We start from the raw sequence: 57,671 nt of genomic DNA on the forward strand, positions 1-57,671 counted from the left end.
GGGTCCATCCATAAGTGACAGCCGAAGCCGCCTTTCAATTTCGAACCATGCAGTTCAAAATGTTATCCGGTATTAGCCCCGGTTTCCCGGAGTTATCCCAGTCTTATGGGCAGGTTACCCACGTGTTACTCACCCGTCCGCCGCTAACTTCTTGAGAGCAAGCTCTCAATCCATTCGCTCGACTTGCATGTATTAGGCACGCCGCCAGCGTTCATCCTGAGCCAGGATCAAACTCTCCAATAAAGTTAGTTTGTCTAGCATCTAAAAATAAAAATTGACGTTTCACGTTGTTTGTTTCGTTCAGTTTTCAAAGAACTACTTGGTCGCTCATTTGCGACTTCCTTATGTTAACATCTTCGTTTTTCGATGTCAACTAAGTTTTTCAATTTCTTTTTTGTCGTTTTCTGCGTTTCCGCATCAGCGACGGTTATTAATATACCATCATGTTTTTTAAATAACAAGTGTTTTTTATAAAAAACACAAAAAAATATCTATCCTACTTTCTTCTATAGAAAGAACTATTATCCTTCCTACTAAAAATAGTTATTCTGATTGTATACTACTACACTTCATTCAACCAAATTGCATTTCACAATACCTTCCCAAGTTTTCATTCTCTTCTATATTAAAGTTTATAATAATTATCCTTCTATAGAATAACGATATAACTTAGCCTTAAGAAAAAATTCCATCCACATTAAACAATTCCAATGCAAATATTAACTTAAGAATATTGTTAGAATTTTTTTACATTTAATTAATGAAAAATATCCATTTTTTGTTATATAGTAAGAAAGGATGTACTCAACTATAAATAAACCAATGGAGGAATTATTTTATGGATAGGTTAACAAAGTTTTCATTAAAAAACCGAGCTGCCATTATCATCATGATTTTTCTCATTTCCATACTCGGTGTTTATTCCGGCTCTAAATTACCTATGGAATTTTTACCAAGTATCGACAATCCAGCAATTACCGTCACAACCTTATCTCAAGGACTCGACGCTGAAACGATGACAAAGGATGTAACTGATCCTCTCGAAAAACAATTTCGCAATTTAGAGCACGTCGACACCATTACTTCTTCTACATACGAGGGATTATCACGTATCGACATTGCGTATACATCAAAAGCAAACATGAAAGATGCAGCACGCGAAGTCGAAAAAGCCGTCAATACAATTAAATTACCTAAAGATGTAACCAAGCCCGTAGTTAGTCAACTAAACACTTCTATGATTCCACTCGCCCAAATTACTATCCAGAAACAAAACGGGTTTTCAAAAGCAGATGAAAAACAAATTGAAAAAGAAATCGTACCACAACTCGAAAACATTGATGGTGTTGCTAATGTTATGTTTTTCGGAAAATCCACCTCTGAATTATCTATCGTACTTGATCCGAACCAATTAAAAAACAAAAACGTAACATCACAGCAGGTACTCACTGTTTTACAAGGAAAAGAAACTTCTACTCCAGCTGGGGCAATTACTGTTAATCAGGAAGAATACAACCTCCGCGTCATTGGGGACATAAAAAATGTAAATGACATTAAAAACATCACTGTGGTACCCCAAGTGAAATTGCAAGACATTGCTCAAATCGAAATCAAACAACACTACGATACAATCTCACATATAAACGGAGAAGAAGGCACTGGATTAATCATCATGAAAGAACCGAGCAAAAATGCAGTTGCAATTGGAAAAGAGATTGATAAAAAAGTTAAAGAGATAAATAAGGAATATAAAGATCAGTTTTCCATTAAACTTTTAGCCTCAACCCATGAACAAGTTGAAAATGCTGTTACTAGCATGGGAAAAGAAGTAATACTTGGAGCAATCGCTGCAACTCTAATTATCTTAATCTTTTTACGTAACTTCCGAACAACACTCATCGCTGTTGTCAGTATTCCATTATCTATTTTATTAACACTCTTTTTACTACATCAATCTAACATCACACTTAACATTTTAACCCTTGGTGGTTTAGCTGTTGCGGTTGGACGTCTCGTCGATGATAGTATCGTTGTCATCGAGAATATTTTCCGCCGTTTACAAAAAGATTCTTTCTCTAAAAATATTATTCTTGATGCAACGAAAGAAGTCGCCGTCGCAATTACTTCTTCTACTTTAACAACGGTCGCTGTTTTTTTACCTATCGGCCTCGTATCAGGAGCAATCGGAAAATTAATGTTACCTATGGTATTAGCAGTTGTATATTCTATTCTATCATCCTTAATCGTTGCACTCACAGTCGTTCCACTTATGGCTTTTTTACTACTCAAAAAAACAAAGCATCGAAAGCCAAGTTCTTCATCACGATATGTCGCTACGTTAAAGTGGTCTCTTTCTCATAAATTCATTATTCTACTTACTGCATTTTTATTATTTGCAGGATCAATTGCAGCCTATATATTACTACCGAAAGCAAACATAAAATCTGAGGACGACACAATGTTATCTATTAACATGACATTTCCAGCCGATTATAATGCTGAAGCTCAAAAACAAAAAGCATTTGATTTCGAAAAGAAATTACTTTCTAATTCAGATGTAACAGACGTTATTTTACGAATGGGATCTAGCGCAGAAGATGCACAATGGGGGCAAACAACTAAAAATAACCTTGCTAGTATATTTGTAGTCTTTAAAAAAGGTTCTGATATTGATCAATATATTAAAGAGTTAAAAAAGGAAAATAAAACTTTTGAGCCTGCTGAACTTGATTATATAAAAACAAGTTATTCAAGCTCTGGCGGCGGCAACAACTTACAATTTAACGTAACAGCTACTAACGAAGCGGATTTAAAAGAGGCGGCTACTATCGTCGAAACAAAACTAAAAAGCATGGATGATCTTTCTAAAGTAAAAACGAATTTAGAAGACTCTAAGAAAGAATGGCAAATTCATATTGATCAAACAAAGGCTGAACAACTAGGTTTAACACCAGAAATAGCTGCGCAACAAGTAGCATTCCTTATGAAGAAGTCACCTATTGGCGAAATTACAATTAATAATGAAAAAACTACTATTATGATAGAACATAAAAAGGAAAACATTGGTAAACAAGAAGATATTTTAAATACAAACATACTATCACCTACTAATGGACCAATTCCTTTAAAAGACATCGCAACTATTTCAGAAAAACAAACGCAAACAGAAATTTTCCATAAAGACGGAAAAGAAACAATTCAAATTACCGCCGAAGCTTCAAATGAAGATTTGAGTAAAGTAAACACAGCAGTAAATAAAGCGATAACTGACTTAGATTTACCTAGCGGTTCAAAAGTAAATATCGCAGGAGCTACTGAATCTATGCAAGAGAATTTTACAGATTTATTCAAAATTATGGGGATTGCAATCGGGATTGTATATTTAATTATGGTTATCACCTTCGGCCAAGCACGCGCTCCTTTTGCAATCCTATTCTCCTTACCGTTAGCTGCTGTCGGTGGTATTTTAGGATTAATCATCTCAAGAACACCTGTTGATATAAATTCCTTGATTGGCGCATTAATGTTAATCGGGATTGTTGTTACAAACGCTATTGTATTAATAGAAAGAGTCCAACAAAATCGGGAACACGGAATGGAAACTAGAGAAGCCTTACTTGAAGCAGGTTCTACTAGACTACGCCCAATTATTATGACAGCTATTACAACAATCGTCGCTATGCTCCCACTCCTATTTGGCCAATCCCAAGCAGGAAGTATGGTATCAAAAAGTTTAGCCGTCGTTGTCATCGGCGGTTTGGCAGTCTCGACTGTTCTTACATTAGTAGTCGTTCCAGTTATGTATGAACTATTAGATAAAATCGGGAGAAAAAGACGCTCCCGTAGGAAAATAAGCACTTCAACAGAAACACCTGATATTTAAAAACAAAAGACGTTATCTTCACAAATGAAGATAACGTCTTTTCTCTACTTAGTCATATAATCCATCATTTTTTCCACATATTGCTCTATAGGTTTACTAGAATCCACAATAAGGTATTCATTATTTAAAGGTCTTTGACTACCATTTAACCACTTTTCAAAACCTACTTCCGACTCCACCTTTTCAATTTGACTGATCATACGCTTACGTGTTTGCAGTCTCCTATTAATCTCTTCCATATCATTAAGATAACACTCAATATATTTATATTTCACACCATGTTTAGTTGATAATTTAATTCCTTTTTCAACCATTCCCTCATATAAACACGGACTATCCAATATAACACTATGCCCTTGTTCTAAATAAGAATCAATCAATACCCATTCGGCATCATACGCAAGCCCACCAACAATCGTTGATTCAATTCCTTTTACTTTTAATGATTTTAACAACGCGGATTTTAAAACATCATGATTTATAATTACAGCACCTGTTAATTTCGCTATATACTTAGAAACTGTCGATTTTCCTGACCCAGGAAAACCTGACATTTGCAGAAAAAACAAATTAAAACTCCTCTCTAAATTACATCTGTTCTTTATAATTAATCACAAATTCAACAATCATTACATCCATTCCTTCTATATTAAAATACAAAAGAACCCCCTACTTATAAATAGAGAGTTCTTCTTTATAATTTATGCCGCTTTTACCTTTTTCGTTGCTTTACTTTTTCTTTTCGTTCCTGTAAAGCGCTTGTGTAATATAGATGCTATCAAGCGTGAAATAACATTGAATAGTAATACCATAATAATTAATACAGCTGCAGATTTTGTCGCAATCAACTTCGCATCTGGAATAACTCCTTCAGAATTTAATTTCCAAATGTGAACCGCTAATGTTTCAGCTGGTCTAAACGGATTTAAAGGATGCGCAGGACTTGAGAAATCCGCTGCTGAATTTAAAATCGGGGATGTTAAACCCGCTGTGTAAATTAATGCTGCCGCTTCCCCAAATATACGACCCGCCGCTAAAATAATCCCTGTAATAATTTGTGGTAATGACGATGGGATAATAATACGAGCGATTGTTTGCCACTTCGTTGCACCTAATCCAAGACTTGCCTCTTTTACATTATGAGGAACTTCTGAAATCGCATTTTCACAAACACGCGTTAAACCTGGTAAATTTAAAATAGTTAAAGCAAGAGCACCACCCATTACTGTGTATCCCCAACCTGTCATTGTAACGAACACTAACAAACCAAATAAACCAACAACAATAGAAGGTAAAGACGCCATCGTCTCTATACATAGACGAACAAAATTTAAAAAACGTCCTTGTTTTGCGTACTCTGCTAAATATATTCCAGCACCTAATCCAAGAGGAATAGATATAATAAGCGTTATAACAAGCATGTAGAAGGAATTGAATAACTGCGGACCAATCCCACCACCAGCTCTTGTATTGCTTGGTTCTCCAAACAAGAAATTAGGATCCCAAAACCCCCATCCCTTTTGTAAAATCTCAAATACTAAGAACACTAGCAAAGCTACAACTAAAGCCGCAACCGCATAAAAGATACCTGTCCAAACTTTATTTACCGTTCTTGCATTCATTATTATCGCTCACCTCTTTGCCCAATCGCTCGAATTACTAAAATAAACAGGAATGAAATAACAAGTAAAATCATCGCTAAAGTCCATAGCGCATTGTTCCAAGCAGTTCCGTTCAATGTATTCGTCATATCCATTGTTAAAATACCAGTTAACGTCGCTGTCGGACTATATATTCCTTCTGGTAATTTAATCGTATTCCCGATTACCATTTGAACCGCTAACGCTTCACCGAAAGCACGCGCTAAGCCTAAAACAACACCTGTTAAAATCCCTTTTTTCGCAGCAGGAACAATCACTCGGCTAATCGCTTGCCATTTTGTTGATCCTAGACCATAAGAAGCTTCTAAATAATCAAATGGAACAGAACGTATTGCATCAGAAGCGATACTAGCAATAGTAGGTAAAATCATAATACTTAATACAACAATACCCGCAATTAAACTAAAGCCTACTCCCCCAAACGAATCACGTAATAGTGGTACTAAAATCGTAACCCCTAATAATCCGTATACAACTGAAGGAATACCAACTAACAATTCTAGAACAGGCTTCAATACTTTATTTCCAAACTTTGGCGAAATTAAATTCATGAATATAGCAAGAGCTATAGCAATTGGTGCACTAATAATAACCGCACCTAACGAAACCACCGTTGAACCTACAATGAAAATTAAAGCCCCGAAGGATCCTTGATCAGCATTTGGATTCCATTTTGTCGATGTTAACATCTCAGTAAATGAGATACCACTTTGTGTAAAAGATTGAATACCTTTACCACAAATAAACGCAATAATAGCTAATGTAATTAAAACAATAAAAATACCACAAAACGTAACAAGTGATCTTCCTATATATTCACTTTTCACGTAATTAATTTGTTTTTTCCCCTTCATCACAGGACAGACCCCACTTCACAGATTGAAATGAACAGGACTGGCCTTGCAGCCAGCCCCATAAAACTTTATTACTTATTTAATTTAGACATTGGAATGTAGCCCATATCTTCTACTTGCTTTTCAAAGTCTTTACCTTTTACATAATCGATGTAAGCTTTTGTTGCTTCTTTCGCTTCACCTTTTGTTACCATATACTCGTAAGACCAGAATGGATATTTACCAGACGCAATGTTTTCAACTTTCGGTTCAGCACCATCAATTTTCACTGTTTGTAGTGCACCTTTTTTATCTCCAACCATGTAAGACATCGCTAAATAGCTTACTGAACCTGGAGTAGAATTGATAGCTTGCTCTACTGCACCGTTAGAATCTTGTGTTGTACCAGTTCCATCATTAATTTTCGCGTCTTTCATAATCGTTTTTTCAAATGTAGCACGTGTACCAGATGAAGCCGGACGATTAATTACGTTGATTTTTTCATCTTTTCCGCCTACTTCTTTCCAGTTTGTTACTTTTCCAGTGAAGATATCTTGTACTTGTTGCACTGTTAAGTTATCAACTTTTACATCTTTATTTACGACAAGAGCGAATGCAATACCCGCTACCTTGTTATCTACTAATTCTTTCGCCTTTTCAGCATCTTTTATTTTATCTCCAGACGGAACATCTGAATTACCAATTTGTACTGCACCAGATGCTACTTGGTTAATCCCAGTTCCACTACCGCCACCTTGAACTTGAATAGAAACTTTTGAATTTTTCTCCATGAATTTCTTTCCAGCTTCCTCCGCAAGAGGTAGAAGAGCTGTAGAACCAGCTGCTGCAATCGTACCTGATAATTCTTGTTTTGTATTATCGCTTCCTTTAGCAGTTTCTTTACTAGTTGTATCTTCTGCTTTCCCACACCCAACTAATGCTCCTGCTACCACTAAAGCTGCTAAAGAAAATTTAATACCTTTTTTCATAACCATGTCTTGTACCCCCATTTGGATTATCACTTTTCGAATTCATTTTCTTTCGAACACAAATTCATTGTAGGACAACAATATTATGTGAGTGTTAAGCAATTTTTAATTTTAAGTAAATGACGATAATCATCCTCAAAAGCTAGGAATCCCAACATTTGTAGTTAAAGAAGCAAACAAAAACCACACTAACTATGCTGTAATGTAAATTTATTCTTAACAATGTAAATTCAATGTAAATGTTTTTCTCTCTTTTTCCCTTTTAGTTAAAGTTACATTTACAATTCCGCTGTATTTTGTAACTTTTTCACGCCTAATTTATGCACATTAAAAAGAATTTCAGTAATATTTTTTAGTACAACTAAATAAATTGGAACAATTCTAAAATTAAATGAATATTTTTAAAGTACTAATTGACAGCATCATCCAATGTAGTCTACTATATTACTAACAAAAAGTTTACCTAAGGAAACTTTTTAAACTAACACTAAAAATATAGAGAAGAGGTAACTTTTATGGTATCGGCTAATACTAAATCCCTTTCCGAGTTTAAAACAGGGGAGTTTGTACAAATTGAGAAGATACAATTAGAAGGAACTATGAAACGACGTTTATTAGATTTGGGATTTATCCCAGGGGCAACGATTAAAGTATTGCAACGCAGTCCACTTGGAGATCCGGTCGCTTATCAAGTGAGCAACACAACTATTGCACTGCGCAAAGAAGAAAGCTCCCTTATTTTCGGGGTATTAATAGGAGATGATTTCAGATGAGCAAACATCGTATTGCTTTAGCTGGTAACCCGAATACCGGGAAAAGTACATTATTTAATACTTTAACAGGTTTAAAACAACATACTGGAAACTGGACGGGAAAAACTGTTTTAAAAGCTGAAGGAGAATATGAACATAACGGAAGTAATTATACATTAATAGATTTACCTGGAACTTACTCACTATACTCAAATTCCGCAGACGAAGAAGTAGCGAGGGATTATATTATATTCGAAAAACCAGAAGTAACTGTAGTTGTCATAGACGCAACTGCTATGGAAAGAAATTTAAATTTAGCACTCCAGGTGATGGAGATGACAAATAATGTAGTCATTTGCATTAACTTAATTGATGAAGCCGAGAAAAAAGGGATTGTTATCGATGAAAAGAAATTAGCAAAATCACTTGGTGTACCTGTCGTTAAAATTTCAGCACGTAACCGAGTAGGTATTGGTCATTTGCTAAATGTTATTGCAAAAGTAGCAAATAAAAAACTAATTCCAACACCAATTAAAATTACTTACAGCGAAAAAATCGAAAATATGATTCAGGAATTAGAACCACAAATTTATAAAGTGTTCGGTGATACGTATCCAGCACGTTGGATTGCGTTACGTATATTAGATGGAGATAAAAATTTCTTAACTACACTTCAAAAACACCATAATGAACCACTTGTAAGGGAGGTCGTAATTAATGGAATCTCACTCAGCCAGTAAAGCTCTTCCATTAGACTATATTATTCAACATGCACAATCACTTTCAAAAGAAGATATACGAGATGATATAGTCGGAGATATTTACCGAACATCTGCAAGCATATGTAAAGAATCTGTCCAATATACAAATACTGATAAATTATATCGTTCCGAAAAACTAGATAAAATTTTCACATCTCCAATCTGGGGATTCCCAATTATGCTCGGTATTTTATCTATTATTTTTTATCTTACAATTGCAGGCGCTAACGTACCATCTGATATGATTGCCGAATTCTTCGGATGGGCCGAAGGATATTTAACATCTTGGTTCCAAGCAGCGCATGCACCTGAATGGTTACATGGCATTTTAATACTTGGTTTATTCCGTGGTATCGGTGCTGTTATTAGCGTTATGTTACCACCTATGGCAATCTTTTTCCCTATGTTCGCGCTATTAGAAAACTACGGATACTTACCACGTGTCGCGTTTAATATGGACCGCTTATTCAAACGATCCGGCGCACACGGGAAACAATCTTTAACAATGGCAATGGGATTTGGTTGTAATGCAGCAGCCATTATGTCAACACGTATCATTGAATCACCACGTGAACGTATGCTAGCAATTTTAACGAACAACTTCGTTCCTTGTAACGGTCGCTGGCCTATGTTAATTTTAATGGCTTCACTATTTATGGCTGCTGGTTATACAGGCAGTATGCAAACATTGGTTACTGCTGGCGTTGTAGTTGGAATGGTTGTAATTGGTGTTATTATGACATTAACTGTTTCTTGGGTACTATCAAAAACAGCCTTAAAAGGGGTTCCAACTCACTACACACTGGAGTTACCTCCGTACCGCAAGCCAAAAGTTTGGAATACAATTGTTCGCGCAACACTCGATAAATCAATCTACGTTTTAAAACGAGCTATAGTTGTTGCTGCCCCTGCAGCTGCATTAACTTGGTTACTTGCTAATATTTTTATCGGTGACACAAGCTTACTTATGTATTTTGTAAATTTCCTAGATCCATTTGCTAAAATGTTAGGACTTGACGGGTTTATTCTAGCTGCATTCATTCTTGGACTACCCGCTAATGAAATTGTAATCCCAATTTTATTAATGTCTTACTTATCAACTGGGGCTTTAACTGAAATAGATGATTTTAATCAAATTAAAAATCTATTCCTAGAAAATGGTTGGACTTGGTTAACAGCGTTAAACACAATGTTGTTCTCACTTCTTCATTTCCCGTGTGGAACAACACTGGTTAACATATACAAAGAAACAAAAAGTGCAAAATGGACATTCTTATCGTTTGCAATCCCTACCGTTATCGCCATTGTTGTTACATTCCTCTCTACACAATTGGTACATTGGTTAGGGCTTGTATAAAACAAAGCATACATAGAAGGCATCCCCCTTCACATATGCTTTGCCCGAAAGAAACCTGAAAATCATTCAGGTTTCTTTTTTTGTACATCAGTATTCCACGGCTGCGCTCCATACGTTGTGAGTTTTTTATGAATGAAATAAATAGCCCCCGGCAGCACCGCCATTAATATCGTGCAACTAATTCCTAATCCAGTAAACAACTTTCATCACCTTATTTCACTCTTTTCGGTAAAGCTGAACCTGAATGTTCAATTGTTGGATGAACGTGAACAGTAATTTCAGCATTACTAAAGTAATTTTCGCCTTGATCCCAATTCTTACTTATTTTTGTCCATTCTTTATAATTATGTCTCTTATACACTTCCCCTAACTCTAATACATCTACCTTATATTTTTTTTGAACAAGCTTAATCGACTTTTGAATACGCTCCTCCATTTCTTCCGATATATCCTTCTCTAAACGCTTTTCATTCAAAACCTTTTTATGATCACTAAAGTGCAACTCAGCTATTGTACCTTCCAGAAATAAATGAATATTAAATTTCGGTTTTGTAGCATTCGTTGTGGATACTTTAATTTTTCGACGTAACTTATGAATTTCATATGTAATAAGTTGATTCTTTTTACGGATGGTAAAAAAACCTCCAATTTTTTTACCTATTATATAATTCATCCCTAATGTTTCTTCCCCACTCAAATTGCCTACGCACTTATTATCCTTTCCACGAAACAATGCTGCACCATTCATTTGTACTCCTTGCTTTGTTAGTTCCAGAATAGGCAATACAAAACTTCGGTTAGAAATCATCTTTTCCTGCACCTCACCAATTCTTGCAGCCTCAATCATTTGGGCATTTTTCGGAGGGTGTTCAGCTAACATATCAATATACTGCGCCGGTAAATTTTCAGGCTTGGCACTTTGTTTTAAAATAGCTTCGGCATTTTTATTAGAAACGAACAAACGAATATTTCTTCTCATCTCATGATCGCGAATATATACATCTAACGTATTTTGTAAAATGTATGGATGTGAAAGTAATTCTTCAGAGAAAATAATCACCTGTATATGAGGGAAAAATAATGTACGACTAATTTTTTTGGCGATTATTCTTATTTGTTCAAATACACTATCTGCTTTTGCACTAACATTAATATAATTTTCGCTATCCCCACCCCCTTGTCCGCCCTGTTGAGACAATTTACTAGGGAGTACCATCTGATAGGTCCCTTTCATAATTGGATTCGCTTTCTTCTCCTTCACGATATCGTAAGCCGCTCCTACTACAAATCCTCTTTCTTCTATCTCTTCTAACTCAGAACACCCACTCATAAATCCAGTTAAAGCCATAACCATTATAATTTTAAGAAGGTGTTTCATTTCCACCATTCCTTCTTTTTATTTTATATATAATTAAAACGAGCAAAGGAGCTAACACAACAAACCCCATATCTATCCAAGCTAAATAAGTCCCATAACTTGATAAAGTATTCAAACTACTAGGTATCATATTCACCATAAAAATAATAGGGGCACTTACGAAAATAAAAATATGTTTCTTCACTTTCGGAAACATAGCACAAAACAATAAAGATGCGACGTCATAATACATTGCTGTAGTGTTATAAATTGTAATAATCCAAGTCGTAAAAAAAATCGCATCAAACCTTTCTAAAAATCCTCCCCCAATTTCAATTTCTTTCCCTAATTCAATTGTTGGATATGTCAATCCACGTGTTGTCATATAAGTAAAAACGCTAATACAAGTTACATAAATTAAAATGTATGACAGTACGTTTACCATCACCGCTTTCGCGACTGCCATTGGCGCTTTTTTCGCTGTCTTATCATTTAGCAACACCGCATAAAATAAAGCTACTTCAAATCCAATAAACGTAAAAATAGAATTTTTAACTCCAACAGCGTATTGACTTACTTTCGTTTGAAAAGCTGGTAGTAAATTATTTATTTCCATTAGATTTATATTTAATAAAGAAAGAAGTACTATTGCAATTAAAACAATAGGTAAGAATAAAACATTTAACCTTAATAAGGCTGCTCGTGATCCTGCTATTCCATAAATAACAACTAATAAGAAGAAGAAAGACAGTAGTTGTATCGGTGTATCACTAAATAAATACGTTTGAGAAATAACTGAAATCATTCGCGATTCATATGCTGTCAAAGCAGCAAACGTTAATACTAAAATACTACTAATTGTGTATGCAACAGGCTTCGTCAAATGCGCACTCGTATATTGAACAAAATTTTGTTTCGGAAATAAGATAGCTACTCTCGTCACAAACCAACCTAAAACTGCGCAGATCAATCCACCCAAAAGCAAGATAATCCAACCGTCCGAAAATAAAGTTTGGTTAGCGATATCTCTTGGCATAGACAATGCCCCTATACCAATAATGGTCGATGATACCGCAAACCCAATTTCCCGAGATCCAATCTCTTCATCGCCATACTCAAATGGTTTCACTTATTTTCGCTCCTTTGGACGTATTGTAGAATCTTTTGTTTGTAAGTACTCTGGTCTATCTTTCAACATCGATTTTGGCATGCGAATAAATTCTTCTTTCCAATCTTTATAAAATGCAGGAGCAATTGGGGTTGTATACGGTATACCAACACTTGTTAAATTTGTAATATGAATAGCAAGTGCAATCAGAGCTAGAATGATCCCATACAACCCAAAAGCCGTTGCAGCTAATACAAAGACGAAAAGTAAAATTCGGAACGTAATCGTAATACTATATACAGGAAGCGAAAACGTAGCAATCGCAGTAACCGCAATAATAATAACTAAAAACGGATTTACAATCCCTGCATTTACCGCAGCTTCTCCAATTACAAGACCTCCTACAATCCCTATCGTTTGTCCCATCGGTTTCGGCAATCGGATTCCAGCTTCTCGTATTAATTCCATAGTCAAGGCCATCATTAACGTTTCAATATATGCTGGAAACGGAACACCTTCCCTCGCACCCGCAATTGAATAAGCCAGTTTAGAAGGAATAAGTCCTTGATGGTAAGATACAAGCGCTACATACATAGCTGGTAACAAAACCGCAATTATACCTGATCCCATACGTAAAAATCTTAATAACGTTCCAATCACCCAGCGCTCGTAATGATCTTCTACAGATTGAAAAATATCAACAAATACGAGTGGCGCGATAAGAGCAAACGGGGATCCATCTACTAAAATGGCCGCCTTCCCTTTCGCTAATGAGGCTATAATATTATCAGGCCTCTCCGTATTCAAAAATTGTGGAAATGGGGATAAATTATTATCCTGAATTAATTGTTCAATCGTACCTGTTTCCAAAACGACATCTGTCACTATTGATTGAAGACGGCGATCTAACTCTTTTACAATGTGAGGATTTATAATATCTTCTATATATACTAGGGTTACTTCTTTCTGCGATCGCTTCCCCATAATATAAGATTGGAACCTCAACTTTGGATCGCGTAAACTGCGTCGGATTAACATTTTATTCACATTAATATCTTCATTCAATCCAACTCTCGGTCCGCGTATTAAATCTTCTGTCACTGGTGGCTCTAAACTTCTCTTCTCCCAAGCCCTACTATTAATAACGATAGCAGTTTGAATATTATCAATTAATATAACTGTATCTCCCGCTAAAATCGCATTCATAATATCTGGAAACTTCGTCTTTACACCCACTTCTGCGATAGAAATAAAACGATCCAATAACGTTTGAACAACAGCTTCCTCATTTTGAATTTCTTCGTATTGCAGTGTGCGAATGACATATTTATAAACATTATCCTTATCTGTTAATCCACATAAAAACACAACCGCACAACGTGTAAAACTCCCAGCAAGAGCAACTTCTCTAATTGTTAAATCATTAGGTGAACCTAACTCATCCCTAATTTCTTTCATAACTTCAAATAAGTTACCTTCAAGCTCTAACAATTTCCCCACCTAACTTCCTTTTCAACAAGTTTTTAGTTAGATTCCGCTAATAGAAGAAAATATATACAAAAAAGAGCTATCTCTTTGCAAAGATAGCTCCAATAAACGAATTACTTTTCTACTATTGTAGTGTTTTTCTTTATAAATACACCTTTTGTAAATCCACTAACTACAAACATCACAATCATATTAATTAACAATGCGACTATGCCCACATTCAAATCTTTTATATACTGCGGAAAACTCGGAAACATCGTAGCTATAGTTGAGCCAGATAAGGTAATATATGCGACCACTAACAGCCCAACTCCCATTCCTGCAATCGCTCCTTGCTTCGTAACAATTTGGCGTGGAAACAAGCTACATACAAGTGCAGGGAAAAGTTGCGTAACGATACTGTACCCCATTAAGAGAAGCGCTCCTATTGTTTCCCCTCCTTTAAATGTAAATAAAACTGCCACGAGCGTTACTACAGGCACAAATAATTTTGCCATCTTAGCAACTTGTCTATCTGAAGCAGATGGAACAATCGTTCGATAAATATTTTTTGCTAACAGTGTAGAAGCCGCCATAACAAGCATAGAGCCTGGAACCAATGCCGTTAATACTCCCGCACTACCAATAATCCCAATAAACCAAGGATCAAAAGTTTGTAAAGCAAGACGGACTAACGAAAGATCTACATCCGCTCCCTTTAACCCAGGAACTTGCAATATAGCAGCAAACCCTGCGAAAAATACGAAAAGTAACACTAAAGAATACAATGGCATAATTGCTGCATTTTTACGAAATACTTTTTCATTTTTTGCAGAAAAAGCAGAAGCAAATGTATGAGGCCACATATAGAAACCGAGGGCCGTTAATATAATAGTAGAAACAAACCAAGAAATACTCATTCCTTCTTCAGGTAAAGATAAAAATCCTGGTTTCGCTGCTTCTACAGCTTCAAACATCGGCTGAAATCCTCCATAATAATGATACGGTAAATATATACCTAAAAACATAACGATAAACAGTATCATAATATCCTTCAAAGCAGCCGTCCAAGCTGAACCGTGTATACCTGAAACCATTACATATATAGTTATAACAATAGCACCAATCCAAACCGCAACAACAGGTGATACCCTTCCGTAAGACGCTTCTGAAACGATAATTCCCAGTCCCTTTAACTGTAAAACAAGATATGGGATGATGGAAACAACACCAACAATTGAAACAATAAGTCCAAGCGCCTTACTTCTGTATTTCTTCGCAAAAAAATCCGACTGCGAAACAAGGTTATGCTCTTTTGCATACTTCCAAATCGGTGGCAATAAAAAATACGATAAAAGATAAGCTAAAGCACCATAGCCTAAAATATAAAAGGTAGGTGCGCCTTTACTATACGCCCAGCCGCTTCCTCCTAAAAATGTAAACGTCGTATAAATTTCACCTGCCATAAGGAGAAAAACAAAAATAGTGCCAAACCCTCTTCCTCCAACTGACCATTGCTCTAAATTCATATCTTTTCCATGTTGTGCCCGAATCCCTAAAAATAGTGCGAGAAACAAAAATAAAATAATGATAAGTAATGCAGTCATTTTACATCCTCCTTATTAGCAGGATCAAACACGTACACAAGCCCCATACAAAGAGATGTAATAAACACTGATAATAATACCCAAAATAATAAAAAGGGCATCCCTAATACGTAAGGAGTAACTGAATTCGCAAATATTGGCCCAACTACTAAACAAAGAACTGGAATAAGCGCTAGGATGTGTATTTTCTTCATCTCATTCTCCTTTACTTATAAAGTTCATAATGGCCGATACAAAGACTTCCACTCCAATCGGTAATGCATCTTCGTCAATCGTAAAACGAGGGTGATGGTGAGGATATATAATACCTTTCTCTTTATTTCCTGCTCCGATAAAAAAGAATGTCCCCGGTGCCTTTTGTAAAAACGCTGAAAAATCTTCTCCAGCCATCGTTGGCTGTAAACGAACAACTCTATCCCTTCCATAAAGTTGTAATGCCGTTTGTTCAATAAGCTCTGTAGCTTCATAGTCATTTACAACTGGTCGATATCCATATTCATATGAAAATGTATATTTTGCTCCGTAAGATTCCGTAATATACTTCACAATCCGCTCAATCTTCTTCTCTGTTTCACCTCGTAATTCATGTCTTAAACTTCTCACTGTCCCTTCAATCTCGGCTTGCTCTGGTATTACATTATGAGTTGTCCCCGCATGAAATTGTGTAACAGATATTACGAGAGAATCTAATGGATTCGTGAGGCGAGATACAATTTGCTGAAGTTGCGAAACGACTTGTGTTCCGATTGCGATACTATCCACCGTTTCATGAGGGATTCCAGCATGTCCACCTTTTCCCTCTATCTTAATTTTAAAAACATCCGGTGCAGCCATTGCAGGACCATAAATAACACCTATTTTCCCAACCTCTAACGACGCCCAAAGGTGAGCACCAATAATATAATCCACACCTTCCATTACACCTGCAGCAACCATCTCCTCTGCACCACCAGGAAAATTTTCTTCAGCATGTTGGAATAGAAAACGAATCTCCCCTTTAATCTTCTCTCTTTCTTCCACTAACTTATGTACGACTCCAAGTAATATCGCTATATGTCCATCATGACCGCATGCATGCATCACACCTTTATATGTAGAAATAAAATCAAACTCATTTTCTTCATGAATAGGAAGAGCATCCATATCGGCTCGAACCGCAACTGTTTTGCCCGGATGTTTACCTACTAACTTTGCCATCACACTATATTCAGTCGGCCGTGACACTTCTAAATATGGGAATTTCCGAAGTATATCGAACACAAACTGCGATGTTTTTTCTTCTTGAAAAGATAACTCTGGATACTTATGAAAATGCCTTCTCCACTCAACTAACTGATTTTTTGACAAAACAAATTCCTTTGCAACATCCATACCCCTTCACTCCTTCTTCACCAAGTTAAATGTTATTATAACGTGAATTGTTAACTTTTAAAAGAATCTTCTAAATTTTCTGTAATAACAACTCAAAAAGAAAAAGCCACCCAAAAGATGACTTTTTCATTATTATAAAATAGTAATTGCTTGTTTTCCCATTTGCTCCCAAGCTTTCTCAAATTCTGCTCGCGGAACAGCCAAACGCGGATTATTTTTAAGAGGATCATTTACATATACAAAGTTTTGATCATATCCAATTACTACTGCACTATGCTCATAATATGTAATTTTCACTTCACCTGAACTCGTATTCCATGTTTCAAAACTACTTTCAGCTAGCGGCTTAAACGTCGTATTAATAATGACCCATACCGGAGAACCAGAACTAATTACTTTATATATATCTTGCATGTCTCTACCTGTTAAATTAATTACTTTTTCAGGAACATATTTTTCTGCCAAATTAAAAATCGGTTGATTATATACACCATATCCAGGCTCTGCCTTTGTATAAATATTTCCAACAAACCCTTCGTAAGGATTTCCCCGTACGCCATTTTGTTCAAATGGAACGCGATGAATTTCGCTAGCAAGTTGCATCTTATCTACTTGTACACCTTTATATTGCAACAACATAGCTAAACTTGTCACTTCACATCCTCGAGGTAATTCTGGTAATTGTTTAATAAACGGAACATCCTCAATCATAGCTGCTTCTTTCATTTCAGATAGAAACTCTAAGCGTAGAACTTGCGCCTTTTGCATAATTTTATCTTTTCCAATAAAAAATGCAGCAGCAAGTATAATCCCAAAAACAAAAAGATATTTTAACTTTTTCATTATAAACAAAACTCCATTAATTATTATTTTACAGACACAACTCTTATCATTGTACCCTTCTTCTTACTAGTTTGCTAGAAAGATCATGTGAATTATCGCTCATAGAATTAATTATAAAAATTCTAATTATTTTTAATAAAAAGAAAAATAAATATACATTTCCAGAATATTTTGTTAAAATCAAAATTGTTAACATGGTGAAGATATCACCATGTTAACAAACATTCTTAGAGTATTTAGTCATAGTTCGTTTTTTTACATACTCCATTCATTTCATAGTAAATAAACCGAGTGTGTGTTGCATCCCCCACTAATGATTAAAAACTCAGAATAAAACGAAGTTCACACATTCAAGAAAATACGGGGTGAGGGGCATATGAATCAACAAATTGAACAAACAGATTTAAAACGAACAATGAAAAGTAGACACCTATTTATGATTGCACTCGGCGGCGTTATCGGAACCGGTCTATTTATGGGATCTGGTCAAATTGTCCATAATGCCGGACCTGGTGGTGCTATTCTTGCATTTTTAGTCGGTGGATTTGTTATGTATTTAACGATGTTATGTCTTGGTGAATTATCCGTTGCTATGCCAGAAGCAGGTTCATTCCAAAGCTATGCAAGCAAATTCATTTCACCTGGTTTTGGATTTGTTGTCGGTTGGATGTATTGGCTAAATTGGGCTGTTACAGTTGGCGTAGAGTTAACAACTGTAAGTATTTTAATGAAACGCTGGTTTCCAGACGTTTCTTCATGGATTTGGTGCGTTACATTTGCAGCAGCACTCTTCCTCGTAAACGCTTTATCAGCAAAAGCATATGCAGAAGCAGAGTTTTGGTTCGCAAGTGTAAAAGTTGCAACAATTGTTATTTTCATCGTACTTGGTGGCGCTGTTATGTTCGGTCTACTAGACTTTAATGGAAAGCCAGCTCCGATGCTTCATAATTTCACTGAAAATGGCGGGCTATTTCCAAACGGCGCATTAGCTGTTCTTCTTACGATGATTACGGTAAATTACTCCTTCCAAGGAACAGAATTAATCGGAATCGCTTCAGGAGAAAGTGAAAATCCTGAAAAAACAATTCCAAAAGCAATCAAAAATACAATTTGGCGAACTCTCTTCTTCTTCGTCTTAGCGATATCAGTTGTTGTAGGTTTACTCCCGTGGCAAGAGGCTAATCTAGTCGAAAGTCCCTTTGTACTTGTATTTGATGTAGCCGGTGTCCCATATGCAGCAGACATTATGAACTTCGTTATTATTACAGCTGTATTATCCGTTGCTAACTCTGGTCTATACGCAAATTCTCGTATGCTGTGGGCGATGGCAAAACAAGGAATGGCAAGTCCAGCGTTTACTAAATTAACTAAAAGAGGTGTACCACTAAACGCATTAATTTTCAGTCTGATTTTTGCAAGTCTTTCTTTATTAACAAGTGTATTTGCGGCAGATACTGTCTTTCTAGTTTTAACATCTATTGCAGCGATGGCTGCTGTTGTCGTGTGGATGTCAATCGCCGCTTCACAGTTTTTCTTCCGTAGAAATTTCGTGAAAAATGGTGGCGACATAAATGATTTAAAATATCGTACACCGCTCTATCCACTAGTTCCAATCGTAGCGTTCTCGCTCAATTTCATTACATTTGTTAGTTTGGCTTTCATTCCAGATCAAAGAATTGCTCTTTATTGTGGCATTCCATTTATGATTACTTGTTACATTTTATACCAAGTTAAATATAAAAAAATTGTCAAACTTGAACAGCCACGAACTGTCACACAAGAAATAAACTAAATATACAAAATATTCAGCTATCTTTCTTATGATAAGATAGCTTTTTTCTATTTCTTGGATATCCTGGTATAACTTTATTTATCTTAAAATTTTCACAATCACGTTTTTCTCTGGAAAATAGTTTACAATGTAATCAAGTTACAAATGATATTCACCTTAAAAAGTGTGCATTTGTGTCTATTTTTTAACAATATATCAAAAACTATTGCCTTCTATAAATTAATAGGTTTATATTGTTTTATTGGCATAGTTTCAATCCAAGGAGAAAGGAGATTTTCAATCGTGCAACTAAAGAAAGCGTTTTGGAAGTTGGCTTCGCTTCTTCCGTTATCATTACTTCTGTTCCTCGGTGGCTGTGATAAAAAACTCGCAGTATTAAATCCGCAAGGACCTGTTGCAAAAGCACAGTATGATTTAATTGTTTGGTCATTCTTGCTTATGTCATTAATTATCGCAATTGTATTCATTCTGTTTACAGTCATCTTGATTCGTTATCGTGAAAAACCAGAGAATATGGACTATGAGCCACCTGAACAACACGGTAACACATTACTAGAAATTATTTGGACGCTTGTTCCTGTTATTATCGTTATCGCATTATCGATTCCAACAGTAAAAGCAACTTATGCTTCGGAAGAGGTTCCGAAAGAGTCCAAACATATTAAACCAGTTGAAATTTATGTTACATCTGCAAACTGGAAATGGTTATTCAGTTACCCAGAGGAAAAAATTGAAACCGTTAACTATTTAAACATCCCAGCTGGTGTACCAATTCAATTCAAACTGACTTCTGTCGGCCCAATGAATGCTTTCTGGGTACCAGAACTTGGTGGTATGAAGTACACAATGGATGGCATGATTATGGATCTTTATTTACAAGCTGATAAGCCAGGTTCTTACCTAGGCCGTAGTGCGAACTTCTCTGGTGAAGGATTCACACACATGGAGTTCGAAGTTGAAGCGAAAACTAAAGAGAAATATGACAAGTGGGTTAAAGAAGTACAAGAAACTGCTCCTAAACTAACAGAAGCTAAGTACAACGAAATTGTTAAACCTGGTGTAGTTGGTCGTATGACATTCTCTAGTCACCACTTAAGTTATGTAGATCCAAAATCACTTGAATATTGTGATTACAACTACTACAAAAACAAAAAATAATAGCTATTATTCCAACAGATTGGAGTGAACACAGTGAAGCTTGATGAATTCTTTGTCACAGGTGACCCGATTATTTACGGTGCAGACGCTTCTATCGTTCTTGTGACATTAGCAATCATTTTCGTACTAACAAAGTATAAAAAATGGAAATGGCTTTGGGACGAATGGTTAACAACTGTTGACCATAAAAAAATCGGAGCCATGTATATTATTTCTGCGGTTATCATGTTATTCCGTGGTGGTATGGATGGTTTAATGATCCGTGCACAGTTAACATTCCCAGAAACAACTTATTTAAACGCTGAACACTATAACGGAATTTTTACAACGCATGGTACAGTAATGATTCTTTTCATGGCAATGCCATTCGTTATGGGATTAATGAACCTTGTAGTACCATTACAAATTGGTGCTCGTGATGTTGCATATCCGTTCTTAAATGCTTTAAGTTTCTGGTTATTCTTTGTCGGAGCAATGTTATTCAACATCGCTTTCGTAATCGGTGGTTCTCCAGACGCTGGGTGGACTTCTTACTTCCCAATGGCAGGTACAGAGTTTACTTCAGGCGTAGGAAATAACTACTACGCAATTGCATTACAGATTTCAGGTCTCGGTACGCTAATGACCGGTATTAACTTCCTTGTTACTATCTTAAAAATGCGTACACCTGGTATGACTTTAATGAGAATGCCAATGTTTACTTGGTCAATCTTAATTACAACAATTATCATTATTTTCGCTTTCCCAGTATTAACAGTTGCTCTTGCATTAATGACATTTGACCGTCTATTCGATGCTCACTTCTTTACGATGGCGAGCGGCGGTATGCCGATGTTATGGGCCAACCTGTTCTGGGTATGGGGTCACCCTGAAGTATATATCGTTATTTTACCGGCATTCGGTATTTTCTCTGAAATCATTAGTACATTCTCACGTAAGCGTCTATTCGGTTACAGTGCGATGGTATACTCAATGGTTGCAATTTCTTTACTAAGTTTCGTCGTATGGCTTCACCACTTCTTCACGATGGGTGCAGGTCCAGCGGTTAACTCATTCTTCTCGATTTCGACAATGGCGATTTCGATTCCAACCGGTGTTAAGATCTTTAACTGGTTGTTTACACTGTATAAAGGACGTATCCGTTTTACAGTTCCAATGCTTTGGTCATTGGCATTTATTCCAAACTTCGTAGTCGGTGGGGTTACAGGGGTTATGCTTGGAATGGCAGCAGCTGATTATCAATACCATAACAGCTACTTCCTAATCGCTCACTTCCACTACGTATTAATCGCAGGTACAGTATTCGCTATGCTTGCTGGATTCACATTCTGGTATCCAAAAATGACTGGTCATATGTTAAATGAACGCCTAGGTAAATGGACATTCTGGATCTTTATGAGCGGATTCAACATCTGTTTCTTCCCAATGTACTTCTTAGGTTTAGACGGTATGACTCGTCGTATGTACACTTACTCTGAAAGTCTTGGATGGGGATGGCTAAACCAAATCGCATCTGTTGGTGCGGTAATGATGGGTATTGGCTTCCTACTTCTTTGCTACAACGTAATTTGGAGTGCACGTCACGGTGAACGTGACACAACTGGAGATCCATGGGATGGCCGTACACTTGAATGGGCAACTCAATCTCCTGTACAACATTACAACTTCGCGAAACTTCCTGAAATCAAAGAAGCTGATGCTTTCTGGTACATGAAAAAACGCGGAGAAACAGTTACACCAGCAGCAGAAGATATCAAACCAATTCACATGCCAAGTAACTCTGGTGTGCCTATTATTGCGTCTTTATTCTTCGGTCTTGCAGGTTTCGCATTAGTATTTAGCTGGTTCTGGCTTGCAGCAATCGGCGGCGTTGGTATTTTAGCTTGCTTAATCTATCGTTCATTCGATTATGATGATGGCTACTACGTAAGCGTTGATGAAATTAAAGAAACAGAACATATAGCATGAGAGGTGAAATGACATGGCGGCTTTAGATAAAAGCTTACCTTTGGAATATCAATCCGAACAAAGCAGATTGAATATCCTAGGATTCTGGATTTTTCTTGGGGCTGAAATTATGCTGTTCGCAACACTTTTCGCCTCTTATCTAGTCCTTGCTGGTCGTACGGCAGATGGCCCAACACCAGCGCAACTGTTTGAACTTAAAACGCTTTTAATTCAAACATTACTACTTTTAACAAGTAGTTTCACATGTGGTATCGTAATTCACGAAATGCGTAAGCACAACCAAAAAGCAATGCTTGGATGGTTCGTCCTTACATTACTTTTAGGTGCAGGTTTCCTATTCTTTGAAATCGAAGAGTTCATTATGTACATCGGTGAAGGTGCAACAATTCAAACAAGTGCTTTCCTATCTGCATTCTTCGTTCTTCTTGGAACGCATGGAGCCCACGTAACAGGCGGTATCATTTGGGCAATTTGTGTTATTATCCAAATTTTAAAACGAGGTTTAACACCAGTTACAGCTCGTAAAGTATTCATTATCAGCTTATACTGGCATTTCCTTGATCTTGTTTGGGTCTTTATTTACACACTAGTTTACTTGAACGGGATGGTGGCGTAGATGGCTCAAAATAACAATCAAGCAAACGGGCATGCGCATAGCGGATTCCCTTGGTCACACGTTTTCGGATTTATTTTATCGCTTGCATTAACGTTTCTAGCGTTATACGTGGCACTTTACACAACATTGCCACTTTCAACAGTCTTAACAACTATTATCATAATGGCTGTTGCGCAAGCATTGTTACAATTAATTATGTTCATGCATTTAAAAGAAGGAGAAGGAAGAGTTCAAATTCTTACAATGATATACAGTTTCTTCGTTGCAACTGCAACAGTTGGTTTAACTGTATGGATCTTCTTCTCAATGTAATGTACATGAAAAAGACTGCTGAGGAATCTCAGCAGTCTTTTTTTATTCCCTCCCCCATTACATCCACATTACGGAATTAACAGCAGAATCATGAAGAATATACTTATTATGACAAATGTTAAGAAAAGTCTTTCTTTATGAAATCGAATCCATATGCGTTGCTTTTCTACCTATTATATGGCTAAATAGGTACTATATTTATTTGAAGGGAGAGAACGCAATGGAACATCATACTTCTGTTCTATCACTTATGGTTGTCGTTGCAATCGCGTTTTTCGTTCCCCTTTTGTTACAACGCTTTAAATTAAAAGCACTTCCTGTTGTCGTTGCAGAAATTATTGCAGGAATCTTTGTAGGTAAAAGTGGGTTTAATATTATTGAGCCAGATATGTGGCTTCAAGTTTTATCAACATTAGGATTTATCTTCCTCATGTTCTTAAGCGGTTTAGAAATTGATTTTTCTATCTTTAAACAAAAAGGGAAAAAAAATACGACAAACGAACCAAATACATTTCAAGCAGCAAGCATTATCTTCTTATTTATTTTCATCTTATCTTATGCCCTATCATTACTATTCGTATGGCTAGGATTTGTAGATAATGCAATGTTCATGACTTTAATTATTTCAACTATTTCTTTAGGTGTTGTTGTACCAACACTAAAAGAGAACAACCTAGGAAAAACTGCAATCGGACAAATCATTTTATTAGTTGCTGTTATTGCAGACTTAGTTACAATGATTTTACTCGCTGTTTTCGTCGGATTAAATTCCGAAAGCGGCCAAAGTATGTGGCTCTTACTTCTTCTATTCGGTGCCGGTATTGTCATTTACTTTATTGCAAAACGCTTTAAAAACATTCCATACTTAGATAGTTTAAAAGCTGGTAGTGTACAAATTGATACACGGGCTGTTTTTGCACTCATTTTAATCTTAGTTGGGTTATCGGAATCTGTTGGAGCAGAAAATATTTTAGGTGCCTTCTTAGCAGGTGTACTTGTATCGTTATTATCACCCGATGAAGATATGGTGGAAAAACTTGATTCCATCGGCTATGGTTTCTTCATCCCTATTTTCTTCGTAATGGTTGGTGTAAATCTAGAGGTATGGTCTATTTTTAAAGAGCCTTCTAGCATGCTAATGATCCCAATCTTAATTGTAGGACTCTTTATTTCAAAACTCTTACCATCACTCGTCTTACGAAAATGGTATCCACGTAATATCGTACTTGGAAGTGCAATCTTATTAACATCGACACTTTCTTTAGTTATCGCGGCTGCACAAATTGGTGAAAAACTAGGGATCATCAGTCCAAGTTTATCTGCCTCTCTTATTTTAAGCGCAGTTATTACTTGTATTTTTGCACCTATATTGTTTAAAAAAATGTTCCCAAAAGTAGAAACACCAAAACCAAAAGTAGCTATTATTGGCGCGAGCAGAATTACCCTTCCGTTATCACTAGATTTAAAACGAGAAGATTATGACGTAACACTATATATGATGCGTCAAAACAAAATAAATGATGAGGAAGCGAAATCGCATGACTTCCCTATCGTGAAATTAGATGACATCACAATCGCATCATTAACTGAACAAACAGCATTTGATGCAGATCGCGTCGTTGTTGCAACAAGCGATGATGAACAAAACTTATTATTAGCAGAACATGCAAAAGAGCTAGGTGTTGAACATGTTATTGCAAGTGTAGAAGATCCACTTCTACAAGAAAAAGCAACGCAAGAACATATCGCTGTATTCTCAACAATTAACTCTACACGTATTTTATTACGTGCACTTATTGATAAACCTAGTCTCGTTCGCTTAATTACAACAGCAAACGAAACAGTACGCGAAGTTGAACTACGCAGCAATAAATATAACGGCATTGCGCTTCGCCGCCTTCCGTTTTTAGGTGATGTACTTGTCATTCAAATCTACCGCGGTAATAAAGCATTAATACCACATGGTGATACAAGACTACAACACGGCGATACATTACTTGTAACAGGTTCAAAAGAGCATATCGATACACTAAAAAACATATTAGAGTAAAAAAATGCCCCTCACATAATTGAGGGGCATTTTTTTAATTTCATATGGTAAAATGTTACTATCACATATTATGAGGATGGATTACATTATGTCTATTGTAACTTTAGCTCTCTTATTATTAGCGGAAGTACTCGTCGCCATTATTCTCATCGGTGTTAGCATTGAAATTTGCAGCTATGGTTGGAAAAAATCAAATGGAGTTAAATACTCATTCCTTTTTCTTTCACTCCTTCTCGGAACCGCTAGTATACTCGGCCTTCTCGCTGCACCTGCATACTTCTTTATACAACTTATAGAAAAAGGTTTATAAGAAAGGATGATAACATGATTACTGTGCAGTATATTGATGCATCCGAGACACACTTATTACGCCAAGCGGTGTTGCGTCCCAATCAGTCCCTAGCAGACTGTAAATACTCTTCTGATTACGAAAAAGACACATTCCACTTAGGTGCCTTTATAAACGATGAGTTGATTAGCATCGCTTCCTTCTCAAAAGAAATATATCCTGATTTGCAAAAAGGTATCCATTATAGACTACGAGGAATGGCAACATTACCTAACTTTCGGAACAAAAGAGCTGGAAGCTCCTTAATTCAGAAGGCGGAACAAATCTTGCAAGAACGCCAAGCAAATATATTATGGTGTAATGGCCGAATTACTGTAGCTGACTATTACAAACACTTAGGCTTTCAGGAATATGGTGAAATCTTTGAAATTGAACCGATTGGCCTTCATAAAGTACTATATAAAAGAATATGAGAAAAGCTTTCCTCAATATGGGAAAGCCTTTCTTATATTTCAATCTTCTCTTTTTGTTTTTTCATATATATGTATATAAACAAACTTGGAACTAAAAAACAAGCAAACATAATAAGTCCTGTCATACTAATTTCCTTTATCGAAATATCTGGTATTACAACGATACAAATAGCTAAAATCCCAATAATAATACCTACCGGAATGAATAATAGCTTCATAAAATAACGACGCGACACTCCGCCCGTATGCTCATACACTTCCACTAAATTTTTCAGATTTAAAAAGTTAATAATTATTATCCCGCCCATAAATACCATTAATAAATCCGAAACACTTTCATATCCTGCCCCTTGCAAGACATAGCGGTAAAAGACGATAGCTAGTATGACGATATTTTGTAAGATGAAAGCTAATCTAATATGTTTTAACCCTTCAATCATTAAACGTTCATCTTTCACGATTTTCATCCTACCACTCCTTTTCCTCCCAAAACAAATCATTCAACGTTTTATCTACTGCATAACAAATTTTTAAACATAAATCTAAAGATGGATTGTATTTCCCCTTCTCAATTAAACTAATCGTTTGCCTTGTAACGCCTACTTTTTCTGCTAATTGTTGCTGTGTTAAATCTAATTGAACACGCGCGACTTTTATTTTACTTACAGCCATTCATGTTCCTGCTACTAAAAATATAGACAAATGTATATTCTTAGAGTATTCCTGCTTCTACGTGCCCTGCCTCGCTAATCACTTGCTACTACAGTTTGCTGTGACACTTCACAGGCGTAAATTCCGATGTAGCCCACCGTACATATATACAATCTATTTACGTTAGTATTGTATATTTTTTTGCTTGTAAAAGGTTGATTGACGCATTTAAATCTCTATCTATTACATTGCCACATTCACATGTATATACTCGGTCAGACAGCTTTAAATCCGACTTTTTTTGACCGCAACATGAACACATTTTAGAAGATGGATAGAATCTGTCCACTTGCCGTAGTTCAATTCCATATTCCCTACATTTCGTTAATAACCATGTTTTAAAAGCATAAAAACATTGTTGCGCTACAGCTTTAGATAGATGTTTGTTCTTCATCATACCTTTCACATTCAAATCTTCTACTACAATAAACGTTGGCTTGGTTTTCACCACATCATTTACAATAGACTTTACATACGCTAATCGAATATTTGCTAGCCTAGCATGTAGTTGTTGCACCCTAAGAATATTTTTGTTTATATTCGCTCTTTTATTAGTAACAGGTTGTTCACCTCTCTTTCTTATATTTTCAAATTTGCGTGATAAAGAGCGTTGTTCACGTTTTAACCGTTTTTCTATCTTTTTTACTTGTACTGTTTTATTTATATTTTTGTGAGTTTTTCCATCGCTACGTACAGCGAAGTCTTTAATTCCCAAATCAATTCCTAGACCTACTGTATTGAGAGTTGCATTTGGTTTTACCTCTTTCACTTCACAGAGTATAGACACATAGTATCTTCCTGCTCTTTGATATACTGTACCACTTTTTACAGTTGTATTTTTTGAAATATATCCATACTCTTTTAACCTTATCCAACCAATTGTAGGGACTTTTACTCTATGTCTTTCTACTGTCCAATCTGTTTTGTTGTTTTTCGGAAAGTAGCACTTCACATCTTGCTTCTTCTTTTTTTTATATCGTGGAAACTTAGATAAACCTTTAAAAAACCGCTTAAAAGCTTTATGTCCATTCATAATCGCTTGTTTTACCGCTTTGCTCGACACTTCTTTAATCCACTGGTCACACTCTTTTGTATGAATGTTGTTTAACCATTTGGAAAAGTCATAACCACTAAGAAATTTCCCCTCCGACTCATATACCTCTTTATTTTTAGAGATATACAGGTTATATACATATCGACACACCCCAATAGTTTGACGGATTTTACTAATTTGTTCAGTTGTCGGTTTGATTTCTATTAAATATGCTCTTTTCATAAGTCTTCATCCTCCGACATTTTCTTTTTGTATTTTCTCAACCCATATATTCTACAGCTAAATACATGAATGATAGATATTAAATCCTGAACAAGTTCTTCTTGAATACCCATATATTTCTTATACTGTTCTTCTGTATAATATCTTCTTCCTTTTGGGTTTCGGTAAGCAGGTAAAACACCTTGATTGTCCCACCTTTGCAATGTCTTAACAGAGACATTAAGCATTTCTGAAAATTCTTTCGGTTTATATTGTTTCATAATTACTTTTCACTATATATGCCTACTTTTGTCTATGTTTTTGTTTACTGTTTCTTTCTCCTCCACCCTTATTATAATATATATTCCAATAAGTAATTTATATTTTACATTACTAATTTAAGTTTCACTTTATTATACACAAAAAAGGAGCCTCTCATAAGAAGCTCACTCTCCTATATCTATATTATAAGAATAAATGACATCCAAATAAAATTGTAAATAAGTATAGTAATGGATGTACTTCCTTTCCTTTACCCTTCACAATTTTCAAAACTGGATATACTAAAAATCCAATTGCAATTCCATTTGCAATACTAGACGTTAACGGAATACCTATAAAAATCAAAAATGCTGGTAACGCATCTTCAAATTCATTCCAATTAATATCTCGAATGCTTTGTGCCATTAAACTACCTACTATAATTAATGAAGGAGCTGTAATAGCGGCTACACTTGATAAAGAAGCAATAACAGGACTGAAAAATGCCGTTATAATTGTTAGACCAACAACTACAATCCCTGTTAATCCAGTTTTCCCACCTGCAGCAATACCTGCTGACGATTCAATCGTCGCTGCTGTTGGGCTTGTTCCAAAGATAGAACCTGTAGTCCCGCCAATTGCATCTGCAATAAACGCTTTACCAAAACGCTTCTCTGTATTGTCTGTAATTAAACCTGCTTGTTTAATTAAACCAAGTAATGCACCTGTTGTATCAAATAAAAGTACAAGTAAAAATGAAAATACAACACCATATAATCCGTATTCAATTACATCTGAAAATGCATTGATTGGGTTTGAAACGATAATACCCTCTGGCAAATGAGGCATCGCCACAATTTTATCAGCAAACTTCAATTGCCCTGTAAAGAAGGCGATAACTCCTGTCACAATCATACTAATAAATAATGCACCACTCACACGTAATGCCATTAATACCGCCGCTAATATTAAACCAATTAAAGTTAAAATAACAGCTGGAGAATGAAAATCACCAATCGTAACTAAATTAGAAGGATGATCCACGATAATTCCAGAAAGGCGCAATCCAATAAAAGCAATAAATAGTCCAATTCCACCTGCAATTGCATGCTTTAAACTATCAGGAATTGCTAAAATTAACTTTTGCCTAAACGAAGTAAAAGATAATAAAAGAAAAATAATCCCCGTTACAAATACAGCTGAAAAGGCAACTACATATGTAATCCCTTCTGCCTTCTGTACAACAGAATAAGCAAAATATGCATTCATTCCCATAGCTGGAGCAATAACAATCGGGTAATTCGCGAAAATCGCCATACCTACTGTTCCAACAACGGTTGCAATAATTGTTGCTGTAAACGCTTGGTCAAATGGTACACCTGCATCAGATAGTATTTTTGGATTGATGACAAGAATATACGCAAATGTAAAAAAAGTTGTGATGCCAGCTAAAAACTCTTGCTTCACAGAAGTGTTATATTTTTGTAATTGAAACATGCTTATGTACCCTTCCTACACCTGAATTATTATCACACATTCTTTTCTTACTAGTATGTGAGAAAATATAATACTTAATCTTAACAATCAATAAAAAGAAGAGTCAATATATTCCCTAATAGTTCGAATTTTAAGTTTAAGTCTGACAAGTACAGATGTAGTACAGTTCATTATGATTATTTTTGTAGCATAACAGATAGAAATGTTTTATAATTTGAAATAGTTAAATACTTAGTAAACGCATTCAAATATTGTTCACTCTACAAGGGGGATTCTTCTTATGCAGCACACAAACAAATCTGGAACTTTAAATCGTGGTTTAAAAGAACGACATATTACTTTAATGTCACTTGGCTCAGCTATTGGCGTTGGGCTATTTTTAGGATCTGCTTCCGCTATTAAACTAGCCGGTCCTTCTATTTTACTAGGCTATATGATTGCCGGACTCGTTATTTTTTTCATCATGCGAGCTCTCGGGGAAATGGCAATTGAACAACCTGTTGCCGGTTCTTTTAGTAAATATGCATATGATTATATCGGCCCACTCGCTGGTTATATTACTGGCTGGAATTACTGGTTCTTATGGGTTGTTACTTGTATGGCTGAAATTACAGCAGCTGGTATTTACATGCAATACTGGTTCCCTGATATCCCGCGCTGGACTTGGGCGTTACTTGCTCTATTGTTAATGAGCGCTTTTAACTTCTTATCAGTAAAAGTATTTGGAGAACTTGAGTTTTGGTTTGCTCTCATTAAAATTGTCACAATTATCTGTATGATAGTGGTCGGCGCTGGTATTATTTTATTCGGATTCGGAAACGGTGGTATCGCTACTGGCATTTCAAACCTTTGGTCACATGGTGGCTGGTTCCCAAATGGTTTTTCTGGGTTACTACTCTCCATGCAGATGGTACTATTCGCTTATTTAGGCGTTGAATTAATCGGTGTCACAGCTGGTGAAGCTCAAAATCCGAAGAAAACACTCGCAAAAGCAATTGATAACGTGTTTTGGAGAATATTACTGTTCTACGTAGGAGCTCTATTCGTTATGATGGCAATTTATCCATGGAACGAACTTGGTGAGAAAGGAAGCCCATTCGTATTAACATTCCAGCAAATTGGTATCGCGAAAGCAGCAGGTATTATTAACTTTGTCGTATTAACAGCAGCTCTTTCTTCTTGTAACGGTGGTTTATTTAGTACAGGCCGTATGCTATTTACATTAGCTCAGCAGAAAAAAGCTCCTGAAAGATTTGGTCGTTTAAATAAAAATGGCATTCCAAGCCAAGGAATTGTAGCAACTGCTATCGTTTTACTCATTGGTGTTATATTAAACTATCTCGTACCTGCAAAGGTATTTACATGGCTTACTAGCATTTCAACTTTCGGCGCAATTTGGACTTGGGGAATTATATTAGTTGCTCAAATTAAATTCCGTAAAAGCTTACCTACTCAAAATAAACAAAAGTTATCGTATAAAATGCCTTTATACCCATTAAGCTCATATTTCTCACTCGTTTTCCTTGTATTAGTACTAGGTATAATGGCGTATTCAGAAGATACACGAATTGCATTGATTGTCGGCCCAATTTGGCTTATCGGCTTAGCAATCGTATATTACATGAAAGGGTTTCATAAGATTGATGAAACACCTAACTCAAAAATTAGTTAAGCAAAAACCCCTTCCTTATTACTTGGAAGGTTTTTTTATATCTATATAAATATTTCTCAACAAAATTCACGGTATTTTTACAATCTTTTAATATTTTTTATGTTTTCCGTCTTTATTTTTACAGAAAAATAAATTACATTATTAAAGCACATATATTTATTATTAGGGGGATTCTTCTATGAAGAATAAAAAATGGATTACATTTTCTTTAGCAACAGCAATTACACTAAGTATAGGGACCTCGTTCATACCGTCTACTTATGCCGAAAGCTCTGTAGACCCAGCTCCTGAAATTGCTGCAAAAGTTGTAAATCAAAACAATGGGAAGAAAGTATTATTCGATAATACACACGGTCAAACTGCTGGGACAGCTGACTGGGTTATTGACGGCGGCTTTTCTGACTTCGGAAACGGCATTGCAAAAAACGGTTATCACGTAAAAGAACTTCGTAAATCAACACCTATTACGTACGAAGACTTAAAAGGTTACAATGTATTTATCGTTCCAGAAGCTAATATTCCTTACAAAAAATCTGAGCAGGACGCTATGTTACAATATGTAAAAAATGGCGGTAGTATCTTCTTTATTGCCGATCATTACAATGCAGATCGTAATAAAAATCGCTGGGACTCTTCTGAAGTATTTAATGGATATAGACGCGGTGCTTGGGATAATCCAGCGAAAGGAATGTCTAATGAAGAAGCAAATTCACAAGCTATGCAAGGAGTAGAAAGCTCTGATTGGCTATCTGACAACTTCGGTATTCGCTTCCGCTACAATGCACTTGGTGATGTTTCAGCGAAAACAATTGTATCGCCTGAACAATCTTTCGGAATTACAAAAGGTGTTTCTTCTGTAGCAATGCATGCTGGTTCTACTCTAGCAATTACAAACCCAAAACTAGCAAAAGGACTTGTTTACCTTCCAGAAAATCCATCAAAATGGAATAACGCTGTTGATAGTGGCGTTTATAATGGCGGTGGTATTGCAGAAGGCCCATATGCTGCAATTGCAAAAGTAGGACTTGGAAAAGCTGCCTTTATTGGTGACTCTTCTCCTGTTGAAGATGCTACGCCAAAGTACGTTCGTGAAGATTCTGGCCAAACAAAGAAAACTTACGATGGTTATAAAGAAGAAAACGATGCGATTTTATTAGAAAACATCGTAAATTGGTTATCGAATAAAGAGACATTTACAAGTTTAGATCAAGTAAATGGTTTACAGCTTGATTCACCTACAGCTCTACAAACATTTGAACAGCCAAGCTTATCAACAGAACCACAACCTGAACCTTGGAGTGCACCAAATGCAGGTTATCAATGGTTTAATACAAATACTTTTAAACCAGGTTCATACGGTTATAATGGTGCGGTAACAACAAGCGACTACGTCGTTACACACCCTAGCATTCTACCAAACAATGAAATTTTCCAAATGAAGATTCAAGTAAACAACTTACTACCTAATACAACTTATAACAACTATTCTTTAGGTATATTCACTACTGGTGGAACACAAGTAGCAAAAATTCAAAATACAAACGGCACTTGGCCATCTGCTTTTGGATATAGTAGTGCCTTCTCTTTCACAACAAACAGCTTAGGCTCTGCTGAGAAAGTTGTAAATGTACAGATTGATTCAAATACAACTGGACAAGCAACTCTTCGTCTACGCCAAAATACAACAACGAAATATAATGAAACTGTAACGATTAATAAGAAATAATGAAAAAGGCAATCCATACATGGATTGCCTTCTTCTCACTTCTCTTCCTTCGAGAAAAACATTCTTGAAATAACGATACCTATACTACCGACGATTAGGAATAACACTGCCCTAATCATCATCGATACCTCTGGTAAGTCAAGTAGGAATAACTTCCCTACCGTTACTACTAATACGATTAATCCAGCATATAATATTTCATTCATCTGTCTATAACGGCCAAACCAAACTGCAAATAACGCATATATCATCCATAATAACGATACAGATACGCTAATTATACTTCCATCTGTAGAAAGAACTTCACCAATTCTAGTGATTGTAATAAATACAATGACCATTAACCAGTAGAGCGCTATAGAGTACACATACTTACCCATACTCGCTAACACTTCTTTCGCTTGTCTCATGCAATAATAGAACGTTCCTATTAAAATAAGATGAGCAACAAAACCTGCCGAAATAAATTCATCAAACGGGCTAAAAATCGTCTGTATCATTCCAATTGCGTAAACCGTCGCACTAACATACAATTTTATCTGTTGTTTTACTTTAATAGAAGTGACCATGCCGAGGAAACCTTGTAATAATAGTACAATCGCTGCATTCACTAAACTATACTCGTATAAAATCGCTAAACTAAATGCTCCCATTGCGAAACCAAATAAGAGATTTGTAAATGTAGAATGTCTATTCTTCCTATACTCAAGCACAAACATAGCAGCGTGCACAATTGCACTAATAATCAATCCCCATGTTGTAAAATCAGGTATTTTGGCAATAGCTAGTATAAAGAAAACTGCATTCGCACTAAATATCGCCAAACGTGGTTCTGGTATAAAACTTCTCTCCGTAAACATATGCCAAAATAATAGTAAATGAATCAAACCATATACAATCGTTAACTGTATTTGCAAGTTCTCTACTAATATTGACATAACAGCAAAGAAGACAAAAAGAACAATGGCCGCAACAGCGTAAGAAATCATATATAAGTATTTATAACGATTTTTCAATCCATACCATAATAAACTAAGTGTTAATATCGTCTCGTATCCGAAGAAAATATAAGGATTAGGAGTCGTACTATTTAACAAGAATGGCACGAAGAACGCTCCTACCGCTACGAAGATAGTAAGGTATTCCGAGTTATATCTTTTCGCTAAATAAATCCCTAAAATAACCCATGCAATATTAAAGAGAAACGCGATACTTGCCGGAATAAATGCATACAAATAATGTGCCGCAAACGTCGTTAAAACAATCCCCGAAATACTTCCTCCAACCAATACTAATCCTAACGCCTGCCGCTCTCTTTTAATTTGAATATCTCCTATATAATACAAACCGATAGATAATGCGATACCAAACACAATTCGTATTGCTGGTGTTAATAAACCAGCATCTACCCCTGCTTTAAATAACCAGATCACTCCAAGCAACATAATACCGACAAATACACGCGGTAACCACGTTTGACAAAACTTAATAATATTAAATGGCTCTGGTTTAAAAGCAGATATATCTACTTGTTTTACCTCATATTCTTGCACAGGCTCTTTTATCGTAACTATTTCTTCTTTTGGCTTTTCCTCCATTACCGTTTCAATATATTCTTTCTTTTCCTTACTAACATGTTGCTGAGCGTTCTCTACTTCTATTTCCCTTTGCTTCACTTTTAATTCAGCAAGTGCTTCTTGAATTGTTTCAATTGCCGTTTCGAGTGCTTCTATTTTCTTATCCAAATCCTTCTTCATACGCTACCCCCTTATTCGTACCTCTCATTAAACCTATATATTACCAATTATCTTTATCATACTCTTAGTCTATTCATTTTCAATAGTATTTTTTCCAAAAAAAGAAAGATGCCTTCCCAAAATAGGAAAACACCTTTTTACTCATTTATTCTTATTTAGAACAATGCTAACGATGACACCAACACACACGCCTATAATAGCTGGAACTATCCACCCAACACCTTCTGTATAAAATGGAATGTATTTTAATACTGACGTCCACTGATTCATCATTACATTTTTATTTAAAATATCAATTGCACTAAATATTGCTACAAACCAAACAGTTACTGCATATACGTATGCATACTTCCCAATATACTTATGGAATAACCCTAGAATAATAAGCGTTAATGCAATTGGATAAATAAATCCAAGAATTGGTACTGATACTTTTAAAATTTGCGTTAATCCTAAATTAGCTAAGATCATACTAACAACGCTTACTATAAATGCCCACACTTTATAAGATACTTTCGGAAATGCACTCGCAAAAAATTGACTACAAGACGTAACAAGTCCAATTGAAACACATAAACAAGCGATAGTAAAAATAAGACCTAATAAAACGACTCCGCCCTGTCCAAATAATGTAATCATAACTTGTGCTAACACTTTCGCACCGTTATCAAATGTTCCTAATGAGCCACTAATTGCCCCCACATATCCAAGGATGACATAAATAATAGATAATAATAGTCCTGCCCCAATTCCAGCAATACTCATATATTTCGCTAAACCTTTATCATCTTCAATACCCTTTGCACGTAATGCATTTGCAATCACAATTCCAAAAATTAAAGCAGCTAACGCGTCCATTGTTAAATATCCATCTAAAAATCCTTGAAACATAGGAGCTTGGCCATAGTTCCCTATTGGTTCTTTCATATCTCCTACTGTTGTAAACATACTCTTTATAAAAATAAGTGCAATCATACATAATAATAACGGCGTAAAGACTTTTCCAAACACCCCCATTAGTTTAGATGGTGATAAACTTAACCAGTAAACAATACTAAAGAAAATAACTGTGTAAAACAATAATACTCCGCTTCCTGCTTCAGGGAATAACTGACCTGGCCCCATTTCAAAGGCTAAACTTCCCGCACGTGGTATACCAAGCCCAGGTCCAATAAATACATACACGATACATGGAAAAATAATTGCAAATGAAGAATGAACTCTACCCGCTAACGTTTGAAAACTTCCTGCTTTTGCAATAGAGATAACACCTAATATAGGAAGACCTGTTGCTGATATAATGAATCCTACTAATGAAATCCATACATGTTCTCCTGCTTCATATCCAAGAAAAGGTGGGAATATAAGATTCCCTGCTCCAAAGAACATCGAAAATAACATAAGACTAATAAGTAAAATTTCTTTTTTCTGTAACAATTTCATTTCTTTCTCCTTCTTTGATTTCATCTCTTATGAAATCAATTCCACATATAAAAAAAGTACAATAACCCGCTTCCTTACAAAGAAAACATAGTCCATAGTCTATCACAAAAGAAACCCCCCTTCTATAGCTATTCCCTTTTTCCAATTTCTTCTGAAAAATCAACCTTTATTGACTTATAATAGTTAATAAAGTAAAATATTAAATGTACAAAATTATTAACTTTGTTTTTGTTTGTGTCAGGAGGAAAATAACATGGAATCAGCGATACAACTAGAAAGAGAACAACAAAGAAAAAAGAAACATCCTCCAGGTTTATACTTACTCTTCTTTACAGAAATGTGGGAAAGATTTAGTTACTATGGATTACGAGGATTATTAACATTATATTTAACGACAGCTTTAGTAAGCGGTGGTCTTGGGTTTAGTCCCGCATGGGCACTCTCTATTTACGGATTTTACACTGGAGCCTGTTATTTCACACCAATGATTGGTGGATACTTAACAGATCGTTTTCTAGGTAGACGAAAAGCGATCACAATTGGTGGTATAACAATGGCATTCGGTAACCTTACACTATTTGCCTTGCAAAACCAATTAGGCCTATACCTCGGATTAGCGCTTATTATTATCGGTAACGGATTCTTCAAACCGAACATCTCTACACTGGTTGGGGAATTATACGAAGAGAACGATCCAAAACGTGATAGTGCATTTACCATTTTCTATATGGGTATTAACGTCGGATCATTTTTAGCTCCACTCGTTTGCGGATTTTTATCAGAAAATTTATTCAAAACAACAGTTGATGGCGTTGTACATTACGGATTCCGTTACGGTTTCTTAGCCGCTTCAATCGGAATGATTATTGGACAAATTTTATTTACAACACTATCAAATCGCTTCCTTGGTAATATCGGTAAAAAACCAACTCGCGATTTACAAACAGCTGCTGGACAACCATCAGTAGGAGATACACCATTAACAAAAAAAGAAAAACAACGTACCGCTGTTATCGTCATTTTAACATGCTTCGTTGTCTTCTTCTGGGCTGGCTTTGAACAAGCTGGTAGCTCATTAACATTATATACAAACAAATTTGTAGACCGCTCTGTGTTCGGATGGGAAGTTCCAACATCTTGGTTCCAATCGGTCAATCCATTATTTATTATTTTGCTTGCTCCAGTCATTTCTGCATTATGGGCAAAACTTGCAACTCGCAAGCGCGGTGATTTAAAAATCCCAACTAAAATGGGACTTGGGATGATCTTGCTCGGTATCGGTTATATCATTCTCGTTATCGCAACATTAAAAACAGGTAGTGATGAACATAACATTACAGAAAAAGCAAACTTACTATTTATCGTCTTTACGTATCTTTTCCATACGTTAGGTGAGCTATTCTTATCACCTGTCGGACTATCAATGGTTAGTGCGCTTGCTCCGGTAAAATTAGCATCTTTACTAATGGGTGTATGGCTAGCAAGTTCAGGTATCGCCAACATTTTAGGCGGACAACTTGCAAGCTTCACAACTTCACTTGGATACGCTGAAGTATTCACAGTTATTGGCGCTGTGGCAATTGTATTAGGTTGTGTTTTATTATTAATTTCTAAGAAATTAGTGAAATGGATGGATTAAAAAAGATGAGGAATTTCTCCTCATCTTTTTTTATGCTGTTTTACCTTTTTCGATTGCTTGTTCGTACAGCTCTTTATGTTCTTTATATTCACTTGGTACGAAACTCTTATAGAAGAATGAGAACCAGCTGTCTCCCTTTTTATACCCTTCTTCTCGAATTTCCGCTGCTTTTTTATTCGATTTAAATCCTTCAGTAAACCATTTCTTTAACAATTCCTTTCTTTCATACTTAGCAGGAACTTTTAAATCATAGTTTTCAAATGCATACTTATAGCCAGCTTTTTCTACTGCCTTTTTTGTAGATTTATAGCCTTTTTCATACGCTGTTTCATATGCCTTCACGTATACTTCTTTCTCTCTATTTCCAGGATTCTTTTCAGCTAATTCTTTCCCTGTCTTTTCCCCTAATTCAGCTTGCTCTTTTTCAATTTTTTCTACTCTTTCTTTATTCCCTACTTTGAACCCGTCTGCAAAGTTTACCTTAAACTCTGGAGCAACTTGACTATCGTCCATCGTCTCTTGCGCTAAACCTTGTTCTTTTCCTTTTTCAAAATGCGTTTTCTTCTGCTCTTCTAAAGACCATGTGGCTGCATAAGTCGCTTTAAACGCTTGTTTATATGCATCAGATTTTCCAGCTACATGCACTTCTGCATCATTTTTTCCTGCTTTAAAATCAGTTTCTCCATTCTTTTGACCTTCAAGTTGACCTTTTTCCATATCAGCTTGGCGCTGCGCTTCCTCTTGTTTACGTGCCTCTTCAGCTTTTCTTTGTTCCTCGGCTACACGTTGTCTCTCTTCTTCAGCTTTACGCTGTGCTTCTGCATTACGTTGTTTTTCAGCCTCAGCGTTACGCTGTGCTTCTGCAGCACGTTGTTTTTCAGCCTCAGTATTGCGCTGTGCTTCTGCTTGTCTCTCAGCTTCTACAGCACTATTATTATTCTGGCTATGAGCTGGGCTCGTTGCACCACTACTAGAAGCTGGTTTATTGTGATAATGATATTCCCCGTACTGTAATCCCCATTTCTCACAATTTGTACGACACGTATGTCCGCCATTAGCATCTGTACGCCCTGGATGCGCATAAGCTGAAATTGGAGCTACCAATAACGCTATACTCGTTGTTAAAAGAAGTTTCTTCACCTGTTGTCTCACTCTTGTTCCTCCCAAAATATAGAATTCTAACTTTATTATACATAAATAGAAGAATACTTAAATACCAACCAAAATATTCTATTATTTCTCAACATTAGTAAAAAAGAAGGTGAACTCTTTAAAGAGTTCACCTTCTTTTTTTACTTCTTCGCCTTCGTTCCTACTAAATCACCAGCAACAACATAACGCTTAGAATTATCCTTTACAGATACACATGTAATAAGTGTTATCTCATCTTTCCCATGATCCTCTACAACTTCCCACTTATCAGGAGTTACTTCAGATACACCAGTAACCGCATACTCATATTCATTTTCATTGTCATACAAATAAATTTTATCGCCTTTTTTCAAAGAAGCTATATCACTAAATAAAACACCTTTTTTAGACATGTTATGTCCTGCTAGTGCGTAATTCCCTTTTCCCATAACTTGATTCTCTTTTACTGTCGCTGCACCTGATAATAAGTTTTTTTCAGTAGAAGCTTTCAAAACAGGCAGTTCTACTGAAACACTTGGAATCGAAATACGACCAATTACTTGTTTCTTATCTAATGATGCATTCGCTACTTCCGCCAAGTCTGGTTGATTAATTTTGGAAGCATCTACAAATTCCGTCTCATGCTTTTCATAATCCATCTTTTGAACAGCCTGCACATTTTCAGTCTGTTTCTTTTCAGCCTGATATCCATCATAAAATGGCTTTCCAATTAACACGCCACCTACAACAAATAGAAGGATTGCTACTATACTATAAATTCTTTGCTTATTCATATACAATTCCTTTCCCTTACAAAATCTTACTCTATATAAAATGATAAAATAATATCGTCATATGTACAAGTATTAGCTTAAAAAGAAACCTTCTTGCCGGTGCAAGAAGGTTTCTTTTTAAGCTAATTTATTTCTGTATAGTGATACGTGAAATACTGTCATTTGAATAAAGAAAATCGAAAATATAATATATAATGGGTATCCAGGAAGATATTCATTAATAATAGGCGAAAAAGTTAAAAATCCAACTGCACAAGGTAACACAAACCATAACGATACAAATGTTGTTCGGCAAGCTTTATCCGTAATCGCTTTTTCACGTTCATCTTCTAGTGGAAATAATAATGGATACATCCAAAAAGATAAATTCTTATATTTTTTCTTTTGAATTCTATAAAAAATTGTAACTATAATTGCTCCAATAAATAATAAAATGAATGGTACTCCATTAAACCATACTTCAAATGGGAATTTCTCGTTTTTAATTATATCTGCTAACTCTGTAATGACACTATAAAATTCAACAAATGTCCAGCATGCTAAAGCAGTATAAAGCACGTTTATGATATAAGAAAAAACAATTCTATTCATCCTCTTCCCCCTCCTTATTTAAAACAAACACATCTTCCATCTTTAACTGAAACACATCACAAATCGTAAGTGCTAATAACAACGAAGGAACGTAATCCCCTTTTTCAATTGCTGCAATTGTTTGCCTCGTTACTCCAACCTTTTCTGCTAATACGCTTTGTGTAAAGTTAAAACGAGCTCTTAATTCTTTTACTTTGTTTAAAATGGTCAAATTTACCACCTCTCACCATTATTGTATGCTATCCTTAACAAAATGTAAACTCAACTTAACATTATTCTTACAAAAAAATCCAACTTTACGTATTGTAAAGTTGGATTACGTTTTAGTTTAAAATTGTAAGCTTAACATTTTTTCTGCCCCACTTACTAGACGAAGCTTTATCTGGCATTAAAACATCAATTTTGTGACCTTTAATCGCGCCACCAGTATCTGCTGCAATTGCTTCTCCGTATCCTTCAACATATACACGAGAACCTAATGGGATAACAGATGGGTCCACCGCAATCAATTTCATTCCTGGGTTTGCAGTTAGATTATAGCCTCCCCATGCAGAATATACTTGTTGACCTGGTGCATAGCCATTTTCACCTGGATCTGCTGTATAAGCTGTTGCATGTACATAAAGTTCTTTCCCGCCAGCAGTTGGCTTAGAAGATGGTTCAGGTTGTGCAGGTTTTGCAGGTTCTACCTTCGAATTATTATTAGCAACTGGTTCAGCTGGTTTATTAGCTTTTTCTTGCTTTTGCTTTTCAGCAATTTCCGCTTGTGCTTTCGCTAAAGCTTCTTGCTCTGCTTTTGCAGCCGCTTCTGCTTTTGCACGCTCTTCTGCCGCAATTCTTGCTGCTTCTTGTTCACGAGCAATTGTTTCTTGTACTGCCTTCATATTTGATTCAATTTTAGCTTTTTCTTCCGCTGCTAAATTAAGTTGACTTGCAACCTCATTATATTTAGCTTGAACTGTTTGTAAGTTATCTTGACGTTTTTTCAAGTTATCTTGCAGTTCAGCTTGCGCTTTTGCTAATTTTTGTTTATCTACTACTAAAGATGCTTCTTTTTCGTCAATTGTTTTCTTATCTTCTTCAATTTGACGAAGATCTTGTTCTTGTAGACGTAAAATTTCTTTATCAGCTTCTAGAATAGTAGAAACTGCGTTCATACGTTGTAAGAAGTCTGCAAAGTTTTTTGACTCTACTACAACTTCTACTACTAAACTTGTATTTGAGCTGTTTTGAACAGAAACCATACGTTTTCTCATAATATCTTTACGAGCAAGGACTTTATCCTCTAAAACGACAATTTCTTCCTTTTTTTGTTCAATCTGCTTATGTGTTTCATCGATTTTACGTTGAATAGCAGCTTGATCCTCTTTATTTTTTGCAATTGTATTATTTAAATTATGTAGTTCGTTTTCGATACCTTTAATTTCTTTACTAACAGCTTGCTTCTCTTGCTCTTTCTTTTGCATTTCTGCATCGTTTTGTTGCAATTGCTGTTGCATGTTGTTAAGTTTCTCGTCGTTTGACTCTGCTTTAACAGCGACTGTACTAGAAAGACCGATAATTCCTGCTAATACTAGACAGCTGATTCGCTTAAAATAGTTCATAATCCGACTCCCTTCTTATACAGTTATACATGATTTATTTTACAGTTTGTTTACAAAACGATTAAATACAGTTTATTTTTCGTGACAAAAAAAAGAGAATTATGAATAAAATGTAATAGATTCTTAAATATTTAACAATTCCTATATTTAAAAAATACAAAAGATGCTAAAATCCAAATATAGAGAAAATATAACTTTCGAAGGCGGTTGAAATAAATACATGTTTACTCAAAAGAAATCACTCCAACATACAATTGCTCAATTAGAAGAGCGTATACAAGAATTAGAAGCAGAATTAAAACAAAAAGATATTGAAAAACAAGAGACTATTTCTACTATCCACGATCGTGTACAAAGCGTTGTCCAAGAGCATCAACTTGTAAATAACCAACACAATACACTTCAAAATTTAGTTCAACAATTAAGTTCATGTTTCGAAAATGTTTCAACACGTACGACACATTCCAATGAGTTAAATAATGAAATGTTGCAAAAGGAACAAAGCTTAATTCAGTCTATTGCAGAAATTATTGACTGCTCTAATGAAGGAAAAGAATCCGTTCACCGCTTACTTATTGTAATTAATAAATTAGGTGAACAATCCCAACGCACGTCTAATAGTATGAATCATCTAAGCGAACGCTCAAAGGAAATCGAGCAAATTGTAGAAGTCATTCAAAACATTGCAGCACAAACAAATTTACTTGCTTTAAATGCGAGTATTGAAGCCGCACGTGCTGGAGAACACGGTAAAGGATTCGCTGTCGTTGCCAATGAAGTAAGAAAACTAGCAGAAAGTACAGCAGAAAGTACAAAAAACATAGGCAACTTAACGAAAAAAATTCAAGAAGAAATTGAAAAAGCATACGATAACACAAAAGATAATTTACATTTAGTCGATGAAGGTGTAGAAATGAGCGCCGATACAAACGCTAGAATTGAAAATATTTTAGTTATGATTCAAACGTTACAAAATGGTGCTACAAATGTTATTAAGGCTATTGAAAACCAAAAATCTTGTAATGATGACATATTACGAGAATTCGCTAACACACAACAAATGTTCCAAAAATTAAATACTACTATTATGAATCATATTCATGATGCTGAAAAAGTCGATGTTCAATTGTCTAAAAGTCTTCAAGGAACAGTAAATTCTTAATTAAAAATAAAAATCCCTTATACTGCTATGAGGGATTTTTATTTTATTTCGAATATTTATTTCTTTTCAATATTCATCCATATCTTTGTTATAATGGAAAAGTTGTTTCTTTCAACTAATAAACAAGGAGGTTATTATGGAACAATTTTACTACGTTTTAAAATATTTAATTCTCGGTCTGTTCCAAGGACTAACAGAACCAATTCCGATTTCTTCAAGTGGTCATCTCGTTTTAGCACAACATTTGCTAGGACTAAAAATAGAAGGGTTTAGCTTCGAACTACTTGTTAATTCAGCTTCATTATTAGCTGTATTACTTATTTATAGAAATGATTTAATTCGTCTAACGAAGAATGGTCTCTCTTATATATTTACAAGAGCAGAAGACGCAAAATCAGATTTCTTCTTTATTATTTATCTTGTTATTGCAACCATTCCAGCAGGTGTTATTGGTGTTTTATTTAAAGATTACATCGATCAGTACTTAAAAGGTGTGAAGATGGTTGGGATTTCCCTTCTTATTACTGCTGTCGGCCTTTGGATTATTAGAAATTTACGCGGTCGTAAAAATGATGGCGACCTTTCTATGAAAGATGCAATCATCGTCGGATTAGCACAAGCTTGCGCACTGATTCCCGGAATAAGCCGATCTGGTGCCACAATCGTAGCAGCAATGTTACTTGGTATGAAGCAAGAAACAGCTCTTCGCTTCTCATTCTTACTATACATTCCTGTTAGCTTAGGTGGCTTATTGTTAAGCATTACAGACATTGCAAATGATCCAAATCTAGACACATTATTCGTACCATATGTCGTTGCATTCATCGCAACATTTATCATGACGTATATTTCACTAAAATGGTTTATGAACATTATGGCAAAAGGAAATTTAAAATATTTCTCTTTCTATTGTATTATCGTAGGTGTACTTACTCTTATTTTCTTATAAAGTAAAACTTACAAATTGAAAGCGAGTCATCTAGTGTAATAGAATGACTCGCTTTTTTACACCTGTATTAAGTTAAAATCTATCATTTACTTTGAATTTTCTGAATAGTATGATATCATTTAAGTTCACTATTATAGTAAAGCTATCTTTCCTACTATTATCGTAAAAGAGGTGTTTATATGTTTATTGTTACTAAACTCATTCATATTAAGTACGGATATGAAAGTGAGCTTCTTTATGGGCTTAAACAATATTATCCTTCTCCCGGAACGAACGGTTGTATTAACATAGAGTTTTCACATGTTCATCGTACAAATGATAAGGCAGAATATATGATTCGTATGTTATGGAAAACACAACAAGATTACCATACATGGCTTTCTCAAAGAGAAAGAAATGTAACTTTGAAGCGCAAAATACAAAGCTATATCCTTTCTTCCAAATCAAATGCTAGCTATGTACATTAACCCTTCTCTTTTTATTCCTTACGAGGGGCAAAATGATAAAGTGAAACTTTAATCAGCTCTCATCAATCGGGCTGTTCACAAATAACGAGATAAGGCCCCTCTTACTTTTCATACTGTAAGAGGGCTTCTCTTATGCATACACTTTCTTCTCTTGACAATACAAACGAATAACATGTTTATTTTGTTGAAATACATCATGCGTCAGACGAATAATAATAAAGTTTCTTTTTGTTTGATCATCATGAACAAAAATCTGTTCTCCCTCCTGAAAACGCCATGCACTTTCAAAAGTCGTAATATGATCCCCACTTACAGAAAAAAGTTCATATCGCATCTCTTGTACCCTCTCTCAACTTATATAATCATAATATCCTCATATTAAATTTATTATAACTTAATTCCTATAAAATTAGTAATTATTTCTATTTCGAAATATTTTAATTTTGTATTTAAATATTTTTAGCGCTATAATGATAAACGAATTTTCATTGAAAGGAGTTTTACTTTGACTGCATATTTATTTCCAGTAAAAACAGCATTTATTTTATTTCCCTTTTTAGCAATGTTTCTTTTAATCCCTTTTTTAATATTTAATTATCGAAAATACGGTTATTTAAATAAATGGCGCTCATTTATTTTATACTCATTATTACTTTACTTATTAAATGCCTATTTTCTTGTTATTTTGCCGTTACCACAAACGTTTGATACTTGTAGCCTACAACCAGCTAATACACAACACATGCAACTCTCACCATTTTATTTCATACAAGAGATTAGTAGTCATACATCGGCAGTTTTAACGAAACCAGCTACTTATTTCTACTTATTAAAAGAGTCTGCGTTTTTACAAGTTGCATTTAATGTTCTATTAACTGTTCCATTCGGTATTTACTTACGTTATTATTTCCGACGTAGTTTCTTACAAACAATTTGCATTTCCTTTTTCCTTTCACTATTTTTCGAGCTAACACAAGTGACTGGATTATACGGTATATACAATTGTGCATACCGATTATTTGATATCGATGATTTGTTTTTAAATACATTAGGTGGCGTAATTGGTTTTATCATTGCACCAATATTTACGTACTTCCTTCCGAAGACAAACGAGTTAGATAGTCATATTGATTTGGAAACGAAACCAGTCGGATTCATTCGTCGCCTTATCGCGATGCAAATTGATTGGATTTTCTTATCTATCGTCGTACCTGTCGTTAAAAACAAAGGAAATTCTTTCTTCGTTTCTAATATGCAATCTTACACGAATATGTATGAGCTCATTTTCATTACGTGTTCAATCCTTATGTATTTTATTCTTATTCCATACTTTACAAATGGAAAAACAATTGGGAAAGCATTGCTTCGCATTCATTTGAAAGGAAAATCAGATCGTATTACATTAAAAGAACTATTTATTCGCTACGGTATATTTTATTTTGCGTTAGGCGGAATCAATTATATTCTTTCTAGTAGCTCTATGTTAAATCATACAGAACCTTTAGTATTACTCGTTACATTGTTATTCCTATTTATCATTAACGGCCTATTCATTATTCATGTTTTACTGCATGTATTTAGCCGTGATAAACTACTATTTTATGAACAGATTAGTCATACAAGAAATGCAATTACACTAAAAAAAGCTGACAAATAATTATTTGTCAGCTTTTTTATATACATAATGTGAAACTTTAATCAGTGGGGGTCTTACTGCCCAGCAAATAGCGGGATAAATAACTTTTCTGCATAAGGATTAAAAAACATTCCAAGTTCATCTAGAGACTTCCTCGCCTGTAAAAACGAATGAAACTCTGGATATATATCTTGTAATTGCTCATACGATAATGTATGCATTTTCCCCCAATGCGGACGCCCTTCATACTTCAGAAAAATTTTTTCCACTTCGCCAAAGTAAGCAGCATATTTCATACCTTTATACATATGAACAGCGATATACGCTGAATCTCTTCCATAGGCTGGACTAAGCCATATATCATCACCTTTCACATAGCGGCATTCGATCGGGAAGTGCACCTTATACTTTTTCTTTTCAATAAGATTTGAGATTTCTTCTACAACCGTCCTCATATACTTTGAAGGAATGCTATACTCCATTTCATAAAATGGTACCGTACGTGATGTAGCAAATACTTCATAGCTCGGGCCAATTATTTTTGTGTTTGGTACAGCCTTAGCTGATAATCGACTCACTCCTTTACTTATAGAAGGAAACCATTTACACCCTTTAGATAGCAAAGAGAACATCCTATTTTCAAGTAACTCCACCTTTAGTTTATGCCATTTCAAATCACTGCCTGTATTCGTTGTTTCGTTCGTAAGTTTTACTTGTACTTCATCAGAATAAGGAAAAACGAAAAATTCAAAGTGACGATGCTTCTTATACTCTTCTAGTTTGTTCATTACAGTAGATAATGACTGTTTTTCACTTTCATAAACGAGTGAATACGCTGGAATAACCTTCAATTTTATCTTTACAATGATACCTAACATTCCAAGTGACAACTGAAACGCTCTCCAATATTCTACGTTCTCAGCTTCCGAACAAACTATACTCTCACCATTAGATAAAACGGCCGTAATCTCTATAACTTGTGTTGATAAACTCCCAAAGGTAATGCCCGTTCCATGAGTCCCCGTACTAATCGCTCCTGCAATAGATTGTGAATCAATATCCCCTAAATTTTCTTGCGCATAACCTTTTTCCTCAAGTAACTTCCCTAAATCATATAACTTTGTTCCTGCCCACACTTCAGCGACCATCTTCTCTTCATCAATATTCACAATGCCCTTCAATTCATCTAAAGAAACTAAAACTTCTTCGGTTTGCACAAGGGGTGTAAACGAGTGTCCTGAACCAACAACACGAATTTTCCGCCCCTTTTTTCGTGCAAGCCCCACTACTTCTACTACATCTTGTATACTTTCTGGATACATCGTATAATGCGGCGTTCCTTCTACATTCCCTGTCCAATTCCTCCACTTTTGTCCCTTTATAGAAAGCATTGGCCATCCCCCCGATATGTTGAATACTCCCCAATAATCTCTCCTTGTTTAACACGATACAAAAAAGGAAAGCGCTCACATAATTCACCAGCCTTACTATGACGAAACAAAATGGACTCTCCTATGTCCACTCGTTCCTCGCCGTTATAAAAAATTGGCGTTTGTACCTCGCCAGCACCTTCTAAAGCTAATAGTTTTGCACCCTTTGGTCTCCAAACTTCAGGCTCTTTATCTTTTCCAACTGCTCCTGAAGCAATATATCCACCACCTAGGCAAGTGTAAATAAACGGGACTGGTTTACGCACAACCGGTAAAGCAAATCCGACCGCTGGATGAAATTTCACCTCTTTATAATAATCAAACAGCTTCGGAGAATAAAAAGCAGAACCTATTGTAATCTCTGAAACTGAATTATCTTTCTCAGTTGTTTTTATGCTTCCTGTTCCGCCTCCATTTACAAACCTTAGCTCAATACCAAGTTTTTGTATTGCTTTTACAATATATTCTCTTCTTTCTTTCACTTCTAGCACTGATTTCTGCTTTAAATACGAAATCACTTTACTTTTCAGCCATTGATTCGGTATATGGTCTCCCACCCCAGCAATTTGAGCTTCATAACCCATCACACCATCTAACATTAAATATGATGACCTTCTCACCTTTTCTACTACTTTCAACGCATCCTGCACATTTTTTACTGGGGATCTTTGTACACCAAAATGAAATTGAAAGAAACGACTACTCATATCAATATCCAAACAAACACGAAAACATCCTTTAGATTTCTCAGCAATTTTTTCTAAATACACAATATGCTCTTCACAATCCACCATACAAGTTATAATGAAACCTTTCTTTGTTAGCAAACTAATTTCATACAAAGCTCTCTCATCATAAGCAGGATATCCGAGCAATAAATCATTAAATCCTTGTTCTATTAAAAATAAAACCTCTCTAGGTGAAAAGCACATAATACCTTGAAATCGATCATTTGCAGCTAAAATCTTTTGCATAATCGGAACAGAACGTAACGATTTACTCGCTATACGAATCTTCTTATTTCCACTTAACTCTATAATCGATTGAATATTTCTATCTAAAGCCACTTCATCCAAAAATGCACACGGTAATGGAACTTCTTTAAAAATTCCTCGATCCACATTTTTCTCTCCTCTTTTCAATATGTCTTATACATATTGGAAAGAAAGTATGATTTTCCTGTTTGCAAATAAAAAAAGTTTCTTCTTTACGAAGAAACTTTTTGAAACTACTTCATAGAAATAGTCGCCTCTACTGGATAATGATCAGAGTAATCATTATACGTATATTGTTGGAACCACGATGTAACAGTCCATTGTGGAGATTTCGGCTGTAACACCTTATTCTCTATATATGATGGGTTCGCATGGTCTTTGCTTGCAATAATATAATCTAAATATTCGGCAGGACTATCAGGGAAATTATATTTTGCAATACTGTTTGTCGTTGCATCCCAAGTCGCTGTATGTCCAGTATAAGATGGTACAGAAGCGTTCAATGTTTTAAACATAGATGCATACTCTGAATCATTATTGTTCTCTGCATTTATCTTATTTACGTTCATATCACCACCAATTAACACATACTCATTATTTGGTATATTTTTATTTTTAATAAAATCTTGAATTTCTTTTAATTGGTTCGTACGTACAGATGCTGGTGAAGTTTTTCCGCACATACTATCTTCAGCCTGCAAATGCGTCCCAATCACGTGAACGAAACGATCATTTTTCTTAATTTTCGTGTATACAAATCCTTTATTCGATAAATTATCTGGCCCGCATCCTTTTGCAAATACATATTGAATTTTTTCAGCGATTGGCCATTTACTCACAATCGCAACGCCACCATCTTCAGGAGTTGAAGATGAATAGTTTCCTAACGTTTTATCCCATTCGCTTCCACTACTACGACCTAATACTGCTGTTTGATTTGGATATTCTTTCTTCAAATTGCCTAATAAACGATCTGAAGCGCTATTATCAAACACTTCATTTAATATAACAACATCTTGATTCTTTATATAATCTGCCGCCCCGATTAAATCAGCACGCTCAGTTTGTCCCCAGTTCGGATATAAGTTTGTTGATAGCATATATACATTATGCGTCATCACTTTTAATGTATCATTTTGATTTGTAGATGCTTCTGCTTGAGCTGAAGTTCCGCTATATAAAGCTCCTAAACCAACCCCTAAGCTAAGTACACCTTTTAGCAATTTACCTTTCACGTTTCATACCTCCATGTATTGTATAGTAATAAAAAGGCCAAATACTCTATTCTGAGATTTGACCTTTTTCAAATACTTAACGATTTCCGTACGTATCAAACCAAAGCTGAATGTATCCAGCAGTAACACGTTGTGCATCCATTAAACGCTTACCTGTCATTGGTGTAACTTCAGCGCGCCATTTATCTGCATATTCTTGTGATACAGCTGCTCTTACGAACCAATCTTTCGTATTATCATTTACAATGCCAGCGTAATCTTGTTTCGCAACTACTGCCGCTCCATGAATCCAATCTTCTGGATTCGTACCTTTCCAGTTCCAATATCCATTTCCATCCGTTACTTTATAATTATCTTTTATCGTATCTACAAAGTTTTCATATTTAGAATGGAATCCTTGTGGATACGAAAGGTTCGTAAAGTTTGCCGCATGCATCGGTTGGTTTACATCCCCTAAATAATGAAGAGATAAGCCTAAATAGAAGAATGCTTGTTTCATATCTTTATTTTTGTAAGACTCACCAGCTAATTTAAAATATTTAGCTCCAGTTTCCTTTGCCTGCTTTGCATACGGAATATAAGTTTTCCCATTGTCAGGGTCATAGAAATGTGAAGCAAATGTGCTATTATCATAATAAGGATTTTCATAGTCAGCAGCATAAATACCGTTCTCTAACTCAGTACGCCATTCATTTAATAGTGCAACTCGATCTTGTTTTACAAGTGTTGTATTACGAGACATAATATCAATTGCACGGTTTACAATCCATAAATGAGAATTCACGCCTTCTTTATGTTTATCTTCAGCAGACCAGCGTGGAATAACTCCAAATCTCTGTCCCCCATCATTTTCATGAGCAAATGCAACACTTTGTAATGGAGCAACTAATGTAATAGCTGCCGCTAAAGCAAGTACTTTCTTTTTCATATAAAATCCTCCATTTTATAATTGAATTATTGTAAACATTTTGTTAGGATCCTATGATGTCGTCCGGTTAACCTATGACTAGAATATCCCACCTTTCACGAAATTTCTATCACTAAATTAAAATATGCAAATGTTCATATCATTATAACTTTATACACAGTGAATATAATGAATGAATACACTTTCATTTTAATAAACTATTATTAAGGCTTGTCTAAACTAATGTAAAAAAAGAGTAAAGCATATACATGCTTTACTCTTTTTTTCTATTCGATAATATACTTGGCAATTGTACATTAACTGCCAACTTATGTATAAATCCAAACACTAATCCGATCCCTATAAATATGTATAATATCGTAAATATCTTTCCGAAGTCAGTTTGGGGACTAAATTGCCCATCACCGACAGTAGTCAGCGTCACAACGCTAAAATATAAAGCATCCAGAGGACGTAACCCCTCCACTGTACTATAAAAGATTGTACCAGATATTAATGTCAAAATTGTTAATACGAATAACACTTGAAATTCTTTATCTTTCCATGCTCGCAAACAAGCTTTTAGCATCCGTTTCAATGTCAACATAAATGAAAGCATTAGACTTCCCCTTCCAAACAAAATACCTTTAGTTACAGGAAAGTCTATCACCTTTCTGTACAGAAAAAAAGTAGCCCTCTTCTATTTCTAGAAAAGGGCTACTTTTTTCGATTCTATCTTATTTAGGTGAAACAAGAATTTTCACTTGGGTTTTATCTTTTACAAGTGCTTCAAATCCTTCTTCAACAACTTGATCGACTGTAATTTTTTTCGTAATTAATTTCTCTGCTTGAATTTGACCAGAGCTAATTAATTTAATAACAGCTGGGAAGATGTGACGGTATCCTAAAATACCAATAACTTCTTTTTCTTTTAATACTAAGTTATTTGGAGTAATTGTTGCGTCTTTTTCCCATACACTAACAATTACAGTTTGTCCTTCGAAGCTTGTACTTTCAATCGCTTGGCGTAGTACAACTTCAACACCTGTTACTTCAAAGCTAACATTTACACCTAAACCATTTGTTAAGTTACGAATTTCAGCTAACACATCTTGAGTTGCTGGATTTAATACATAATCCGCACCTGCTAATTTCGCTAACTCTTGACGTTCTTTAGAAAGTTCAACTGCAATAACAGGAGTTGCTCCTGCTGCTTTAGCTGCTTGGATAACAAGAAGTCCAATTGGACCGCAACCAAATACCGCTACAGCTTCCCCTTCTTTTAATTTACTTTGACGTACTGCATGAACTGCTACTGCTGCTGGTTCTACAAGCGCACCTTGTTCATACGTCATTTCATCTGGAATGTGATGAACCATATCTTCTGGTACTACTGTATATTCAGAGAAACCGCCGCCTTCTCCGCCAAGACCGTGGAAAACAAGTTGTTCACAAACATTGTAATGTCCATGTTTACAAGCTTCACATTTACCACAAGAATAAATTGGCTCTACAACAACGCGGTCTCCCACTTTATGAGATGTAACTCCTTCACCAATCTCTATTACCTCACCACTAAACTCATGACCTAAAATAACAGGTGCTTTCACATGTGTTAATGGATGTTCTTCTGTTGGAATAAAAATAGGCCCTGCTAAATATTCATGCAAGTCTGTCCCACAAATACCACACCATTTAACTTTGATTTTCACTGTTCCTGGTTTTACTGTTGGTTCTGGTACTTCTTCTACTCGTACATCACGTTGATTATGCCAAAGTAGTGCTTTCATTTTATACATCCCTCTCTATGTATATACTTAACCTGGTGAAGTTTACAATTCTATTATAATACTTCTATCCATATATTTCAAAAAAACAATCACATTCCCACTAATTTTTTACAAATAACGTTCAATATTTTGTCACTTTGTACTTTTTTCCACATCTGTTAATTCAATTTCATTGCAGGTGAAATTAGCATTGTGCCATAATAGCATAGGAGAGGTGAATATCGCTTGAAATATTTTATTTACTTTATCGTTATCGTGGCATTTTTAGATACATTTTCACAATTACCTATTATGAGTACTTTCGCTCAAAGCCTTGGAGGAACTCCTCTTATTATCGGGCTAGTTGTCGGTATGTACTCATTCGCTAATATGATCGGTAATATTATTGCTGGAGCCGCTGTCGATAAATTTGGTGCAAAAAAAATCCTTTATATAAGCATGGGAATTACGAGTTTCATAGTCTTGTTATACACCGTTGTTCAAAGTGGTGAACAACTATTAGTTGTGCGCTTTATGCATGGATTTAGTGATGGCTTTTTAATTCCTGCTGCCTTTACATTTTTATCAAAACAAACAAATGCAAAAAGACAAGGAAAAGCAATGGCTCTATCTGGTGCTGCTGTTGGAACAGCCGCAATCGTAGGACCTGCTTTCAGCGGTATTATGAAAGCAACAGCTGGCGTAGAGTGGGTCTTCATTACTATTTCTATTTTAATGGCTCTTGGTACGATCGTATCTCTATTCTTCTTACCAAATAACGTATCAAGAAAAGATACATCAAGAACGCAAATGATGAACAAAGAAGATATGGTTGAACTTTTAAAATCAGAACCGTTATTACAAGCATATATTGGTGCTTTCACATTAATGTTTTCACAAGGGATTGTCACTTATATGTTACCAGTAAAAGTTGAGGCATTAGCGCTTAAAGCATCTACAACAGGCATGATGTTAAGTGTATTCGGTATTACTGCTATCCTCTTCTTCTTGCTTCCAACAAATCGTATTTACGATCGATTTAATCGTTCGAAACTAATGCTAATCGGAATTGCAGTTATGGCATTCGCATTATCTTTACTCGGATTATTTGCTACAAAAGGTATGCTCTTTATCGTAATGATGATTTATGGAATTGGATTCGCAATCCTCTTTCCGTCTATTAACGCTTTACTCGTTGAAAATACTACAGACGATAATCGCGGAAAGGCATTCGGATTATTTTATGCCTTCTTCTCATTAGGAGTTGTTGCTGGCTCCTTTACAGTCGGCGCAATCGGAGCATCACCTAGCATCAGCTTCATTATCGGGACAGCATTTTTATTAACATTTGCTGGGATGATTTATGTAAGAAGCAAAGTAAAAAAGACAATGATGGGATAATCCATCGTTGTCTTTTTTAAAATGCATATTGATATAATCCGTAATATAATGGAAGCGTTGGAATAATGCCAATTAATTTAAATATAAAAGGTAATGGCTCATCTCGCTCTTCATATAAACGAAAAACAAAAACTGCAGTTAAAGTCCAAATGACGCTAAACAAGAAGATACATTTCCAAACAATTGAGGTTAATATTTGTATATCAAATACAAAACCAAAGAGCCCTATCCACGTAATAATAGATACTACAAAGTCAAACTTTTGAATTGGTGTTTGAAACATACCCCTTACTAACGAAATAATAGCTAACATTGCTACAATAACTAAATATATTTTCCAAAGCATAATGATAATCTCCTATTCAATTTAACTTTTAACTTTCAGCAAACCATATTTAATAAACAATATAGCATTATATTTTTCATAGAAATAATACAATGGATAACAAAATAAAAAGAAAATAAGTACAGTTGGTACATTGTCTACAATAGAAAAATATTTTACTAGTAATTCCTTAATACTCTCTCCAATAATAATAAACAATGGAATTATACAAATCATCGCTAATATTAAACATGGCGTTACCCTTATTTCTTTCAACTTCACCTTACAATGTGGACACCTTAATGAAAAAGGATGCGGGAGATCAATAATATGCTGTACAGTAATATCCCCTTCACACTGTGGACATTCAATAACTTCTTTCATTTATCGCTTACTCCTTTCTATCTATAAAAAGAGCCCTATTGAATAGAACTCTTTTTTGCCCAATATATTACTTTTGTGTATAACCAAATAACAATGTAAATAAATTGAGCCGTAAAGGCAATAATACATCGCTTCTTTTAAAAAGAAAGTTTATAAATACCGACGATACTTCGACAATTTCCTCGGAAATATTTCCTTTCCCCACATAATTTGATACACTACACATGAATAAACACTTGTATTACATAAACTAAAATAATAACTTACTGTACAAATTAAAAAGCACACTCTTCATATGAAGAATGTGCTTTTATGTTATTAACGTTTAATCCAAACAGCGCCTGCCGATTTATCTTCTGCCTGTCCAACAACTTGGAATTTAAGTCCAAGGTTTGGAACTTTTCTTCCTGCATCTGCAATTTGCTTGTTACTATATACTTTTGAATCATCAAAAGTTGTAACACCTTGTAATCCAGAATAGTTAAACTGACCACGTGTTAATGAATTTACACTCCATGCTGGTGTTTTATCAAATGAAAATGCAGCATCTGCAATTTGCATGCCCGTATTACCGTATGCTGGTTTTCCGTTTAAATTACCAACTAGCGCTTCTGGATGAGAATCTACAACACCAAGGAATCCTTCACCTGGATGCACCCCAACCCAGTTATCTTTGAAACTATCATCTGCATACCAAACGACAAGACCTGTATTATACACTGGACCTTTTCCTGCTTTTAAACCATTATCTGATCCCGCATAGTTTCTCCACTCTAAGTAGTAATAATGAGCTTTCTTCTCTGTCCCATCAGAAACAACAAAACCATTTAAATTCATTTTAGACTGTCCTTCTGCATCATCAGAAAATACAACTTGTCCATCAACAGTTACATTTACATTGTCCATCGCAAAACCTTTATATGTTACAGCCGGATCTGTAATATAGTCTAATTGTAGTTTCACTTTTTTGCCTTTAAATTGACTTAAATCATATGATTTATCAATCCATTTCCCATCTGTTGTATCTTTATCTCCTTGGACTGCTTTTTCTCCAAGTCTATCAATTAACGTCTTCGTTCCATCTTCTGTTACTGCATGTACTTCGACGAAATCGCACTCTGCTTCTAACTCATAATTTGCTTTATAATCGAATTTTGCATTTGTTCCTTTTGTTAAATCAAAGAATGGTGTCTCTAACGTTGTATGCATATCATCGCCTCTTGTACTATAATATGCATGCTTTCCAAACTCCGGTTTAATCGTTTCAACACTTTTACCTGGTAAGTTAACACGTACAACGCCTGGACGATTTGATTTCGTAACACTTTGATCAATATAGGTAGGAACTCCCACACCACTCTTAATTTTATCGTAATCTACTTCTAATATTTTTGCCCAGTTGCCACCCATATTCTTTTGTAAGAAGTCTTTATTTTGTGGTGAAAAACTTGTCGGCTCCGTTCCTGCGATTTTTCCTGTCCAACTACCTCCACTCATTAATGACCAAGCTTCGACAGGTGAACCATTTCCAGTATATTTCGTGTCATATTCATCTGGTAATCCAAGATCATGTCCAAATTCATGCGCAAACACACCTACAGCTCCATCTTCTGGTTCAATTGTGTAATCATGTGCTGCTACTTTTCCACCAAAGTAATCTACTTTTGATTTTGTACCTTCAATCGCTACTGGATCTACTGCTAATTTTGAACGATGTGACCAGATCGCATCATCACCTAATTTACCACCACCTGCTTCTTGACCAACACCAGCATGGATTACCATTAAATGATCAATTACACCGTCAGGTTCATTTTGATTCCCATCCCCGTTTGTATCATATCTATCAAACTGATCAAACTGAGATAAATCTAGTCCTTTCTCAGCAGCTGCATGCAAAGCTTCTTTCACTAAATCACGTGCACCTTTCGGACCTTTATTATCGTGACCACTGCTACCATCAGCTCCATAATCAGATGCTTTTCCTGGAACTGTTAGCCACTCCGTTACATATCCGTCTGTCGTATAACTACCACCAGACTGCTCTTCATAGTATTGTTTAAACGTTTTTACTTTTGAACCATCAAATAATGTATAAGGCTCCTTACCGAACAACATCTTTTGATAATGTTCTCTACTAAAGTCTTTCGAATACATATAACCTGGTGTTTGATCAATATTATTATGTTTATAATCACTAAATTCAACGAGTAGCACTAATACTTTATCCGATCGAACAGATCCTTTATATGGAGCTTGCTTTGCTTTTGAAGTTGGAACTTG

Annotated in this window: 53 protein-coding genes, 1 rRNA gene and 1 pseudogene (1 of these 55 running past the window's edge); 20 read left to right on the forward strand and 35 right to left on the reverse strand. The window is 35.4% G+C overall.

Annotated features, from left to right (window positions below; translation table 11 throughout):
- Window positions 1-243: ribosomal RNA gene (locus IBT51_RS18885) — 16S ribosomal RNA — on the reverse strand; the annotation flags it as partial.
- Between the two features lie 595 nt (window positions 244-838).
- Here IBT51_RS18885 and IBT51_RS18890 point away from each other — a divergent pair.
- Window positions 839-3,883: an efflux RND transporter permease subunit gene (locus IBT51_RS18890; protein WP_088021829.1), complete on the forward strand. Its 3,045-nt coding sequence runs from the start codon at window positions 839-841 to the stop codon at window positions 3,881-3,883.
- Between the two features lie 44 nt (window positions 3,884-3,927).
- On the opposite strand, the gene IBT51_RS18895 is transcribed toward IBT51_RS18890, so the two are convergent.
- The 4 genes from IBT51_RS18895 to IBT51_RS18910 form a co-directional block, all read right to left on the reverse strand.
- Window positions 3,928-4,452: a P-loop nucleotide/nucleoside kinase family protein gene (locus tag IBT51_RS18895; protein ID WP_088021830.1), complete on the reverse strand. Its 525-nt coding sequence runs from the start codon at window positions 4,450-4,452 to the stop codon at window positions 3,928-3,930.
- A gap of 132 nt (window positions 4,453-4,584) precedes the next feature.
- Complete coding sequence (gene pstA / locus IBT51_RS18900; protein WP_000994139.1) at window positions 4,585-5,505, reverse strand: phosphate ABC transporter permease PstA; 921 nt, start codon at window positions 5,503-5,505, stop codon at window positions 4,585-4,587.
- Between the two features lie 2 nt (window positions 5,506-5,507).
- Window positions 5,508-6,398 carry a phosphate ABC transporter permease subunit PstC gene (gene pstC, locus IBT51_RS18905; protein ID WP_000676676.1) on the reverse strand — a complete coding sequence of 297 codons (891 nt, stop codon included), beginning with the start codon at window positions 6,396-6,398 and terminating at the stop codon, window positions 5,508-5,510.
- A gap of 71 nt (window positions 6,399-6,469) precedes the next feature.
- Window positions 6,470-7,372 (reverse strand): phosphate ABC transporter substrate-binding protein PstS family protein, encoded by a 903-nt coding sequence (locus tag IBT51_RS18910; RefSeq protein ID WP_000245112.1) that lies wholly within the window; start codon window positions 7,370-7,372, stop codon window positions 6,470-6,472.
- A gap of 509 nt (window positions 7,373-7,881) precedes the next feature.
- Here IBT51_RS18910 and IBT51_RS18915 point away from each other — a divergent pair.
- Genes IBT51_RS18915 through IBT51_RS18925 form a run of 3 tightly spaced genes read left to right on the forward strand, consistent with a single transcriptional unit; the run spans window position 7,882 to window position 10,236 of the window.
- The gene (locus tag IBT51_RS18915) at window positions 7,882-8,139 is read left to right on the forward strand and encodes a FeoA family protein (RefSeq protein ID WP_000252994.1); all 258 of its coding nucleotides are present in this window, start codon (window positions 7,882-7,884) and stop codon (window positions 8,137-8,139) included.
- Entirely contained in the window at window positions 8,136-8,858 is a 723-nt protein-coding gene (locus tag IBT51_RS18920; RefSeq protein ID WP_000033865.1) for a FeoB small GTPase domain-containing protein, read from the forward strand. The genes IBT51_RS18915 and IBT51_RS18920 overlap by 4 nt, the downstream gene beginning before the upstream one ends.
- Window positions 8,836-10,236, forward strand: coding sequence for a nucleoside recognition domain-containing protein (locus tag IBT51_RS18925; protein ID WP_069355020.1), 1,401 nt, complete (start codon window positions 8,836-8,838; stop codon window positions 10,234-10,236). The genes IBT51_RS18920 and IBT51_RS18925 overlap by 23 nt, the downstream gene beginning before the upstream one ends.
- Window positions 10,237-10,298: 62 nt before the next feature.
- Here the strand turns inward: IBT51_RS18925 and IBT51_RS18930 are convergent, their stop codons facing one another.
- From IBT51_RS18930 to IBT51_RS18965, 8 genes are all read right to left on the reverse strand, one after another.
- Complete coding sequence (locus IBT51_RS18930) at window positions 10,299-10,436, reverse strand: hypothetical protein (RefSeq protein WP_000493991.1); 138 nt, start codon at window positions 10,434-10,436, stop codon at window positions 10,299-10,301.
- A gap of 11 nt (window positions 10,437-10,447) precedes the next feature.
- On the reverse strand, window positions 10,448-11,614 hold the full coding sequence (gene gerLC / locus IBT51_RS18935; protein WP_023521200.1) for a spore germination protein GerLC: 1,167 nt from the start codon (window positions 11,612-11,614) through the stop codon (window positions 10,448-10,450).
- Window positions 11,598-12,722, reverse strand: a complete 1,125-nt coding sequence (gene gerLB / locus IBT51_RS18940) for a spore germination protein GerLB (RefSeq protein WP_000802006.1) — start codon at window positions 12,720-12,722, stop codon at window positions 11,598-11,600. The genes gerLC and gerLB overlap by 17 nt, the downstream gene beginning before the upstream one ends.
- Window positions 12,723-14,201 carry a spore germination protein GerLA gene (gene gerLA / locus IBT51_RS18945; protein WP_103574563.1) on the reverse strand — a complete coding sequence of 493 codons (1,479 nt, stop codon included), beginning with the start codon at window positions 14,199-14,201 and terminating at the stop codon, window positions 12,723-12,725.
- A 101-nt stretch (window positions 14,202-14,302) separates the two neighbouring features.
- Window positions 14,303-15,775 (reverse strand): sodium:solute symporter family protein, encoded by a 1,473-nt coding sequence (locus tag IBT51_RS18950; protein WP_063546480.1) that lies wholly within the window; start codon window positions 15,773-15,775, stop codon window positions 14,303-14,305.
- Window positions 15,772-15,969 carry a DUF3311 domain-containing protein gene (locus IBT51_RS18955; protein ID WP_000719836.1) on the reverse strand — a complete coding sequence of 66 codons (198 nt, stop codon included), beginning with the start codon at window positions 15,967-15,969 and terminating at the stop codon, window positions 15,772-15,774. The genes IBT51_RS18950 and IBT51_RS18955 overlap by 4 nt, the downstream gene beginning before the upstream one ends.
- Before the next feature lies 1 nt (window position 15,970).
- On the reverse strand, window positions 15,971-17,146 hold the full coding sequence (locus tag IBT51_RS18960; RefSeq protein WP_088021832.1) for an amidohydrolase: 1,176 nt from the start codon (window positions 17,144-17,146) through the stop codon (window positions 15,971-15,973).
- A gap of 132 nt (window positions 17,147-17,278) precedes the next feature.
- Entirely contained in the window at window positions 17,279-17,989 is a 711-nt protein-coding gene (locus IBT51_RS18965) for a C39 family peptidase (protein WP_000734491.1), read from the reverse strand.
- A gap of 376 nt (window positions 17,990-18,365) precedes the next feature.
- On the opposite strand from IBT51_RS18965, the gene IBT51_RS18970 reads away from it, so the two are divergent.
- From IBT51_RS18970 to IBT51_RS19005, 8 genes are all read left to right on the forward strand, one after another.
- Window positions 18,366-19,781 carry an amino acid permease gene (locus IBT51_RS18970; RefSeq protein ID WP_001075764.1) on the forward strand — a complete coding sequence of 472 codons (1,416 nt, stop codon included), beginning with the start codon at window positions 18,366-18,368 and terminating at the stop codon, window positions 19,779-19,781.
- Between the two features lie 282 nt (window positions 19,782-20,063).
- On the forward strand, window positions 20,064-20,939 hold the full coding sequence (locus tag IBT51_RS18975) for a cytochrome aa3 quinol oxidase subunit II (protein WP_001176165.1): 876 nt from the start codon (window positions 20,064-20,066) through the stop codon (window positions 20,937-20,939).
- A gap of 33 nt (window positions 20,940-20,972) precedes the next feature.
- On the forward strand, window positions 20,973-22,907 hold the full coding sequence (gene qoxB / locus IBT51_RS18980; protein ID WP_000762374.1) for a cytochrome aa3 quinol oxidase subunit I: 1,935 nt from the start codon (window positions 20,973-20,975) through the stop codon (window positions 22,905-22,907).
- Between the two features lie 13 nt (window positions 22,908-22,920).
- On the forward strand, window positions 22,921-23,523 hold the full coding sequence (gene qoxC / locus IBT51_RS18985; protein WP_000729316.1) for a cytochrome aa3 quinol oxidase subunit III: 603 nt from the start codon (window positions 22,921-22,923) through the stop codon (window positions 23,521-23,523).
- Window positions 23,524-23,835 (forward strand): cytochrome aa3 quinol oxidase subunit IV, encoded by a 312-nt coding sequence (gene qoxD / locus IBT51_RS18990; protein ID WP_000068425.1) that lies wholly within the window; start codon window positions 23,524-23,526, stop codon window positions 23,833-23,835. It abuts the gene before it with no gap.
- Window positions 23,836-24,055: 220 nt separating this feature from the next.
- Complete coding sequence (locus IBT51_RS18995) at window positions 24,056-25,885, forward strand: monovalent cation:proton antiporter family protein (protein ID WP_064532083.1); 1,830 nt, start codon at window positions 24,056-24,058, stop codon at window positions 25,883-25,885.
- Window positions 25,886-25,937: 52 nt separating this feature from the next.
- On the forward strand, window positions 25,938-26,195 hold the full coding sequence (locus IBT51_RS19000) for a DUF4022 family protein (RefSeq protein WP_071714271.1): 258 nt from the start codon (window positions 25,938-25,940) through the stop codon (window positions 26,193-26,195).
- Between the two features lie 14 nt (window positions 26,196-26,209).
- Window positions 26,210-26,647 carry a GNAT family N-acetyltransferase gene (locus IBT51_RS19005; RefSeq protein ID WP_200458524.1) on the forward strand — a complete coding sequence of 146 codons (438 nt, stop codon included), beginning with the start codon at window positions 26,210-26,212 and terminating at the stop codon, window positions 26,645-26,647.
- Between the two features lie 32 nt (window positions 26,648-26,679).
- Here the strand turns inward: IBT51_RS19005 and IBT51_RS19010 are convergent, their stop codons facing one another.
- The 5 genes from IBT51_RS19010 to IBT51_RS19030 form a co-directional block, all read right to left on the reverse strand.
- Window positions 26,680-27,114, reverse strand: a complete 435-nt coding sequence (locus tag IBT51_RS19010; RefSeq protein WP_200458525.1) for a hypothetical protein — start codon at window positions 27,112-27,114, stop codon at window positions 26,680-26,682.
- Between the two features lies 1 nt (window position 27,115).
- On the reverse strand, window positions 27,116-27,319 hold the full coding sequence (locus tag IBT51_RS19015; RefSeq protein ID WP_000301183.1) for a helix-turn-helix transcriptional regulator: 204 nt from the start codon (window positions 27,317-27,319) through the stop codon (window positions 27,116-27,118).
- A gap of 157 nt (window positions 27,320-27,476) precedes the next feature.
- Complete coding sequence (locus tag IBT51_RS19020) at window positions 27,477-28,634, reverse strand: RNA-guided endonuclease InsQ/TnpB family protein (RefSeq protein ID WP_200458526.1); 1,158 nt, start codon at window positions 28,632-28,634, stop codon at window positions 27,477-27,479.
- Entirely contained in the window at window positions 28,631-28,894 is a 264-nt protein-coding gene (locus IBT51_RS19025) for a MerR family transcriptional regulator (RefSeq protein ID WP_000816201.1), read from the reverse strand. Before IBT51_RS19025 ends, IBT51_RS19020 begins: the two co-directional genes overlap by 4 nt.
- Window positions 28,895-29,078: 184 nt before the next feature.
- Window positions 29,079-30,371, reverse strand: a complete 1,293-nt coding sequence (locus IBT51_RS19030) for an NCS2 family permease (RefSeq protein WP_000487188.1) — start codon at window positions 30,369-30,371, stop codon at window positions 29,079-29,081.
- 280 nt (window positions 30,372-30,651) lie between these two features.
- On the opposite strand from IBT51_RS19030, the gene IBT51_RS19035 reads away from it, so the two are divergent.
- Window positions 30,652-32,043, forward strand: a complete 1,392-nt coding sequence (locus IBT51_RS19035; protein ID WP_001164892.1) for an amino acid permease — start codon at window positions 30,652-30,654, stop codon at window positions 32,041-32,043.
- A 178-nt stretch (window positions 32,044-32,221) separates the two neighbouring features.
- On the forward strand, window positions 32,222-33,769 hold the full coding sequence (locus tag IBT51_RS19040; RefSeq protein ID WP_000791513.1) for a DNA-binding protein: 1,548 nt from the start codon (window positions 32,222-32,224) through the stop codon (window positions 33,767-33,769).
- Between the two features lie 35 nt (window positions 33,770-33,804).
- On the opposite strand, the gene IBT51_RS19045 is transcribed toward IBT51_RS19040, so the two are convergent.
- Window positions 33,805-35,526, reverse strand: coding sequence for a DUF2339 domain-containing protein (locus tag IBT51_RS19045; RefSeq protein ID WP_053565226.1), 1,722 nt, complete (start codon window positions 35,524-35,526; stop codon window positions 33,805-33,807).
- Between the two features lie 141 nt (window positions 35,527-35,667).
- Complete coding sequence (brnQ1, locus tag IBT51_RS19050) at window positions 35,668-36,969, reverse strand: branched-chain amino acid transport system II carrier protein BrnQ1 (protein ID WP_200458527.1); 1,302 nt, start codon at window positions 36,967-36,969, stop codon at window positions 35,668-35,670.
- Between the two features lie 253 nt (window positions 36,970-37,222).
- Here brnQ1 and IBT51_RS19055 point away from each other — a divergent pair, with 253 nt between their 5' ends.
- The gene (locus IBT51_RS19055; RefSeq protein WP_200458528.1) at window positions 37,223-38,608 is read left to right on the forward strand and encodes a peptide MFS transporter; all 1,386 of its coding nucleotides are present in this window, start codon (window positions 37,223-37,225) and stop codon (window positions 38,606-38,608) included.
- A 30-nt stretch (window positions 38,609-38,638) separates the two neighbouring features.
- Here IBT51_RS19055 and IBT51_RS19060 read toward each other — a convergent pair whose 3' ends face one another.
- The 5 genes from IBT51_RS19060 to IBT51_RS19080 all read right to left on the reverse strand — a co-directional run bounded on the left by IBT51_RS19060 (window position 38,639) and on the right by IBT51_RS19080 (window position 42,728).
- Window positions 38,639-39,760: a YHYH domain-containing protein gene (locus tag IBT51_RS19060; RefSeq protein WP_200458529.1), complete on the reverse strand. Its 1,122-nt coding sequence runs from the start codon at window positions 39,758-39,760 to the stop codon at window positions 38,639-38,641.
- Window positions 39,761-39,900: 140 nt separating this feature from the next.
- On the reverse strand, window positions 39,901-40,533 hold the full coding sequence (locus IBT51_RS19065; protein WP_001041724.1) for a class A sortase: 633 nt from the start codon (window positions 40,531-40,533) through the stop codon (window positions 39,901-39,903).
- Between the two features lie 117 nt (window positions 40,534-40,650).
- Window positions 40,651-41,124, reverse strand: a complete 474-nt coding sequence (locus IBT51_RS19070) for a DUF2178 domain-containing protein (protein ID WP_001080041.1) — start codon at window positions 41,122-41,124, stop codon at window positions 40,651-40,653.
- Window positions 41,117-41,335, reverse strand: coding sequence for a helix-turn-helix transcriptional regulator (locus tag IBT51_RS19075; protein ID WP_140155641.1), 219 nt, complete (start codon window positions 41,333-41,335; stop codon window positions 41,117-41,119). Before IBT51_RS19075 ends, IBT51_RS19070 begins: the two co-directional genes overlap by 8 nt.
- A gap of 112 nt (window positions 41,336-41,447) precedes the next feature.
- On the reverse strand, window positions 41,448-42,728 hold the full coding sequence (locus IBT51_RS19080) for a 3D domain-containing protein (RefSeq protein WP_059304140.1): 1,281 nt from the start codon (window positions 42,726-42,728) through the stop codon (window positions 41,448-41,450).
- A gap of 631 nt (window positions 42,729-43,359) precedes the next feature.
- Between IBT51_RS19080 and IBT51_RS27440 the strand changes: the two are divergent.
- From IBT51_RS27440 to IBT51_RS19095, 3 genes and pseudogenes are all read left to right on the forward strand, one after another.
- A pseudogene (locus IBT51_RS27440) lies at window positions 43,360-43,890 on the forward strand (methyl-accepting chemotaxis protein); the annotation flags it as partial.
- A gap of 136 nt (window positions 43,891-44,026) precedes the next feature.
- On the forward strand, window positions 44,027-44,839 hold the full coding sequence (locus IBT51_RS19090; RefSeq protein WP_000434794.1) for an undecaprenyl-diphosphate phosphatase: 813 nt from the start codon (window positions 44,027-44,029) through the stop codon (window positions 44,837-44,839).
- A 179-nt stretch (window positions 44,840-45,018) separates the two neighbouring features.
- The gene (locus tag IBT51_RS19095; protein WP_053565233.1) at window positions 45,019-45,306 is read left to right on the forward strand and encodes an antibiotic biosynthesis monooxygenase; all 288 of its coding nucleotides are present in this window, start codon (window positions 45,019-45,021) and stop codon (window positions 45,304-45,306) included.
- Window positions 45,307-45,436: 130 nt separating this feature from the next.
- Here the strand turns inward: IBT51_RS19095 and IBT51_RS19100 are convergent, their stop codons facing one another.
- Entirely contained in the window at window positions 45,437-45,640 is a 204-nt protein-coding gene (locus IBT51_RS19100) for a hypothetical protein (RefSeq protein WP_001268332.1), read from the reverse strand.
- 171 nt (window positions 45,641-45,811) lie between these two features.
- Between IBT51_RS19100 and IBT51_RS19105 the strand changes: the two genes are divergently transcribed.
- Window positions 45,812-46,963, forward strand: coding sequence for a VanZ family protein (locus IBT51_RS19105; protein WP_088021840.1), 1,152 nt, complete (start codon window positions 45,812-45,814; stop codon window positions 46,961-46,963).
- A 53-nt stretch (window positions 46,964-47,016) separates the two neighbouring features.
- Here IBT51_RS19105 and IBT51_RS19110 read toward each other — a convergent pair whose 3' ends face one another.
- The 6 genes from IBT51_RS19110 to bdhA form a co-directional block, all read right to left on the reverse strand.
- Window positions 47,017-48,333 (reverse strand): D-arabinono-1,4-lactone oxidase, encoded by a 1,317-nt coding sequence (locus tag IBT51_RS19110; protein ID WP_065229759.1) that lies wholly within the window; start codon window positions 48,331-48,333, stop codon window positions 47,017-47,019.
- On the reverse strand, window positions 48,321-49,493 hold the full coding sequence (locus tag IBT51_RS19115) for an amino acid deaminase/aldolase (protein WP_088021841.1): 1,173 nt from the start codon (window positions 49,491-49,493) through the stop codon (window positions 48,321-48,323). Before IBT51_RS19115 ends, IBT51_RS19110 begins: the two co-directional genes overlap by 13 nt.
- Window positions 49,494-49,600: 107 nt before the next feature.
- Window positions 49,601-50,602 (reverse strand): sphingomyelinase C, encoded by a 1,002-nt coding sequence (gene sph, locus IBT51_RS19120; RefSeq protein WP_200458530.1) that lies wholly within the window; start codon window positions 50,600-50,602, stop codon window positions 49,601-49,603.
- Window positions 50,603-50,678: 76 nt separating this feature from the next.
- Entirely contained in the window at window positions 50,679-51,530 is an 852-nt protein-coding gene (gene cerA / locus IBT51_RS19125) for a phospholipase CerA (protein WP_000730997.1), read from the reverse strand.
- Between the two features lie 253 nt (window positions 51,531-51,783).
- The gene (locus tag IBT51_RS19130; protein ID WP_000948244.1) at window positions 51,784-52,128 is read right to left on the reverse strand and encodes a potassium channel family protein; all 345 of its coding nucleotides are present in this window, start codon (window positions 52,126-52,128) and stop codon (window positions 51,784-51,786) included.
- A 118-nt stretch (window positions 52,129-52,246) separates the two neighbouring features.
- On the reverse strand, window positions 52,247-53,299 hold the full coding sequence (bdhA, locus tag IBT51_RS19135; protein ID WP_000645827.1) for a (R,R)-butanediol dehydrogenase: 1,053 nt from the start codon (window positions 53,297-53,299) through the stop codon (window positions 52,247-52,249).
- Between the two features lie 225 nt (window positions 53,300-53,524).
- Between bdhA and IBT51_RS19140 the strand changes: the two genes are divergently transcribed.
- On the forward strand, window positions 53,525-54,679 hold the full coding sequence (locus tag IBT51_RS19140; protein ID WP_000873271.1) for an MFS transporter: 1,155 nt from the start codon (window positions 53,525-53,527) through the stop codon (window positions 54,677-54,679).
- Window positions 54,680-54,695: 16 nt separating this feature from the next.
- Here the strand turns inward: IBT51_RS19140 and IBT51_RS19145 are convergent, their stop codons facing one another.
- The 3 genes from IBT51_RS19145 to inhA2 all read right to left on the reverse strand — a co-directional run.
- Complete coding sequence (locus tag IBT51_RS19145; protein WP_000964465.1) at window positions 54,696-55,025, reverse strand: hypothetical protein; 330 nt, start codon at window positions 55,023-55,025, stop codon at window positions 54,696-54,698.
- Window positions 55,026-55,046: 21 nt separating this feature from the next.
- Complete coding sequence (locus IBT51_RS19150; RefSeq protein WP_000665754.1) at window positions 55,047-55,388, reverse strand: hypothetical protein; 342 nt, start codon at window positions 55,386-55,388, stop codon at window positions 55,047-55,049.
- A gap of 318 nt (window positions 55,389-55,706) precedes the next feature.
- Window positions 55,707-57,671, reverse strand: the 3' portion of a protein-coding gene (inhA2, locus tag IBT51_RS19155) for a M6 family metalloprotease immune inhibitor InhA2 (RefSeq protein WP_075719438.1). The gene runs 435 nt beyond the window's last position; 1,965 of the gene's 2,400 nt are visible here — the last part of the coding sequence; its start codon lies beyond the right edge, outside the window — the gene reads right to left on this strand; the stop codon is at window positions 55,707-55,709.

The sequence above is a fragment of the Bacillus sp. S71 genome, from assembly GCF_016625265.1.
GTDB classification, from domain to species: domain Bacteria; phylum Bacillota; class Bacilli; order Bacillales; family Bacillaceae_G; genus Bacillus_A; species Bacillus_A cereus.

What these genes read in the sequence shown, in the direction of transcription:
- IBT51_RS18890 (WP_088021829.1), top strand. Translation starts at nt 839, where the DNA reads ATGGATAGGTTAACAAAGTTTTCATTAAAAAACCGAGCTGCCATTATC.
- pstA (WP_000994139.1), bottom strand. Translation starts at nt 5,505, where the DNA reads ATGAATGCAAGAACGGTAAATAAAGTTTGGACAGGTATCTTTTATGCG.
- pstC (WP_000676676.1), bottom strand. Translation starts at nt 6,398, where the DNA reads ATGAAGGGGAAAAAACAAATTAATTACGTGAAAAGTGAATATATAGGA.
- IBT51_RS18910 (WP_000245112.1), bottom strand. Translation starts at nt 7,372, where the DNA reads ATGGTTATGAAAAAAGGTATTAAATTTTCTTTAGCAGCTTTAGTGGTA.
- IBT51_RS18915 (WP_000252994.1), top strand. Translation starts at nt 7,882, where the DNA reads ATGGTATCGGCTAATACTAAATCCCTTTCCGAGTTTAAAACAGGGGAG.
- IBT51_RS18920 (WP_000033865.1), top strand. Translation starts at nt 8,136, where the DNA reads ATGAGCAAACATCGTATTGCTTTAGCTGGTAACCCGAATACCGGGAAA.
- IBT51_RS18925 (WP_069355020.1), top strand. Translation starts at nt 8,836, where the DNA reads ATGGAATCTCACTCAGCCAGTAAAGCTCTTCCATTAGACTATATTATT.
- gerLC (WP_023521200.1), bottom strand. Translation starts at nt 11,614, where the DNA reads ATGAAACACCTTCTTAAAATTATAATGGTTATGGCTTTAACTGGATTT.
- IBT51_RS18950 (WP_063546480.1), bottom strand. Translation starts at nt 15,775, where the DNA reads ATGACTGCATTACTTATCATTATTTTATTTTTGTTTCTCGCACTATTT.
- IBT51_RS18955 (WP_000719836.1), bottom strand. Translation starts at nt 15,969, where the DNA reads ATGAAGAAAATACACATCCTAGCGCTTATTCCAGTTCTTTGTTTAGTA.
- IBT51_RS18960 (WP_088021832.1), bottom strand. Translation starts at nt 17,146, where the DNA reads ATGGATGTTGCAAAGGAATTTGTTTTGTCAAAAAATCAGTTAGTTGAG.
- IBT51_RS18965 (WP_000734491.1), bottom strand. Translation starts at nt 17,989, where the DNA reads ATGAAAAAGTTAAAATATCTTTTTGTTTTTGGGATTATACTTGCTGCT.
- IBT51_RS18970 (WP_001075764.1), top strand. Translation starts at nt 18,366, where the DNA reads ATGAATCAACAAATTGAACAAACAGATTTAAAACGAACAATGAAAAGT.
- qoxC (WP_000729316.1), top strand. Translation starts at nt 22,921, where the DNA reads ATGGCGGCTTTAGATAAAAGCTTACCTTTGGAATATCAATCCGAACAA.
- qoxD (WP_000068425.1), top strand. Translation starts at nt 23,524, where the DNA reads ATGGCTCAAAATAACAATCAAGCAAACGGGCATGCGCATAGCGGATTC.
- IBT51_RS18995 (WP_064532083.1), top strand. Translation starts at nt 24,056, where the DNA reads ATGGAACATCATACTTCTGTTCTATCACTTATGGTTGTCGTTGCAATC.
- IBT51_RS19000 (WP_071714271.1), top strand. Translation starts at nt 25,938, where the DNA reads ATGTTACTATCACATATTATGAGGATGGATTACATTATGTCTATTGTA.
- IBT51_RS19005 (WP_200458524.1), top strand. Translation starts at nt 26,210, where the DNA reads ATGATTACTGTGCAGTATATTGATGCATCCGAGACACACTTATTACGC.
- IBT51_RS19010 (WP_200458525.1), bottom strand. Translation starts at nt 27,114, where the DNA reads ATGAAAATCGTGAAAGATGAACGTTTAATGATTGAAGGGTTAAAACAT.
- IBT51_RS19015 (WP_000301183.1), bottom strand. Translation starts at nt 27,319, where the DNA reads ATGGCTGTAAGTAAAATAAAAGTCGCGCGTGTTCAATTAGATTTAACA.
- IBT51_RS19020 (WP_200458526.1), bottom strand. Translation starts at nt 28,634, where the DNA reads ATGAAAAGAGCATATTTAATAGAAATCAAACCGACAACTGAACAAATT.
- IBT51_RS19025 (WP_000816201.1), bottom strand. Translation starts at nt 28,894, where the DNA reads ATGAAACAATATAAACCGAAAGAATTTTCAGAAATGCTTAATGTCTCT.
- IBT51_RS19030 (WP_000487188.1), bottom strand. Translation starts at nt 30,371, where the DNA reads ATGTTTCAATTACAAAAATATAACACTTCTGTGAAGCAAGAGTTTTTA.
- IBT51_RS19035 (WP_001164892.1), top strand. Translation starts at nt 30,652, where the DNA reads ATGCAGCACACAAACAAATCTGGAACTTTAAATCGTGGTTTAAAAGAA.
- IBT51_RS19040 (WP_000791513.1), top strand. Translation starts at nt 32,222, where the DNA reads ATGAAGAATAAAAAATGGATTACATTTTCTTTAGCAACAGCAATTACA.
- IBT51_RS19045 (WP_053565226.1), bottom strand. Translation starts at nt 35,526, where the DNA reads ATGAAGAAGGATTTGGATAAGAAAATAGAAGCACTCGAAACGGCAATT.
- brnQ1 (WP_200458527.1), bottom strand. Translation starts at nt 36,969, where the DNA reads ATGAAATTGTTACAGAAAAAAGAAATTTTACTTATTAGTCTTATGTTA.
- IBT51_RS19055 (WP_200458528.1), top strand. Translation starts at nt 37,223, where the DNA reads ATGGAATCAGCGATACAACTAGAAAGAGAACAACAAAGAAAAAAGAAA.
- IBT51_RS19065 (WP_001041724.1), bottom strand. Translation starts at nt 40,533, where the DNA reads ATGAATAAGCAAAGAATTTATAGTATAGTAGCAATCCTTCTATTTGTT.
- IBT51_RS19070 (WP_001080041.1), bottom strand. Translation starts at nt 41,124, where the DNA reads ATGAATAGAATTGTTTTTTCTTATATCATAAACGTGCTTTATACTGCT.
- IBT51_RS19080 (WP_059304140.1), bottom strand. Translation starts at nt 42,728, where the DNA reads ATGAACTATTTTAAGCGAATCAGCTGTCTAGTATTAGCAGGAATTATC.
- IBT51_RS19090 (WP_000434794.1), top strand. Translation starts at nt 44,027, where the DNA reads ATGGAACAATTTTACTACGTTTTAAAATATTTAATTCTCGGTCTGTTC.
- IBT51_RS19095 (WP_053565233.1), top strand. Translation starts at nt 45,019, where the DNA reads ATGTTTATTGTTACTAAACTCATTCATATTAAGTACGGATATGAAAGT.
- IBT51_RS19100 (WP_001268332.1), bottom strand. Translation starts at nt 45,640, where the DNA reads ATGCGATATGAACTTTTTTCTGTAAGTGGGGATCATATTACGACTTTT.
- IBT51_RS19110 (WP_065229759.1), bottom strand. Translation starts at nt 48,333, where the DNA reads ATGCTTTCTATAAAGGGACAAAAGTGGAGGAATTGGACAGGGAATGTA.
- cerA (WP_000730997.1), bottom strand. Translation starts at nt 51,530, where the DNA reads ATGAAAAAGAAAGTACTTGCTTTAGCGGCAGCTATTACATTAGTTGCT.
- IBT51_RS19130 (WP_000948244.1), bottom strand. Translation starts at nt 52,128, where the DNA reads ATGCTTTCATTTATGTTGACATTGAAACGGATGCTAAAAGCTTGTTTG.
- bdhA (WP_000645827.1), bottom strand. Translation starts at nt 53,299, where the DNA reads ATGAAAGCACTACTTTGGCATAATCAACGTGATGTACGAGTAGAAGAA.
- IBT51_RS19145 (WP_000964465.1), bottom strand. Translation starts at nt 55,025, where the DNA reads ATGCTTTGGAAAATATATTTAGTTATTGTAGCAATGTTAGCTATTATT.
- IBT51_RS19150 (WP_000665754.1), bottom strand. Translation starts at nt 55,388, where the DNA reads ATGAAAGAAGTTATTGAATGTCCACAGTGTGAAGGGGATATTACTGTA.